The sequence below is a fragment of the Microcoleus sp. B7-D4 genome (assembly GCF_036705125.1).
In the GTDB taxonomy this organism is placed as follows: Bacteria; Cyanobacteriota; Cyanobacteriia; order Cyanobacteriales; family Microcoleaceae; genus Microcoleus.
Genome location: NZ_JAUBTT010000008.1, coordinates 1 through 56526, shown reverse-complemented (window position 1 = coordinate 56526; position 56526 = coordinate 1). Strand labels below are relative to the sequence as shown.

The following is a 56526-nucleotide window of genomic DNA, read 5'->3' as shown; positions in this document are numbered from 1 at the left end:
AAGACAAGAAACTGAGGAATTCATTGCTAACGTATCTCGAACCGTTGGTTTGAGTGCCGTTAAGTATGCCGATTTAAGTCAAAATCGCGCCAGCAACTATATTTTCAGTTACGACAAAATGCTCGCATTGCAAGGAAATACCGCTCCTTATATGCTGTATGCTTACGTGCGCGTGCAAGGAATTCGCCGCAAAGGTGAGATTGATTTTGATAATTTAGATGCTGGTGCGAAAGTAATTTTGCAATCAGATGCAGAGTTGGTATTGGCAAAGCATTTATTGCAGTTGAATGAAGTTGTGAATGCTGTGGGCGGCGATTTGTTGCCGAATCGGATTTGTCAGTATTTGTTTGAATTGAGTCAAAAGTTTAATCAATTTTTTGAGCAATGTCCGGTGTTGAAAGCTGAGGAACAGTTGCGGACTTCGCGGTTAATTTTGTGCGATTTGACTGCAAGAACTTTGAAATTAGGTTTGGAGTTGTTGGGGATTAAAGTATTGGAAAGAATGTAAGTTTTTAACTCTTGTGAAACAGGCAAGATTCCAGGCGATGTAGGGGCGGGTTCGCTAACAATAATTGCCTGAAACCAACCATCTCGAAAACCCGCCCCGGCCTGATTACTAGAAAAAACGTTCATAATCATCGTGGTTTCCAATCCAAAACCATGTCACGGTATCTCCTTGTAAAATCCCCACTGCTCGATAGCCGCGCGTGATTCTCGCAGACCAGATATTTTCTTCCTGGTTGATGCACTTGAAGTTCAAAGATCGATGAAAGGGATTTTCCAGCCAGAAACGATAAGCTTTTCTAGCTTGCTCTTTTACTCTACTGTCAAGAGAATTGTATTTTTCCCAAAAGGAAGGAAGGGTGGCAGATTTCATAACTCATTGAGTCTCATTTCCTGTGCCTTTCCTTCAGCAATTTCTTGTTTTGCGCGTTGGGCAGCAGCCACAAGTTGCGGTTGCGTTTTCTTGAAAGATTCGTCCCATTGAAGCTCATCTTTTAAGTCTGCGATATACTCTTTCAAGTATTCCGCTACTTGCTGCTGTAAAGTTTCTGGCAGAGACTGCATCATCTCGATCGCTGCATCAATACCTTCCCACAGTTCAGAAAGCGGTACAGTCTCTCCTGTCATTGCTTCGTGCCATCCTTGACGAAAACAGTCTTCGGCTGACTTCAGCGGTTCCTCATCCGCCAGAACAATAACGCGAACTCGGCGATCGGCAAATTTGGCTGATTGGGCGAGAATTTCTTCCCACGTTCCCTCTAGTTCTAGTAGTTGTGTTGTCATTTTTTTCATGGAATTGTGACTAAGTTTATTTTAGCGTGTGAAGAAGTGCGATCTAGTAGAATAACAGTAGCTTAAGGAATTATGGAGAAGAATTTAGAATTACTTTAATACCTTTTTCTAGTCTCTGAATTTCTGTCCATTGCGAATCAATCCAGGCTCTTTCAGCCTGACGTTGTGCAGGTGTTTCTTTCTGATATCTATCTTGCTTTTCTAAAAATTCATTGTAAAATATCATGGCTTGAACCAAAGCTTGACTTCCTACTTTTAATCTGTCATCAAAGATTGAATTGATGAAATTATCGATCGCGGTTGAAACCTGCTTTTCAAAATTTACAACCTGTTCCCAAAAAAGATCACCTAAACGCTGTTTGGTTAGATTATCCAGAGCCGGACTAAGTGCAGCTCTCAGTGATTCGGTATTCTCAGGCAAGTAAACTGTCGGCTGCTCAAATTTATTTGCTATCTCGCTAAAAGTTACATTCATCTGATGATTCAACACATCTTGTGTCTGCCTATCTAAAATTCCCAAATACTGGGTAATCACTTTTAAGTTAATCGTGTTAAGGTCTTGATAAATCTGAACCAGGCTGGACTTAATATTTTTATCAATTTCCATATAAACAAGATCCATAACGATGGGAATATCTTTAATAAAATCATCCTTTTCCCCCCAGCCAATTCCTTTTTTTTGTTTCTTGGCTGCATCAATAAACCACTTCTGTTTAACGCGAACATCAAATATTTTATCCCAATAATCTTGAGATTTATCGATCGCCGAATTTTGACATTGCTCGCCTAGTTCATTAATTCTGACATGACAGCCGCTCAGTTCCCCAAGCTGTTGCCATATTTCCTGTTTTGAAGCTTGGACAATCCCAAGTTTGCAACTCCAAACGTCTTCAGCATGATCGATATCGTTCCGGCATTTTTGCACAACTTTCTCAAGTCTGGTAGCTGATCCCATCAATTCATCGAACCCAGGCTGGACTGACTTAATCACGGTTGTAGCAGATTCCTTAATCTCTAAGGATTTATAATCATCCGCCGCGACGACAGCCGCAGATTGGGCGATGTTCTGAAATGCTTGCATGAATTCGTTCATTTAAGTAATTCCACTGTAGACTGACACAGTTAACCATAATCATATAATATACTATAATATGTAATATCAATCGCTATTCAGGTAAAAAATATGATTTTTGTGTTTCCTCCTCACATACAGGCTGGCATCATCTCCGGCACTTATGAAGTCGTGAAGAATAGTGCAGGAGTATTATTGGGAATTGCTAGAGATACGGAAACAGGTCGCTTTGTAGGTTCGGCAATTGGTATGGTTGCCGAGCCGTTGTTCGCTATTCCAGATAGTGCAGGAGTATTATTGGGAATAGCTAGAGACTTGGCAACAGATCGCTTTGTAGGTTCGGCAATTGGTATGGTTGCCGAGCCGTTGTTCGCTATTCCAGATTTTGTATTAGGTGTAGCGCAAATGGTTCAAACAGACCTGGGTTTTCAAGAAACTTACAGAAGACTAGATGTGATTCAGTATGGCTTAAACTCTCTCTCGGCTAATGTGGGCATTCTGTCAGCATCTACTGCCGTCATTGGTGTCGGTGTGGTGGCCATAGCTGCACTGTCAGCCGTTAACCTTCATCAGACATTGAAAATGAGGGAAGATATTAAGGAATTGAAGCTAACAGTTACACATGGTTTTATTAGTATAGAGGCACTGCTGAGAGACCAAAAAGCAGAAGTTATTGCTGAAATTAAACTGTTAGCTGAAAGCATTAATTTTGAGCACCATCGTTTAATCTTAAGTCAAGCTTATCAGAAATTTGCGATGGCACAGAGACTAATTCAAAGTGCTTTATTAATGGAAGATAAACATACCAGAAATTCTACCTTAACAAGTGCACAACACATTTTAGCTAATGCTTTAGCTGACTATAATAATCCTGAATTATTCAAAGCCACTTGTGCAGTTGGCTATCTTCGTAGAGTTGAATGTGCTTGGGCAATTGAGCAGACAATTTCATTAACTTATCAATTGCTGAACGAGCCTGCATCTGTAAGTAATTCCCTTTCCCACCTCCAAGAAAGAATACGCCAAGACATTCTCACCGTTATTGAGCGCTGCACAAAAGATGAAATTGATTTTATATTTCCAGAAATCACACGGATTTATAATCAGGATCTAGTAGTTTTGAACTCTTGGCAAAATCAGGTAGATTGGATGCTAAGTTTATCGGCTGATGAGCGTAAACAATTGGCTAGTTTAAATATGGAAACGACACCAGTTTCAAATACTAATCAAGAAATTGCTATAATGGCAGAACCAGAAGAAATTGCGCTCTACGAAAACTTGCAGCAAAAATCCCACTTCAAATCACTACGCGATCAATTGCGATTTTTGATAAAACCTAGCTTGCGTCAACAACATGAATCTTATATCAGTCAGAAAGCAACTACCTCTGGCTATAAAGCTTTAGCCCCCTCAAATTGGCAAGAAGTCAATGATTTAACTGTTGCTAACCTCTACTGGTATTTTCAAGGAAATGATGAATCAGCAAAGCAGACCGCAACAACATAGCCCTAGTTTGTCACTAATCAGCGAGTCGTGCGGCTGGAATTGGGTCTGTAGCTGAAGGTAAATCAACTTGTAGGGTGCGTCAGACTAAATTATAGATTGACAAAATAAGGGTTTGGGACTCTGACGCACCCTACTCTATATGCGAGTTGCTACATTAAATTAAAAAATGTGAATTTTAAGTTATTGGCTGAAACCTATTTCGCTTAAAGCCTTTCAGCTAATCTACAGCTTACACCACATTCATCTAAATACGATCGACTACATTCAAATCGAGCATTTACGGCTTTTTGTTAACAATCAAGCTCTCCAAGATGCCTTTAAACATTGTTACGACAATTTGGTGATCGTTGCGATATCTCACAAAATTTTCCAACTTGCGCGCAGATTTTAGTTAAGTTTAATATTATTTAAACACAACTATTGCATCGGTAACAAACTTATAGTAAATTTACAATTTATCGGGGAATGCACAGCCATTACCTATTAATGCCTCCTCGATAAAAATTAAAAACATGAACGAAACAAAAGTTTTCGGAATGCCAGCAGAAAAAGGCCGCTGGTTGTTCGTTCCGCTGGGAATCACGGTCTTGCTTTGTCTGGGTACAGTTTATTCTTGGAGTATCTTTAGAAAGCCGCTAGAAAAGCAGCTCGATATCGGTGCAACGGATAGTTTATTGCCGTTTACCGTATTGTTAGTAGTTTTTGCCGTACTGATGCCAATTACCGGCTTTTTTATCGATCGCTACGGTTCTCGCACCGTGACCGCAGTCGGCGGCGTCGTGACGGGAATCGGCTATATTTTATCGGCATTTGCACCTAATATTACTGTCCTGGTAGTCACCTATGGAATTATCGCCGGTGCCGGGGTGGGAATTGCTTACGGCGTACCGCTAGCAGTAGCAGCCAAGTGGTTTCCCGATAAAAAAGGATTGGCAGTTGGGCTAACAGTAATTGGGTTTGGTTTGTCGCCTTTAATTACCGCACCGATTGCCAAATATTTAATCGATACCTATCAAATAGCGCAAACGTTTCTGATTTTAGGCATCGCTTTTACCGTCATTATTTTGGCAATTTCGACCGTTTTGAAAATGCCGCCAACTGGATGGACGCCTGCGGGATTTGCGGCCGCCCGATCGGGAACAGCGGTAAATAGCCAGATCGCACCGATGATGAAATCTCCCGCATTTTACGGGCTGTGGGTGTGCTACACAATTGGCACGCTGGTGGGATTGGGCGCGATCGGAATTTCTTCTTCCGTGGCGCAGGAAATTATTAAATTAGACGCCGGAACGGCTGCGGCAACGGTTTCTCTGTTTGCCATATTTAACGGTATGGGGCGTCCGATGTTTGGTTGGATAACCGATCGATTTAAGCCAAAATATGCCGCAATCGCCAACTACATTCTCATCTTAATCGCATCGATTATGATGACTCAGGCGGGCGTTGGACAAGTCGCAACTTATATCATTGCGTTTTGTTTGTTCTGGCTGTCGTTAGGAGGATGGCTGGCGATCGCGCCCACGGCAACTTTAACTTTATTCGACCCCACAGACTACGCGAAAAACTACGGCATTGTGTATACAGCCTACGGAGTTGGAGCGTTTTTCGGTACAATTGCTGCGGGGAAAATTCGCGATACTTTTGGCAGCTATACCAACGCTTTTTACATTACGGCAATTCTTGCGGTTGTTGGCATCATCACCGCCGTGTTTGCGCTGAAGGGAGGGGTTAAAATTGCAGCCGAAGCCGATGTTTCTTAATCGGGACTGGCGTACCCCCGATCGAAGAAACCGGGTTTTTTAGGAAAATATGGGATTTGAGCCGTGAATATCGGTGAACAACCCAGTTTCTCGGCTTTTCCAATTTTCTAAGATATCTTTAAACATCTTTACAGCAATTTGGCGATCGTTATCTCTCACAAATATATCGTAATTGGGACTTGAGTTAATTTCAATTAACCAATATGCTCCGTTTTTATCTAGTGCTATGTCAAGCCCCGCATAATTAATCGCAATTTCTGCAAAAACAGGTTTAACAAAATCTTCAATCTCAGACATGAGATTTGGATTAATTATATGTTTGGCTTTCGCACCTTCCCAGTGCAGCGGGCTTAAATTCCCCGCAAATTTCGCCTGAGATTTGTCTTTCTCGTACAGCAAAACTAGCTTTTCTTTGCAGAATACAGCGCGATATTCGTGGACAATTTCGATATATTCTTGAGCTAGCGCCACATAGTCATAATCTTTGCTGTTGACGTTAAATATAATTTCTAGGGCTTCTTTAATTTGCTCTGTAGTTTTACATAAAAAAACATTGTTGCCACCAGCACCGCGATTTCTTTTGAGAATCACCGGGAAAGCGAATTTTTTGTTTACTTCTAAAACTATTGATTCAATATCTGGGAAACTCAAATACTTTTTATACTTCTCCTCGCAGTGAGGCGAGACAAAACCGAGAGTTCTGGGAGTATTTATATTGCCGTTTAATAGTTGATAAGTATATTCTTTGTCTTTAAAAATTTCTGCTACTGACGCGCTGTTAAATGGCGTCATGTAATTGACAAAATAATATTCTTCGCCGCCATGTTTGAGTCTAATCAAGTTTTGGGAAGGATGCAGGATTTCGTAAGGGATATTTAATTCCTCACAAGCCGCCAGCAGGATTTGAATATTGGTTAGCATAAAATGCAATTTCAATTGTGAATTTTAACTTTCATTGTTTTTCATTTAAGGCTTTTTGCAGATATTCAAAAGTTTCTCGCTGTTCTTCTTCATCTCCTTCTTTTGCCCATTTATCTAGCCATTCTATTGCAGCTAAATTATTCTGCATTTGTTCTTCCTTCGTCCTTTTCGGAAGCAGAGGCAAGGTATTGCTATTAAAAGGATTTATCCATTGACTTAATCGCATATCGACCACTTCAGCGATTATGGCTTTCAGTTCTTCAACTGTCAGGTCTGCTACTCGTTTGGTTTCCATTTTGCAACCTCATTCTTTCAAAGTTATCTGAAAAAGTTGAGATTCGAGAATCTCTCTCAAACCTCAAATTCTATCAAATTCTATCCAAACAACCGCTGTTGTCCGTTGGCCGCATCTTTCCCGGCATAAATCTCGCGAGTTCCCTTGGGAATGTAAATCCAATCGAATTCTTGCAAGCGGTTTGTTAAATTGGAAATGCTCACTCCCAATTCATCTCTCATTTTGTATAAATGCGACCACTTAGTTAAATCGCGTCCCTGTCTTTTTTCCTCCAAAATACACCGAGGCATCAACAAACAGCTTGCAAAATATTGCGCTTGCCATTCGATCGACAAAACCTTATTATCCGCACTCGCACCCCGACAAACAAACGGTTCCTCGACATCAGATGCCGTTTTTCCTTCATTCCCTAAGTTTAATTCCAACTGTTCCACAGTGCCGTCTGCTTCGTCTTGATTGACGTGTAGCACCCAGTGGCCGATTTCGTGGGCGATCGTCGATTCGATGAACCCCGGCGGTTTTTCGAGAATCTGTTCGTTGATTTCGATTAACCGCTGCTGCGGCAAAATCCTCGCCGCGATCGCACCTTCTTCATCCGGCTCAATGCACTCCCAAACTACGCCCAAATCCAGAAAATCAGCAACCGTTGTCGCATCAAAAGGCCATCTCGGAGCAAAATTTTGCGTTTTCTGCATCTGCATCAAGATGTCATTTGCCAAACGCTCGATCGTTTCTTTGGGATAGAAGCAATACGGCTTAAAAATACTCACTATGAGGGGCCTCTCTTACGCTTCAAAAGACTGTTTGAGCCAATCTGGATTTTCTTGCATTCGGCGGAAAAGAGCCTGCATTTCCTTCGGATTCTGCTTCAGCAGCGCTTCGTACTGCTGCGGCAGCCTCCCCGCCAAGAAAATCAATTCCTCTTCGTTTATGTCTAGATTCCGCGCTAATGCTCGGATTACCTCCTCTTTTGGCGCATAATCCGCTCGATCGTTCTCCAACTTCGACAAATAAGTAAAGTCCACACTTAGCATAGCTGCTAGCTCACGTTGTGAGTAAGCTTTGTCCTTGCGAGCTTGACGGATCAGTCTTCCAAATGTTTGTTCCACGGTTTTTTGCCTCCTGACAAGCATTCTAGCCTGTTTTGATGAAAAGTTCAACAAAATACTTGACGGGAAAATCAACCCGCGCTACCATGAAGTTAGTTGACGGTTTAATCAACCTACCGAACCTGACTGGTAGGGTTAAGGGTGCAAATTAGCCTAGCTCACACGCTACATATAGCGTCGTTAACTTCAGAGGAGTGAGAAGCGCTGGGCGTCAAAACGCTTGTACGCAGCAAATAAGGAGGAGCAGATCGCAAATGCTGAGAACCTGGACAGACACGCATTACAAGCTGGAAGACGATGACTGGCTATACATCGCCACCCACGAAGAACAAAGCTCAGCCTCACTGGTTTGTCCCGGCTACGCGCGGGATGGCGAAGGCTTCAGCATCCACTTCACCCCAGCGCACCTAGAAACATTAGAGCATTTGCTCGCCGCGCTGCGGATTATTAAAGCTCAACAAGAGGCGATGCTTGAGTATACCTATCCCGAACCAAAAGCGACAACACATCTCATTCGGTAATCGAAGTTCGGCCACCAGCAATGTACGAGATTTAACTGATTACCAATTACCAATTCCCGGTAAAGCAATAAAGAACTAAGGAAAAACGAACAATGACTACTAAAACACAAGAAAGACCTACATTTTCAGTATTTGGTGCCAAACCGAGCAATGCTTTGCTAGTACCAGAAATCCCGATCGCAGTACGTAACAATTGCCAAAGTGGCCAGTGGGCGATCGGCGACACCGACTACGGTTCCAAGTGTTCCATGACAATCCTCAAATTCTCCAAATTCTTCGGTTCCCTCGGTCAAACTTCCCACACATTGTGGGGTCAACTGTGGTTTGTCGCAGAAAGTGGCGAATTGCCGCAAGGAGTAGTCATGGTGACATACATCAAAAACCGCAGCTTGAACGATTTTAACCGTTTGGTAGCATCAGTTCAATCTCGCGGCGTAGAGCCTGCAACAGGAATTTTTGTTCCCGAATTTGTCAAGCATTCCGGTCAGAAACCCGACGACAGCGGAGTAGTAAAACCGATCAACTACTACAGCTTGAAATGGTCTTGGAACGAGCGGAAAGATTGGGCGGTTATCGACCAAGCCGCAGCAGTTTTGTCCGATTCTAGCAATCAATCGCGGATGATTGACTTAGAAGGAACAAGGGCTATGGTGTGTTTAGATAACCTGCCGGCGCAGCAAGTTGCCTGCTTGATGGCTGCTCACGCTAGCGGTGAAAACGATGCTATGGCTTTGAATTCCAACGGCAGTATGTCGCTACCGCCAGCCGAAGACCAATTAACTGCTGACTTGTTCTAATTTTGTTGTAAAGGCGCGATTTAATCGCGCCTTTGCCATAACTGTTACAACAGACTGAAATGAAGAAATTAACCAAGCTAAAAACCAAACCAAACCTGCAAGAAAGCCGTTTGAGAGAGAATCTTGAGCTGCTAGACCAAATTCGGACAGACGCAGTTAACGACATCGAAAGTCTCACCGAAGGCTTCCAGCACATGACTTTAGTAGCCGAATCAGTCCAGCGGAATTACCGAGCTTTGTTAGCCGAAAATCAATTGCTAAAAGGCGCACTTTTAAGTATAATTGATGAGTGCGGCTGCTGGCAAGGAAATCGGTGCGATCGCTGCTGGAAAATTCTCAGAACTCTAGCCAGCGCCAATCCCGAAGAAAAACCCGACGCAGCCAGAAAATACCAAGCTATTCTCAGCCAACTCCGCAACTTTGAATAACTGAAAACGTTTCACTAAAAAATCTCGAAAACTTAGAATCAGGAGAAGAAACAATTATGACAGTAGCAACTGCCAAGGATAGCAAAGCCCAAATTTTGCAAAACTTTCAGCAGATTTTAGCCGACAAGAAAAAGATCGAATCCAAAGTCGAAACCAAAGAACAGTCAGCCGAAAAAGCCAAAAACAAACAACTCCTCGAAGTCGCTTCCACCTACACAATTGACAGCATCGTCAAAGGCTTGGCAGACTTGCAATTAGATTTCGGCAGCATCATCAGCGGACTTTCCGAAAAACTGAAGGCGGAATCTTCCAAATTAGACGAATTAAAACGCGCGATCGAAATTGAAGCCCAACAATTGCAAGAATTGCAGCAAATCCGAGTTGTAGCAGACGCCCTCCACATTTTAACTCAAGAACACCGAGAAAAATTGACTCTGCTCGAACAAAACAGCGCCAACCAGCGCGAACTTATCGAAAAAGACACGACCCAAAAACGCAAGATTTGGGAAAAAGAACAGCAAGAGTTTGACATAGCAATTCAAGAACAAATTGCACTAACAACAAAAGAACACCAGCGGGAAACAGCAGATTATCACTACGAATTAGAACGCACCCGCAAAGTCGAAACTGACGAATACGAAGAAACAAAACGCAAACTAGAACGGGAATTGCAACAATCTACTCGCGAAAAAGAGAAAAACTGGGTAGAACGCGAACAAGTCCTGAGTGACAATCAAGCTGAGTTTGAAGAGAATCAAAAGAAAGCCGCTGGATTTGAAGAAGAACTGAAACAGGCTTATGTCAAAGCCAAAGAAGAATCTATTCAAGAAGTTTCCCGCGAAGCTAAAGTCAAGGCAGATTTAGTGGAGAAAGAATGGGAAAGCACTAAGCAAGGATATGAATTGAAAGCGCAATCTTTGCAGCAGACTATTGAGCGACAAACCGAACAAATTGCCGAAATTTCCGCGCAACTCCAAGCGACTATGAAGCAAGCGCAAGACTTGGCAATGAAAGCTTTTGCCAGCAAAGCTTAAAACCCAGTAAGGTGTGCAATACACACCTTACGAAAAAATGACAGAAATTTTCCCAACAATTAAGGAATGAAAAGTCATGAACAAAAGAGTTAGCGACAAAAGCACCAAGGCTGAAATTTTAGAAGCGTACAAGGAAGCAGCGCAAGAAAAAGCGCTGTTAGAATCGCAAATCCAACAGCTAAACGCTTCCCAAAAGCAAAAACCAGCCCCAGAAAAACCTATTGTGGAGGCACAAAAACCAATGGCTTTAACTCAAAATCCACAAAAAATGCAGTCCACAATCGACAATTTAATCTTACTGCAATTTGGCTTTGGTGGGGCTGTCAGCGAGTTGTCTGAAAAATTAACTTCAGAAGCTGCTAAAGTCGAAGAATTGCGGCGCACTGTGGGCGAGGAAATTCAACAACTGCAAGAGTTGCACAGTTTAGAAGATGTTGCAGAAGATACGCTGGACAATTTAATTCAACAGTACGAAGAAAGCGCGAAAACTTTTGCTGGCGAACTCAGTGAACAGCGCGAAACTGTTGAACAGGAATTGTTGGAACGCCGGCAAGCTTGGGAAAAAGAGCAGGAACTGCAAAAGTTGGCCGTTAAAGAACGCAATGAGAATCATCAAAAAGCTCGCGATCGGGATGAAGAGTTGTATGATTATGATTTGAATCTTCAGCGAAATCTGGACATCGAAGAATACGAACAGCGCCAGAAAAGGCTGTATCAAGAAATCGAAGAGTTTCAGCAAGAACAGGAGAAACAGTGGGCGGAACGCGAAAAATCTATTTCGGAACGGGAAAAACTTTATGCTGAGGTGAAAGCTAAGGTAGAAGCTTTCCCGAAAGAATTGGAAGCTAATATCAAGAACGGGAAAGATAACGGCCGCAATATTGGCAATTATCAAGCTAAAGTTAAGGCTGATTTGTCTGCTAAAGATATCGAAGGGCAAAAGCAAAATTATGAACTGCAAATTCAAGGGATGTTACAGACAATTCAAAATCAAGATGCGCGCCTTGCTAGCTTGTCGAAACAATTGGATTCTGCTTTGAAACAGGTTCAAGATTTGGCGGTGAAGGCGATTGAGGGCTCATCGAATTTGAGTTCTTTGCAAGCAGTGAGGGAAATTGCGATCGAACAAGCGAAGACTCAGCAGAAAAATAAGTAGATAAGTAGTCCCTTTAGATACCCGATTTCTTGCAGAAGTCGGGTATCTGGGTATTGAAGGAGCATCACTCGGCGGTTGAAACCGCTCCTTGTCAAACGAAGTCCGCCTGCGCGGACTAAGAGAAAGTGCGTATTCTGTTTTGTTAGGTGGGTTTACTTAATTAGCTGGGATTAAGGATTAAAAACTGTTTAAGACTTTTCGCTTGCATCAGATTTAGGAAACTTGCACTTTACCTCAACTTCTAAGTTGCTTTCTGCTGAACCTTCAGTAATGTAGGGGATGCCGGCTTTTCCACCCATTTTGATGGCAAATTTAAGTGTTACCTCTTCAACCTCAGCCGCACCGAAATCTTTAAAAGCCGTCACAGCATACATAGCATAATTGCGAATTAGCAGGCGAGCTTGCTGCATCCGATTAAGTGCATCGCTTCGCACGTCTCTCACCTCATCAAAAGGACTATCCTCCTGTGAGGTTGCGGCTTCGTCAATTGTGACTTCGTACACTTCACTACCTTCTTTAAAAGCGAAACGCTGTAATTCTGACATAATGTTACCTTTTGTTAAGTTTTGGTAGAGTTTGCTTAAAGATCGAGCGGGCTTCCGAAAAGTTGAGTTATTCTAGCGATAGAATTAAAACAGCAATTCAGGGTGCGTGTCAACTAAGGCAGTATTTTTTTTAAATCCAGGTTGAACTAAATGGCTCGTTACGCCCTTGTTATTGGTATTGCTCAGTATCAAAGCTCCAACCTCAAACCCCTCCCTAAAGCCGCTACTGATGCTGAAGTTGTGGCACGGGTATTAGAGGAATATGGCCAGTATACTGTTACTCGACTGCCACATCGCTGGAACGCTGAGAGCCAGCGTTTTGAAGTAGCACAGCAAAAAAGTGTTTCTGCTGATGAGGTATGTGAAGCTCTGCAAAATTTGCTCTTGGAACGAGGTACGAAAAGTGATGTACTGATTTATTTTGCCGGTCACGGTCTGACTTTTTTTGATAACTTGGGGGAGCAAAAAGGAGCATTGGCTACTTCCGACTGTCAGGTGGAAATGGTGGGAAGACAGGTGGTCAGTTATAAACACGGGATTGATTTGTCAAGCCTCAATCGGCTAATTAAGAAGTCGGATCTGAGCAGTTTGGTAATGTTGTTGGACTGCTGTCATAGTGGATATTTTCTTGAAAGTCAGCTAGTGCAACAAACTTTAACCGCTTTCAGTACACAAAAGGATTATTATTTAATTACGGCTTGCCGGAGTTTTGAGACTGTAAAAGCTTTGGCTGGGGAAGCGCACGCCATTTTTACAGGAGCTTTGCTGAAGGGTTTGGCCTCGGAAAATGCTAGTAGAAATGGGCAGGTCAGTGGCGATCGCCTATTTGATTATATCAGCAATGAACTTAAGGGCACTCAGTGGGGGCAAGAAGCGATTCGTATGGGCTGGGGCCGCTGCATTACTCTGGTAACGTATCCGCAACTAGAGACTTCGGCTACTGAAATTAATTTCGATCGCGAAAATCCCTATCTGGGACTCTATGCTTTTGAAGCTGAACAAGAGAAGTATTTTTGTGGGCGGGAGGAAGCAGTTCGGACGCTGATTACTCACCTGACAAATAGCCGTTTTCTATCTGTTATCGGCTATTCTGGTTCGGGCAAATCTTCTTTAATAAAAGCGGGATTGCTGCCCCAGTTGAGTCGGGATAGAATTCCTGGTAGCAGTCAGTGGCCCGTTGAATCTTTTACTCCCGGTAAGCACCCCCTCGGAAAACTGGTGGATATTATAGCTCGACATCGAGAGCAGAATCAGCTTTTTGTAATTTTTATAGATCAGTTTGAGGAGATATTTACTCTCTGTGAAGATGAAGCCGAGCGACAGGGTTTTATCCGCCTGATTGCAGAGGAGATGAAGGATTCTGAGCGAAAGAGCCGGATGATTATTGCACTTCGTGGAGATTTTTTAATTCGCTGCGGTAATTATCCAGAAGTTTTAAATTTGATCAATCACATTCCGACTACAACTTATATTGTCAAGTCGCTAGGGATTGAAGAGTTGCCAGAGGCGATCGAGAAACCAGCCGAACTGCACGGGGTAAAATTTGAACGGGGGTTAGTATCCCAAATTGCCCAAGATGTTGCCGGTCAACCGGGAGCATTACCGTTGTTACAATATGCTTTGAAGGAGTTGTGGCGAGTCTGCATAGAAAAACCCGAATCACCAGAGCCGTTACTGACGAAAAAAGGCTATGACGAAATAGGCGGTGTTCAAGGGGCTTTGGAAAATCGAGCTAATGTGATCTACCAAAGTCTTGGTGATGGCGATCGCACTTTTGTACGCAAGCTGTTTATGGAATTGGTGCAGTTGGGTGAGGGTACGGAGGTAACGCGCCGGCGGGCTGATTGGGATAGACTAAGGGCGATCGGGGATTCTCCAGAGCAGTTAGAGCGGGTAATTGGGCTGTTGGCAGGGGCGCAGCAGCGTTTAATTATTGTGGATGAAAACACGGTGGAAGTGGCTCACGAAGCTCTGTTGTGTCGGTGGAAGTTACTGAGTGATTGGATTGAAGAGGATCAGGAGAATATTCGGATTTCTCGGCGCTTAGAGATAGCTTGTCGGGAGTGGGAAGAAACTTATCGCAAGTCAGATGATGCGCTGTTGACGGGTGCGCGATTGGCGGAGGTTGAGGAGTGGGAGAAGAGGGTGCAGCGGAATTTGACTGAGGATGAGAGGGAGTTTTTGGGGAAAAGTGTTGGTAGGCGCGATCGGGAGATTCAAGCTCAATTAGAACAAGAGCGGCAACTGCGAGAACTTGCCGAAGCTAACGCTAAAGTCGAAGCCGCAAGAGCTGAAGAGGAAAGAGCTAAAACTATAGCTCAGATGGAAAGAGCGCTCGCGGCCGAGGACAAAGCGAATGCAGAAACGGCAAGAGTCCAAGAGGCAGAAGCTAGAGTAAGAGTTCAAAAGCACAGAACGAGGTTAGCGATCGTATCTGGTATCCTTGCCATTTTCACTATGAGCCTTGGGCTATTGGCGAATCAACGCCAATTAGAAATTCACAAACGTGAAAATCAGGTTAAACAACAGAAGATATTGACTGTTTACGCTGTTATAGAGCGGGCTAAAAAACTTTTAGATAACAGCAATCAAATTGATGCCTTGACAACCAGTATCGAAGCGCTGGCTCAAATTAAAGAGCTAGATTTAGAAGACCCATCGATATTAAGCCCAATTAAATCGATCGTCGATAGCGTACAAGAAACTAACCGATTGTTACACCCCTATAAAGTAACAGTTGTAACTTTTAATCCTCAGAGCAAAGCAATAGCATCTGCTACTTCTGACGGAACTATTTGGCTTTGGAGTAAAACAGGCCAACTTCAAACAAAAATTTCAGGATTGTCAGGTCATAAAGCTGTAGTTTGGAGTCTCAGTTTTAGCCCTGACGGTCAAAAGCTAGCCTCTGCTAGTGGCGACAAAACTATAAAAATTTGGAATACAAAAACTGGTAAGTTATTGACAAATATTATCGGTCACAAAGCAGCAGTGTACGATGTTAAATTTAGCCCGGACAGCAATAATGCTGTGTCGGTCAGCGGGGATGGAACTGTAAGGTTATGGGATGTCAAGACTGGTAAATTGGTAAAAAAATTAGACAATAAAGGAAAACTTCTTCGCTTAGATTTTAGCCAGAACGGCTCAAAAGTAGCTTTCGCAGGCAATGATAATAGTGTAAATATTTGGGATTTACAAGACAAGGATTCAAAAACTATTGGCAAGCATGAAATTATAAATGGCTCTCGCCCTAGAATTAGTTATATAACGTTTAATTCGCAAGCTAATTTACTCGCGTCTAGTGACTACAAGGGTTTTATTAAATTGTGGGACGTAGAGAAAAATAAAGTATTGATGACGATTGATACAAAATCTTTTATACATGGACTGGCATTTAGTCCTGATAGTAAAATGCTCGCCTCTGCTGATGGAGAGGCAAATATTAAGTTATGGAAGTTAGGAAATATGCCTAGAGGAGTTTTAACAAAACAACCAGAACCAGAGATTCTGACGGGACATCGCGATGAAGTCGTCTGGGTCACTTTCCTGCCTGCAAAAGGTAACATCAAAATAATGGCATCTGCAAGTGACGATCGAATGGTAAAGATTTGGCGAATAGGAGATAAAAGTAGCTCTCCTAGCACTGTAAACAGTTTACTGGTGTATAGTTGTAATTCTTTAAAAAACTATTTCAATGCACAAAAAAACCCGGGATTAAAAGAAAAAGAAATTAAAAATTTTTGTGAAGATTACTACACAAATTAAAAACATAAGCTAATCTCTAAAAAGAGCTAACATGGAGAATTTTTACAATGGAACTAACGGAAGCCTGTCTAAAAATTATTGGTTCTTCTTTCCCCCGAAGAGAATCTGAAGAATTAACCGTTGAAGAGAGAGTAAAAAAAGATTTGGAATATGTGAAGGAGGTGAAAGATAAATTTAATGAATTAGAAGCGGCAGTCATAAAGAGAACTTCTGACTGTAATGAAAATAGTTCTGATTGGCCAGAATGTCGACTTGCCACTAGAAAAAAGTTAGTAAACATCCTGAGCGTAACAGTTCCTAATGCTTTTTCTAAAAGTTCTTCCGAATCAGAAAAATTAGCAATAATAAAGGAGTATCTCGAAGCAATAAGTAAAGACCCTTCAATAATTGCTCCGCTTCTTGAATAAGTACATGATAGCCTGCAGAAAATAAAGTGGAAGAGGGAAAGAATTGTCACTTTTCTTTCATCGCTCTTCCACTCCCAGTCGCTATACTAAAATCAGCACGCCCAACCATTAAACAGCATGGTACAACAACTCACCCCTGAAACCAAACCAGAAATTATCTACCCAGACAGCGACGGAGAACCAATGGCAGACAACACCAAACAATTCCGATGGATTGTCACTATTAAAGAAAATCTAGAAATCTTGTTTGCCAGCATCCTACTCAAGCTCAAACTGAACAGGAACGGCAGCGTGCAGAGGAAGCGATCGCCCAACTTGAACAAGAACGACAGCGTTATCAAACTTTGCTACAACAAATACAGCAGCAAACCATAGACCCCGACCCTAGTAATTAACAATACGAATCCAACTAAATCAATCTCCCTTAGTCCAGTTTCCCAACTGTCTACTCTCACCCAGTCTTGCGAGAGTCTTAAACCCTATCTACAGCGTTCTAATTTTTAGTCAAAAGTTCGATCGCACTGTTCACTTATCGAAACTGTCCCCTGCTCTCCTGACCGCTTCAGTCGCACTCTCTATGCTTTAAGTTAATCAACCAAAAGATATATTTGACTTAGAGGCACTATGCAGAAACAAATCATACGCCAAAAAGATACTAATGCTTGGATACTTCAGTGCTGGGTTTCTTTTATTGTTGCCCTTTCCGCAACTACTGTAGGTATCATTTATTTACAGGTAGATCCCTGGCAAAAAGCTTTTATGGGTATGGGTTTAACTTTTTCAGTCGGCTCGTCTTTTACTTTAGCAAAAACCATTCGCGATAACAACGAGGCATCAACATTAACTGCCAGAATCGACGAAGCTAGAGTTGAGAAAATTCTCGCTGAGCACCATCCTCTCAAATAAACTTAAATTATACAGTGTATACAAAAAACAGCCCGCGCGGGCTGTTTTTGTTGTTTGAGCCACAGGTTTCAAGCTGTGGATGTGAATTGGGGATTTCAATGGCTACCTTTGAACTTACGATCACGCAACTTATTCTTTTGTCGCTGGCGAATACCGGCCTTAACTGTCGCCATATCCACCGGAAAACCAACGACAGGCATCACCTGATCCTTGCGTTCTTCTTCCAGATTCTTGAGTTCGGTGTAATCAACCCAGTGAATGCAATTCACCGGACAAGTGTCGATCGCCTCAGCAATCAACTCTTCAGAATCCCCGTCTTGTCGAACTACGCGCGATCGACCGTAATCCGGTTCAATATAAAAAGTATTGCGAGCAACGTGAGCGCAGTGCTTGCAGCCAATGCAGGTAATCTCATCAACATAGACACCTTTTTGGCGCAACACGCCGCCCAACTCCGGTTCCAAACCAGAGCGATCGGGCGCATCCCGCAAAAATCCCCCCAACTCCGGCTCTAAACCAGAGCGATCGATTGCTGTATCTATTCCGAGTCCAGAAAGCTCAGACATTTAGACCCCCACAATAGTAAATAAGTCCGCGCAGGCGGACTTTGATGAGACAAGATTGCAAAAATCTCGAAAAATTATTAAGCGCACCAGCGTTGCACCACCAAGCGGAGCGAACCGTCTTGATTTTGCTTTTGCTCAGAAATTTGGAAACCCTGCTTAGCGCTTTCATTCACCACAGTATGGTAAGCGTAGCGCTGAGTCACCTTATTCAGAAAACGGTCTACAGACCAAGCTTGCTGCCAAAACTGCAAGTCAGCCACCAATTCATACTCAGTCCCGTTCCAGCTAAAACCTACGTCGTAGCCGTTTTTTTGCTCAATGACAACCTCAGCGGTGCTGGTTAGGCCGCGATAGCCGCGCACCTCAGTTGGGCCCGACTTCCAGTCGATACCCAAGTCAGTTAAAGCAGCTTCCAAAGAATTCAAATTGCGGATCTGGGTCTTAATTTGGCTAAAGTGTGACATGGTGATTCCAAAAAAATTTAAGTGAACTCAACAAAAAAAATTACCAATCGCTAAAAGCCACTTGGGCCGTCGCTTCGGCTGACTGATGCAGCGCTTGCGCGAAATATTCAGATGTTGACTCTTGGTGAAGCACCACGCCGAGCTGAGCTTCAATTGCAGCCGTTACCTCAGCACAGGAAGCACCGACAATGCCGGTGACGGTTTCCTGTACGCGGCCATCTGGATAGATCACAAACTCTAGTGTTTCCATAATGCGGGCTGACTGAATAGGAATATTGAGAACAGACACCGACACCAGCAAGCCAGGGACGATGCCTCCTGAAGTAGCTTCTTGAGAGTTGGCTGACTGACAAAGCGCTATATCAATTTTGACGAATTGATAGGTTTTGAGTCACAACTTAACAGAACTTATTAATATGTAGAAGCAATACATCAGTTGTATGTAAAGTTTCGCGTAGATCGTGACAGCAGTCAAGTCGGTCGATTTTAGATTTTAGATTTTAGATTTTAGATTTTAGAGGGAGGAGGAAGGAAGAGGGGATGAACCGCAGAGGGCGCAGAGGGCGCAGAGGGCAGAAGGCAGAAGGTAAAAGGCAGAAGGCAAAACGCAAAAATATAAATTCCCCCACTTCCCCTCTAATTCCCTCTGGGGTCTAAAACGTCTCGCAGGCCATCCCCCAAAAGGTTGAAACCAAGAACAGTCAAGGTAATCAGCAAACCGGGAAACAAAATAGTCCAAGGAGAGGAAAGAGCGTATCCGCCCTTAAAAGCATCAGAAAGCATTGTCCCCAACTCAGGAACCGGCGGCTGTGCGCCCAAACCCAAAAAACCCAAACCTGCAGCTTCTAGTGTCGCCGTACCAGTCGAAAGAGTTGCTTGTACAACTAGAGGCGCGAGACTTCCCGGCAAAATGTGGCGAAAAATAATCCGTAAGTCGCTGGCGCCCAAGGCCTTGACAGCCAAAACAAATTCTTGTTCCCGCAGAGACAGCACCATACTGCGAGTTAAGCGGATGTAAATTGGAATTTGCACGAGGCTGACGGCGATAATTACGCTTTGCAGGCTCGGCCCGGTGACGGTAACAACGCCGATCGCCAGTAAAATCGAAGGAAAAGCTAACAAAATATCCGCCAAAGTGCCGATCGCCATTTCCAGCAACCCCCGAAAATACCCGGCCACCAGCCCCAAAAGCGTTCCCACAATTAAACCCGCACCCACAGAAACCAGGCTGACGAGTAAAGATATTCCCAATCCGTGCCACACCCGCACCAACAAATCTCGCCCCAAACTGTCGGTGCCAAACCAATGTTTAGCGCTAGGAGCCACTAAGCGCGACAAATAATCTCGATCGACCGCCGAATCGTAAGGGGAAAGTAGGGTGGCCAACAGTGCCGCGATCGTCAGCGCTACAGTCAAAATTAAGCCGATTTTCCCCGAAGTCGATCGCCAAAATCGTTGAAAAGCTGCTTGTGGAAATATTAAGTTTTTCTGCAATTTTAGATTTTCCATCGAATGCTGTCACCAAAAAAACTCAGGACTTATTGCCAAACCTTTTAGGACTGAGATAACTGTGGTGCCCATAAACTGATTAATTCATTGACAAGGGCGAGCAATTCAGATACAGACTCATTGGCTTCGGGCGCTTCAAATCCATGAATAAATCGGTTTCTTACGCTTAAAAGTAGCATTGCTCGATCGTACTCTTCGATTGAAATTTCTCCTTGGGAATACATATGTTTGATCAGAGATACAGTTGGAAATCTTTCAATGGGAATAGTAACTTCCTCAGCTCGTCTACGCAGTAGTGCTTCAATTGTTCCCCAAAGTGATAAAAACGAGCCTTCATTTTCTCCTAATGAAATTAGACGTTCACCCTGTATTTTTCTACTAAAAAATTGTTCCCAAGATAATAGATTGACTTCATTGTCTTCGTCTTTCAGTAAAGCATCTTCAGTAATTAACAAGAAACGCCAGCCTGTATTTTTAGAGACTATTTCAGCAATTTCTTTCAACCTGTCTATGGATGTTTGTCTGGCAGAACGTTTGAATTCGATTATGTAACCTTCGGCTTCGTTCTTTTTTACAATCAAATTTGGACGATATGTCCCTAAATCGAAAGGGATCTGTTCGGGTTCAGGGTCAACCAATACTGTATAGCCTTCTTGTCGGTATTTTTCGGCAATTTTAGATACTGATTTGTCGTGTATTAATTTAGCGGTCATAGATAACTCTCTAATGCTTTTGCTGAATTTATTCTAACGTAAACGCACTCGCATCAGATTCGGGTTCATTGCTTCCTTGATTAGTCGGCGGTTGAAACCGCTACTATACAAACAAAGTCCGCCTGCGCGGACTAAGAAATAAGGGAGATATTTAAGACAGATTAAAGGCTAGATTCACTCATGGCTTAGGCAACAGATTATAGACATCACCTGAAAATTCTGCATTTTTGGGGACAACTTCAAAATTGATAGTATATCCCGATGCACCTTTAATATCTAGTGACTCACGTATGGCCTGACCTCGACCAAAAACCAAATCTTTTCGGATAATACCATCCACGTAAATTTTGACAGATACACGAGTTAAATTAGAGTTGTCAGGTAAACCATAAGCTAGTTTTATTTCACCTGAGTTGTTGATGATTTTACAGGCAAAAGATTTGGGTCTCGATGCCGAAAGTTGAAAATAACTACTCGGTTGTTCAGTGCGCTTAGCAACACTAATTAGGTTATCATAGTCATAGTCATTGTTACCATTCCTAGACACATCTTCGCATTTAACTTCGGTAGTTGTAGCAGTAGGTGTTGGAGGCACGGAAGAAGGAGATGAAGATGAAGATGGAGATGGAAGTGAAGATGGAGATTGTGAAGTTGGAGATGAAGCCTCAATTATTGGTTGACCAGATTTGGTGAATCGAATAATTCTGGTTATGCTTTGATCGTTTTCGAGGTTGATAGTAAAATTTTGAGTTGGATAACCTACCTTACTCAAATTAACACGAACATCTCCTTTGGTGGGAATCCTGAGTTTGACATAACCATTATTATCGGTATACTGAGTTTCTGGTGGACCTTTAGCGGTGAATATAATTTTTACATCAGCTAAATATTCTCCCGCTTCACTTTGTGTATACAGTTCAATATTTTGTCGTTGTTCCGAACATAGAGCGGCAGTTTTATCTATACTACATCTAAATTCTGGAACGGTAGCAGCCGTAGCAACAAATGCAAAAAAAGCAATAGGAGTACCTAAAATAAAGCCCCATTTAGTGTAATTAATTGTCCGAGTAGTTGGGCTCATAAATGTTTTTTATCTTGAGTGAAGTGACAACCTACATAAATATCCACGCCACTAAACATTGGGAAACCGGAAAATTTATAAATATCTTGATTAAAGTGATTTTTTAGGATTTGCACTGATTTCCCGATCGCCCCCGACAATATCCCCAGCAACCATCAGCCGTGGGCTCAATCTAAAATCTAAAATCTAAAATCTAAAATCGGAAGACCCTTTAAGATATAGAGAACAAGATCAATTTAAAAGCACAATGACATCAACCCTACTCAAAACCTCAGCTCGATCGCCCCTCAACGCCCCAACAATCCGCCATTTCCCCAACGGCCTCACCGTTATAGCCGAACACTTGCCGGTCGATGCTGTTAACCTCAGCGTGTGGCTCAATTTAGGCTCAGCCGTCGAACCAGACGACATTAACGGCATGGCTCACTTTTTAGAACACATGATTTTTAAGGGAACTCCCAGCATTCCCAGTGGCGAATTTGAGCGCGCGATCGAGCAACGCGGCGCTGTCACCAATGCTGCCACCAGCCAAGATTACACTAACTATTACATCACCACAGCTCCTAAAGATTTTGCCGAACTAGCTCCCCTGCAAGTCGATGTGTTGCTCAACGCCAGCATTCCCGACGACGCCTTCGATCGCGAAAGGCTGGTAGTGTTAGAAGAAATTAGACGATCGGAAGACAATCCCCGCCGCCGCACCTATCAGCGATCGATGGAATTAGCGTTTGAAGTCCTGCCCTACAAGCGACCGGTACTCGGCCCGACTGCGGTAATCGAACAGTTGACAGCGCAACAAATGCGGGATTTCCACAGCAGCAGATATCACCCAGGGGCCATGACAGCCGTAGCTGTAGGCAATTTGCCAGTAGATCAACTAATAGAAATTGTCGCAGACAGTTTTGCAGCAAAAAGTACAGCACAAAACAACAAAATAAATGTGCCTGCTGTCAGCAACTTTCACCCTGAGCCCCAAATCCTGAACTACGGTCAAGAATCGCCCTTTACAGAAACAGTCCGCCGCGAATTTGTAGACTCTGCCCTTCAGCAAGCCCGACTGATCGTGATGTGGCGAGTGCCAGGTTTCATGGAAATGTCCGAAACTTATGCCCTGGACGTTTTGGCGACAATTTTGGGACACGGCCGCACAACTCGCTTGGTGCAGGATTTGCGCGAAGAAAAAGGGCTAGTGTCGTCAATTTCGGTCAGCAACATGACTCAGCGACTCGGCGGCGTATTCTCAATTTCTGCTCAACTACCGACAGAAAACTTGGCTGCAGTGGAAGCAGCCATCGTCCAACACATCCGCACTCTCCAAACCGAACTGGTGACAGATGCCGAAATTTCCCGCATCCGCACTCAAGTAGCAAATCGGTTTATCTTTGGTAACGAAACTCCGAGCGATCGAGCAAGTTTGTACGGTTACTATCAGTCGATGGTAGGAGATATCGCTCCCGCCCTCAACTATTCCGCCTGCATCCAAGCTCAGACTGCCGAGGATCTCCGAGAAGCCGCTGTCAAATATCTGTCTCCCGACGCAATGGGTGTTGTGGTAATTCGCCCCGACTAAGCATAAATCGGACTTCGCCTCAACAGGGCAATTCTGCTATCCTTCTGCTTTTGAGGCATCCAACGGCATTCGGAATTCGGTAGAAACAATGTCAACGCGCACCAGGGATTTTTAGTCAATAGTGCGTGAAATTCGATCGGCTCTCGCCTTGAAGGTTTTGTATCCAATAATTAGTATGAAGCCTTTAAGGTACGGGCGATCGGTAAAATTACCGTAATTTTATGAGACGATAAACTGGGAATTATTGACGAGCCAGCAATTTAGTCTAGGAAAACCGGGTTTATTGGCGATCGTAATTCTAAAATCTAAAATCTAAAATCTAAAATCGATTGAGCGGAAAAATTACCGTAATTTTATGAGACGATAAACAGGGTATTATTGACAATCGAGCAATTTGGTATGGGGCCACCGGATTTATCTGCGGTCGTAATTCTAAAATCTAAAATCTAAAATCTAAAATCGATTGACAGGGGCACGCACGCAAGCATGAAATTACAAAACTTTCTCAACTCAAACATTAGGTACGATGCCAAAGCAATCGCTGCAGACGACGAACTCAGTGGCCAAATTCAAAGCCGCCTCATTGACCTAGGTTTACTGAAGCCTCCTGTAGACGGAATTTTTGGCCCTCTCTCTACCGCCACCCTCCACCGATTTCAAACTCTGATGAAGTGCGGCGAAGCGGGTTTTTTGGGAGCAGTCACAGCCAAAAAGCTGATCGAAACCAAACCAGAGGACATTCCCACACAGCCCCTGATCCTGAAAACGCTCAGAGACACCATTTTTAAATCAAAACCGGTCGCGTCTTCTCAACTTCAGGACTCAGAAAAACAAGTAATACCAGCCGGAAAAGAGTTGGAGATCCTGGCTTTTGCTCCGGCTCGCGGTCACATCCGAGTTGCTCTCCGCAACGAGTCTTTCAAAGGTTCAGGGGTTTGGTATGTTTTCGGAGGACACGCTCAAATTACTCAAGACAGCATTCTGCTTTTTCCGAAACCGAATCCCCCAACTGTCAGGCTGGGCATTCCTTATCTATCGCAAATGGATAACTTCAACAATCCTACAGGTTCTTGCAATGTAACTTCATTAGCGATGTGTATGGACTTTTTGAGGGTGCCACGGCGCAAACAAACCGGGCAATATGAAGACGAACTTTACGAATATGCGATCGCCAAAGGTTACAGTCGCTGGGACCCCTACGATTTAGCAAAGATTGTTAGAGATTACGGCGCTCAAGATTTCTTTACCGAGAATGCAACTATTGATGACGTTCAAGATTGGCTAGCCAGCGGAAATCCCGCTGTCATCCACGGATACTTCACGTCTTTCGGTCACATTATAGTTGCATCAGGCTACGACAGCGAGGGATTCTTCGTCCACGATCCCTATGGCGAGTGGTTCCGAACAGGCTACGATACAAGTGTCAGCGGTGCTTACTTGCACTATACTTACCGCTTAATCCGCAGCCTCTGTATACCTGACGGGCATTTTTGGGTTCATTTTATCTCTAAGTAGTAATTTGTTAGTAGTTAGTGGTTATTGGTTATTGGTTATTGGTAATAACTAACCAATAGTTAACAGTTGACTCTCAGCAAGGTCGGACACGGCCTTGCCCATTGGTATCAACTTCAGCCGAAATATCGATCGGGCCCCAAATACCGCCAGGGGTTTAAACCCCTGGCTCATAGCGAAAGTCCTCTAAAAGAGGACTGAATAATTCATTAGACTTCTCCCGAAATTAGATTTTAGCTTAGGCTTGACTTGGGTTTCAAGTTCTTTTTTGGAGATGTCTATTAGTCCTCTTTTAGAGGACTTCAGCTTTGAGGCAGGGGTTTAAACCCCTGCCGGACTGCGGGTATTACTATTAATTTTCATGCTCAAATCCAACCAAGTCGATCGCGTAATCGGAGCACTGGTAGAAATATAGTCCACTCCGGTTTCGGCTACGCTTCTAATTGTTTCTAAAGTAACATTGCCGGAAGCTTCAATTTTGACCCGATCGCTCTTTTGGCGAATTATTGCCACAGCCTGCCGCATCAAATCACAGGACATATTATCTAACATGATAATATCGGCTTTGTGCTGCAAAGCTGTTTCTACTTCGGCGAGAGTTTCGGTTTCGACTTCGATAGTCAGCGGATAGGGGATAGAATTGCGGATTAGGGCGATCGCCTCTGCAATTCCCCCAGCCGCCGCAATGTGATTGTCTTTAATCATCACCGCGTCATCTAATCCCATCCGGTGATTGCAAGCACCGCCGACTTGAGTTGCGTATTTTTCCAACAATCTCAATCCGGGCGTTGTCTTGCGCGTATCCACTAATTGCACTGGCAAATCGGCAATTTTGTCAACATATTTCTGAGTCAAAGTAGCGATGCCGCTCAAACGCATTGCCAAGTTTAATGCTACTCTTTCTCCGGTTAGCAGCGCATCGAAATTGCCGGAAATCTCGGCAATTACTTCTCCTTTTTCGCACAGTTTCCCTTCTGGTACTTGGGGGATGAAACTGAGGCTGCTGTCTAAAAGTTTAAATGTGCGATCGGCAATTGGCAATCCGGCAATGACTCCCGCTTCTTTGACTATCCATTTAGCAGTACCCTGGATGCTGTTTGCGGGAAATAAGGCCGATGTTGTGCGATCGCCCCTACCGATATCTTCTAGTAGCCAGTTGTGCAATAGGGAGTCTAAAACTATCCAAGGCGGTAATATTGCTGTCATGTTTTTGTTGGTTGTTATATCAAGATCATATCTACTAGGAAGAATAGTCGATCGGGTAATTTTAGGCAAGTTGCAAAATGATGATTGTGTTAGTGCGGGGGCGATTCTACTAGATTAGGACTTACGCATGGGGGTCCAGAAACCGGGTTTTTTAGCGAATCTGCGGGCGGGAACGCTCTTTTCGTAAAAAAACCCGGTTTCTTTGGTTCGAGTGCGTCCAGAAATCTAAATAATGGGGTATTCTGTGGCTGACTTTGGGTGTGGGTGCTTTAATGGAGTAGATGGGTATCGATCGCGAGCAGAAACCATGATACAGCCAGTCATTTTAGAAAAATTAGCAGAACTCCCTGAGTCACTTCAGACAGAAGTGCTTCATTACATTGAGTTTTTGATAGAAAAGCAGGCTAAAAACTCCACTCAAAAAAAGCCGACAAAGAAGCGTTTAGTTGCCGGAACAATGAAAGGAATGTTTGTTCTACCGCTACCTGATGACTTTGATGAGCCACTTAGGGAAACTTAACTTACAAAACTCATTATCGGAGTTAGAGGAAGTATTGCAACAACATAGTTAATGAATGAATGGCATTCAATGTATAGTGAGGTTAGGTGTTGGTGCTATAATGATAGGGATGACTTTACTAAGGAACACAGAAATCAAAGTGGCGATTGAAAAATACAAAGACCAGACTATTGCAGCCGGATTTTGGGTTGCTTTAACGCTTCGTGAGGGCACAGCGCCTCTCCGTAGTTATGTAGGCGAAGTGCAAGCCGTTGATGGTAATGGTATTCGATTGACATTGATAGATTGGATTAGCCTTACCATGTCAGGTTCTGACTTGTTCGTTCCGTGGTCAAACATCGAAGCAGCCTTAATTGCAACGCCGGAACACAATCCAGAGATGTTTGTTGAGCAAGCGAAGGCGTGGCAAAACTCTGTTTCAAGCAAGACAAGCGGGAAATAGAAGTAACCAACCACAGCAAAAATAAGCTCACCTGAACTCCTACAAATTCGCTCGTCGTTGCTCCTCGCTGCACTTCAGGCAGCGAAGAACAAAAAAATCTGGGAATTGCATTTGCTACAGGAACATTCGCCGGTACTGCAACTGTTTTAGCTGCTTGGACTGCTGCAAGTGCTTTGGGAGTAACGGGTACATTATCGGGTGCTGCTGCTATCACTACCACCATCTCGGCTCTTGGTGGACTCAGTTTAATCACCGCCGGTCCAGCTTTTGTTGCATCGGGTACAGCATTTGTGATTTGGTTATTTCTCAAAAGTGGAAAGACACGGGATTCATCGGTGCTGCACCAGTTAGAAACTCGAACCTACACCTATACTGAAAATACCGTTCCGGGTGATTTTGGAGAATTTATTCAAAAGAATGTACGCGATAAATACAAATCGGATAATAGTTTTTCCGCTCCTAATATTCCCTTAGATAAACTATCAAATGCGCTGTCTGCATGGCTATCTGTTTACCCAGATGAAAAGGTAATCGCTTTGATAGACACCAGTGGTTTCTTGACAAATGCGGGGGTCGTTGGGAGCATCTCATATTTGTAAAAAAACTTCTTCTAGCTCCCTCCTTCTTCCTCTTTCCTACTGCCTTCTGCCTCCTGCCTCCTGCCTCAAAACTCCAATTTCTAGCTTGGCTGAAAAAGTGAGATGCTCCCGGGTCGTTTTTACTGACGGACGGCTTCTCTGGACAAACAAATCGAGCGATTACAAAGATTTAGCAAGATTTTTAAAGACGGAAATAAAATTATGCTCACTGCTCTGTGACGATAAGCAGAAGAAGGAGTTGTCTGAGTTGAAAAAGGTAGTTGAGATTTTATCTGACGAGAAGTACGCTACGAATTTATCTAATTTACAAGATTTAGTAGCTATCACCTCTAATGATGAGAAGTTAGGCGAACTTGTTTCTAATGATAAGTAGAAAAACCAATCTTCTCAATTAAAATATGCAGTAGATATTTTATCTAACGAGAAATACAGTAAGAACTTGTCTAAGTTGAAAGATGTTGTAAATATCTTATCTAATGGACAAGATTTAGTAAAAAATTCCCCGGCGCAATTAGTGTCCCAGCTATCTGACGAGCAATATAGGAAGGACTTGTCTAATTTGAAAGAGGTAGTAGGTATGTTCTATAATGAATCTGACAAGGAGAATTTGAGTCAATTGCTTCGAGAAATTGGTCTGAGATATAGCACAGTTTAGGCCGTAACTTTTGCCCGCGATTCGGACTATGAAGAAGGCGGAAGGCGATCGCCCACTATTGACTGCTAAAATTAAGGGCGATCGCTGGTTATGATTGTATTAAAATATGGTTCGATTCCCCCGCCATTCTAGCTTATTTGAAAACAGTCATTAAAACATCACATAACCATCATGCAAACCAAAACGATCGCAATTCGCGTTAATGCTGAGGTTGCCAGAATCTTTGAGGCTGCTTCTGAGGAAGAGCGTCGTAAATTGGAGGCATTACTTAGCCTGAAACTTAGTGATGCAATTCGATGCAAAAGACCCCTAGAGGAGGTAATGAGTGAGATTAGTCGGAATGCTCAAGCGCGAGGATTGACCCCAGAAATTTTGGATTCAATTCTTTGATCGGTAGCTCCTACTCAACAAGTAGCAGCTCGCACTTAAAGAAACAAACTCATATCAACTTGGAAAAAATCAGCTAATTTTCTGGCTTCATCTATTTCGATCGCCCTTCTGCTAACAAAAACTTTATCAACCTCTGTTTCCGTTCCCAAAACAGGAATCAAATCAGATTTCTCCAAATTTCTCGCATCCATTAAATGTTGCAACATTGAAGCAGCATTTCCTGCCGGAATCGGATAATTTTCAGATTCAAATTTTTCAATCAGCGTTATCAAAAGCTCCAGAAATAGCTCTTCCTCCAGCGATCGCATAGGGCGGTGTTCCAGTTCGCAAGCGAGAGCGATCGCGGCCTCGTTTTCTGCTTCATTTGCGATCGGTTTTGGTTGATACCGAACAAGTAAATCTGTATAAGATTTTGCATCAAAAGTACGGATCATTTTTCCACTCATCCTTACTTAGATTGACACAGGTAGCGATTGCTTTCCCTATTTAAGCTACAGTAAAAGCTATATTTTCTAGCACTACATTAGGTACATTTCCACTACCTAAAACCTGTGTAGCCTCTAAAACTTCTATCCCTACCAATAACTCATTTTCCCCAATATTTAAAGTAATTTCGTCAGTTAACTGTAAAGTGCGACACTGATGCTTACCTTCTACAAGTCTAATGTAGAGAGCATCAATTTCGGAATCATAACTAATCTTCCTAAACTTTTACCTCAAAAATAGAATGTATACTACAATAGAGTTAGTGAATCAGGTTTCGTAGTCAGGAACCCAACTCTAAAGAGATTGGGCTTGCAAGAGAAATCAAGTAAGCCATTCTGACCAGCCTAAGACCTTCGAGGTCTACGTTATTTAGGTCACGACACCCTGTGGATGCGACGCTAGTCCCCTGCCCTGTCGCTAGTAGTTAAACAGTTTCAAGGTCACTGAGACAGTGCTGCTAGCCTAACAAGCCCTGATAACATTGGCGAAGCGAACATTACCCCGCAAGGGAGGCTCCACAAGAGCAACATTATGCGTACAGGGTTACAAGGTTTGAGACGATAACTGTCTCGTCGAAAGTGCATTACAAAAGTACACCGAACTAAGTAACTCCAAGGCGGTAATGACAAGAAAGATTCAAGGCGATTGAAACCGCTCGTGTCGTTTCCCTCTCAGGTCTAAAGACTCTGAGTTTCCCACTTACCGAGTTTTTTTATGAAGTACCCACTGCATACAGTTTCCAAGCCAGTCTCAGGTAGCGAAGTTCAAAAACTTGCTCATGCGCTTAAGACTGGCGGTTATGTTGCAAATGAAGCTGCTTTAGCTTTAGCTAAACGGATTGCCGCTCGTCGCCATCGTCGGACAACTGCCAATGCCGCCAAGTAGTAAGTTTGCGGGAGTTGATTTTTCCGATCTGCCTGTCGAGCATTTAACCTCCGAGCTTACCATTTCTGGTCAGGGGTTTCGTTGTCTGCGGGGTGAGTTTGTCACCTACTGGCGACAAGGACGCATTCAGCGAGATATAGATGCTCGTATCAGTCAATGCTGGATTTTACGCTGTGAAGACAGTTTGGCAGGTTACATCACCCTACTCACAGATAAACTGGAATTAGCCGAACAAATCCTGCTTGACGAAGGCGTTCAGTACCAGTCGTTTCCAGCTATCAAGATTGGTTTACTAGCGGTAGATAGACGTGCGAAAGGAGCCGGTCGCCGTCTAGTTGAATGGGCAGTAGAGTACGTTGCAGCGGAGATTTCACCTACAGTTGGCGTGCGCTTTATGACCGTTGACGCACTTTACGACCCGGATACTACTCCTCCCTATGACGCATCTGGCTTTTACGAGAAGTTTGGTTTTCAATTTGTCGATCCTAATGAGTCTTTACCATCATCAGTGCCTTATCGTACAATGTATCTCGATCTCAAGCCATTGATCGATCTATTGAGTATCCAAGATAACGACTAATAACTCACCCAAAAACTAAAGCCCTTTTCCGTTGTTGCGGGAAAAGAGCTTTAATTTATTATTAACCTGGCACTGAGCTATTTTACCGGGCAGTGACCCGCCGAGTATCTTCGCCATAGCAACGTTTAACAACCGAGTTCGGGATGGATCGGAGTGGTTCCATTACATCATAAGCACCAGGAAAGCTTTGAAAACTTTTAATCCTGTGTCTGCGTTTAGCTTAATGTTAAGCTTGATGCGCTGCATCTCTTTCGCTCGACTTAATTACTGTATCAAGTTTTCCCCGGTCTGTCAACCCCAAAGTCAAAAGTTTTTTTCGATCGCCCGAAACAGCCTCCAATAGCCGAGTTTGACGTATTATTTGCCAGTGTTGCCGATCGACCTTTAACTCACAAATCCAAAAAAGCCGCCTCGGTTCCCTGTTCTGTGGGAATCTTCCCGTCCTTCACAAACCACGCCACGACCTGCTTAACTGTTAATTGTTCGATCGCCCTTTCAGATTCTGTCGCAATTTGCCTCTCATCCCGCAAAGACGCCACCACCCTATTCGTAAAAAAGTTTTCACAACTCGCATCAAGTTCGATCGACCCTAAATCTGCTGCTGGCCCAGAATATTGAGATTTCTACAAAGGGCCCAAGACTTGCTGTGGTGTAGATGCCTAATCACTCCCCAAAAAACTAAAGCCCTTTTCCGTTGTTGCGGGAAAAGAGCTTTAATTTATTATTAACCTGGCACTGAGCTATTTTACCGGGCAGTGACCCGCCGAGTATCTTCGCCATAGCAACGTTTAACAACCGAGTTCGGGATGGATCGGAGTGGTTCCATTACATCATAAGCACCAGGAAAGCTTTGAAAACTTTTAATCCTGTGTCTGCGTTTAGCTTAATGTTAAGCTTGATGCGCTGCATCTTTTTCGCTCGACTTAATTACCTTATCAACTTTTCCTTTGTCTGTCAACCCTTTTGTCAAAAGTTTTTTTCGATCGCCCGAAACCGCTGGAATTATCGGGGTTTGAGGCCGGGTTTGGGCGTGCGACCGATCGACCTTTAACTCACAAATCAAAAAACGCCGCCTCGGTTCCCTGTTCTGTGGGAATCTTCCCGTCCTTCACAAACCACGCCACGACCTGCTTAACTGTTAATTGTTCGATCGCCCCTCCCGATTCTGTCGCCATTTGCCTCAACGGCCGCAAAGACGCAATTACCCTATTCGTAAAAAAGTTTTCAAAACTAGCATCAAGTTCTATCGACCACAAATCTGCTGCTGACCCAGAATATTGAGATTTCTACAAAGCGCCCAAGACTTGCTGTGGTGTAGATGCCTAAGAACTCACCAAAAAACTAAAGCCCTTTTCCGTTGTTGCGGGAAAAGAGCTTTAATTTATTATTAACCTGGCACTGAGCTATTTTACCGGGCAGTGACCCGCCGAGTATCTTCGCCATAGCAACGTTTAACAACCGAGTTCGGGATGGATCGGAGTGGTTCCATTACATCATAAGCACCAGGAAAGCTTTGAAAACTTTTAATCCTGTGTCTGCGTTAAGCTTGAGCTAAGTTTGATGCGCTGCATCTCTTTCGCTCGACTTAATTACCTTATCAAGTTTTCCCCTGTCTGTCAACCCCTTTGGCAAAACTTTTTTTCCATCGCCCGAAACCCCCCCCAATAGTCGAGTTTGACGTATTATTTGCCAGTGGGGCCGATCGACCTTTAACTCACAAGTCCAAAAACGCCGCCTCGGTTCCCTGTTCTCTGCGAATCTTCCCGTCCTTCACAAACCACGCCACGACCTGCTTAACTGTTAATTGTTCGATCGGGCTTTCAGATTCTGTCGCAATTTGCCTCAACGGCCGCAAAGACGCAATTACCAAATTCGTAAAAAAGTTTTCAAAACTAGCATCAAGTTCGATCGATCCTTTAATACTCTCATCATTCTTAATCCAATCCATCACCTGCCCATTAGTCACCTCAGCCACCGGCTTCCCAGTCTCCCCAGCAATTTGCTTGAGCACCCTCAAAGCATAAATTGCCACCCGCGCCGAAAACTTTTCCTTCGACGACAGCAGCGCCATATCAACTTCGGCACACTCTTCCGGCTTTAAAAAATCTGCTAGCGGTTCCATATATTAAAAATTAGTAATTGCTAATCGGTAATGGGTAATCCGTGACATCCGTGACATCCGTGACATCCCTTACACTCATCCGTTGTCGAACTTCCATGCGTGACATCCGTTACATCCGTTACAAAATCCGTTGCCGAACTTCTTCCTTCCTCCTTGCAATCAAATAACCGCAGCGGTGTTCCCCATTAATAATCCAGTGAGTCCGCTCCACAGTACAGTCCGGCAACACCCCCGCAAACATTTCCAACTCATTACCGCAGACACTCGGAAAAGTTTCAGCAACATTAGAAATCGCGCAGTTGTGTTCCATCAACACAAATCGATCGCCCTTCCCAGCGCGATCGCAGATCCCAACCTCTACCGATTCTACAGGATAACACTCAGCCATATAGCCTTCAGCCCTGCGGAGTTCCATTAACTTAGTCACCCGCTCTTCCAGCGAACCCGCACCCACCAGCCGCCGATACTCCGTCGCCTTGCGCTGCCACTGTTTTTGCAAGATAGTAATCACTTGCTCGCGGCCGACGGTTTCCGCCAACGTATCCAGAAAAGAGACAGCAAAATCACCGTAACGATTCGGGAATCGATCGCGCCCCTGACTGGTAAGCTCATAAATGTGCTGCGGCCGCCCCATCCCAGCCTGAACCGACTGATACTGAATCAGCCCCTCCGCTTCCAAATCCTTCAAGTGACGGCGAATCGCCTGCGGACTGATATCCAAAGACTCCGCCAACTCAATAGCCGTCCCCTGCCCCCCCTTGAGCAAATATTGCAGGATGTCTTGTTTCGTGGAAGTCTGCTGAGTAGTCTCCATCATCTTCACAAAAAATTATTAATTTGACTTTGACAATATCACTATTGTTAATGTAGCTTAAAATATAGTAAAGCAACAAATCTGTTGTTTAACTTCCCAGAGCAGTCCAGCAGAACTCGCTCAAGCCCTGACAGGCATTGCCCCGTCTGCCATCCAGAGAGCATTATCTAGAACACTGAACACGCAAAATAATGAGTTCTACCACAGTCAAAACCTTAGTCAACCAGCCGTATAAATACGGTTTCGTCACCGACATCGAGTCAGACACCATCCCCCGCGGCTTGAGCGAAGATGTAGTCCGCCTGATTTCCGCCAAGAAAAACGAACCGGAATTCATGCTGCAATTCCGCCTCAAAGCATACCGGAAGTGGTTGACAATGACCGAGCCCACCTGGCCCCACGTCAACTATCCCGCGATCGACTACCAACAAATTATCTACTATTCCGCCCCCAAACAAAAGCCCAAAAAGCTCAACAGTTTGGACGAAGTAGACCCGACACTGCTAGAAACCTTCGAGAAACTCGGCATTCCCCTCTCCGAACAGAAGCGGCTGGGAAATGTCGCCGTCGATGCCGTTTTCGACAGCGTTTCAATTGCCACAACATTTAGAGAAAAGTTAGCCAAAGATGGTGTTATTTTCTGTTCCATTTCAGAAGCCGTCAAAGATTATCCCGAATTAATAGAAAAATATCTCGGCAGCGTCGTACCAGTCGGCGATAACTTTTTCGCAGCCCTCAACTCCGCCGTATTCAGCGACGGTTCCTTTGTTTACATTCCCAAAGGGGTCAAATGCCCAATGGAATTGTCAACCTATTTCCGCATCAACAACGGAGATTCCGGCCAGTTCGAGCGCACACTAATTGTGGCTGAAGAAAACAGTTCTGTGTCTTACCTAGAAGGCTGCACCGCGCCGATGTTTGACACCAATCAACTGCACGCCGCCGTCGTGGAATTGGTAACAATGGACAATGCCGATATCAAATACTCCACAGTGCAAAACTGGTACGCTGGCGACGCCAACGGCAAAGGCGGCATTTACAACTTTGTGACGAAACGGGGTTTGTGTCAAGGAGTCAATTCTAAGATTTCTTGGACACAAGTAGAAACCGGTTCAGCGATTACTTGGAAATATCCCAGTTGCGTGTTAGTCGGCGACAACTCGGTGGGCGAATTCTACTCGGTAGCGTTGACAAATAACAAGCAGCAAGCTGACACCGGCACAAAAATGATCCACATTGGTAAAAATACTCGCAGCACGATTATCTCTAAGGGAATTTCGGCGGGTAATTCATCCAACAGCTATCGCGGTTTGGTGAAAATGGGGCCTAACTCTAAAGGCTCTCGTAATTACTCTCAGTGCGATTCCATGCTGATTGGCGACAACGCTCAAGCGAATACTTTCCCTTATATTCAAGTGCAGAACCACACTGCTAAAGTCGAACACGAAGCTTCTACTTCTAAGATTGGGGAAGAGCAATTGTTCTTCTTCGCACAGCGGGGAATTTCCGCAGAAAATGCTATTTCGATGATGATTAGCGGTTTCTGTAAAGATGTTTTCAATCAGTTACCAATGGAATTTGCGGCGGAAGCTGATAAGCTGTTGAGTCTGAAGCTGGAAGGAAGTGTCGGATAATTTTCGCGGGCAATAAACCCTTCCAGGCCAAGTCCATCGGTGACAACTTAAGCTCCCCGTCCGCCAGGAAATGAATTCCTTGGCTAATAGCTAAACTCCTCTAAACAGGACTAATGAGTTTAAAAATTTTCTTCTCAGTCCTCTTCAGAGGACTTTAGCTTTGAGACAGGGAATTCATTCCCTGGCGGACTATCGGTTTAACGTTAAATTGTCACCAATGGGTACAGCCTAGGAACGAGAAGAAAAAACTGTAAAGTGCATTGAGGCAAAGGACAAAAATAGATGATTGTTGAAAATAGTCAAGTGGTGCTATCCGTCCGCGATTTAACTGCGAATGTGGAAGATACCCAAATCCTTAAGGGTTTGAATCTGGAAATTAAATCGGGTGAAATTCACGCGATTATGGGCCCGAACGGTTCTGGAAAAAGCACTTTATCCAAGATATTGGCGGGTCATCCTGCTTATACAGTAACAGGCGGAGAAGTGACATTTCTTGGTCAAAATTTGCTGGAATTAGCGCCGGAAGAACGCTCTTTGGCTGGCGTGTTCCTAGCTTTCCAATATCCTTTAGAAATTCCCGGCGTTAGCAATCTGGATTTCTTGCGCGTGGCTTACAATGCTCACCGCAAACATCGCGGCTTGGAAGAATTGGATGCTTTTGATTTCCAAGATTTAATCGAGGACAAGCTGGATATTGTCAAGATGAATGATTCTTTTTTAGGCCGCAGCGTAAATGAGGGTTTTTCCGGCGGCGAGAAAAAGCGGAATGAAATTTTGCAAATGGCTTTGTTGGAACCGAAATTAGCTATTTTGGACGAGACTGATTCGGGTTTGGATATCGATGCTCTCAAGATTGTCGCTGGCGGTGTGAATCAGTTGTCAAATGCTGAAAATTCGATGTTGGTGATTACTCACTATCAGCGGTTGCTGAATTACATTATTCCTGATTTTATTCACGTCATGGAAGCCGGTAGAATTATCTTGACTGGCCCGAAAGAGTTGGCGCTGGAATTGGAAGAGCGCGGTTATGACTGGGTTGTGGAAGAGGAAGCAGCAGGAGTAGGCGCGCGATGATGAATACGCAAGTTGCTAGTAGGGAAATGTTTTTGACTGATTTGGTGAATCAGTGCAGCAAGTTGGAGGCTGCTAATAGCAAAAGTGCGGCTTACGGGTTGCAGGATTTGCGGGCTGTGGCGACGGAATACGTGCTTTCTTCGAGTTTTCCGACGGTGAGGGATGAGGAATGGCGCTTTACTGATTTGTCGCCGGTGTTGCAAATTCCTTTTCATATACCCCAGAGCAATCAGTCAAAAGTTAAGCTGGCTGATATCATTATGCCAGTGAAAAACCGGGATGATTTACCATTAAGATTGGTATTTGTCAACGGTTTTTATGCGCCGGATTTGTCAACGGTGGAGTCGTTGGTTTTGCCGAATTTGCCGATCGACTTTTACGCAGGTAATCTATCGAATGTACCTGAAAAATATCAAGGGCGCATCAGCGATGTTTTGAGCAAGCACAGACAGCAAACCGAGGTGTTTACCGCGCTGAATACTGCGGGTTTGGCGGATTCTGCGGTGGTGTTCGTGCCGGCCAATATGTCGATCGACCTTCCGATTCACTTGCTGTTCCTGACAGCGCCCGGTGCATCTCCCACGATGTCCCAGCCGCACTGCTTGGTCATAGCTGAGCCTGGAAGCAATGTGACGCTGATTGAGGATTACGCAACTATCGGTAATGTACCAGCCTTTACTAATGCTGTAACGGATGTTATTGTCGGCGAAAACGCTACTGTGAACCACGTTCGGCTGCAGCGGGAAGGTGGGGAGGTTGTTCATATCGGCAAAAGTGCGATCGAACAATCTCGTAATAGCCGTTACACTTGTCATGCTATCAGCTTGGGAGGCAAAATATCGCGGCACAATTTAGAAGTTTTTCAGCGCGGCGAAGCCACTGAAACAACTTTAAACGGCTTAACCGTAGCCTTTGGCGAACAGTTATCAGACACTCACAGTGTAATCGATTTCAATCACCCCCACGGTACAAGCCGCCAACTGCACAAGTGCATTATCGGCAACAAAGCTCGTGCTGTATTTAACGGCAAAGTTTTCGTTCGCAAAGCCGCCCAATTGACAGATGCCGGACAATTGAGCCGGAATTTGTTGTTGTCGCCAAGAGCTCGCGTAGACACAAAACCGCAGTTGGAAATTGTCGCCGACAACGTTAAATGTTCCCACGGTGCAACTGTCAGTCAATTAGAAGATGATGAGCTTTTTTACTTGCAAAGTCGCGGTTTGGATTTAGAAAGAAGCCGCTATTTGCTAATCGATGCTTTTGCGGCGGAAATGCTCAATCAATTACCGATTCTTGGGGTGGCGAAAATGCTTTCAACCTGCATGGCTATCCAAGGATAAAGGAATTAGCAACAGACGGGAGGGTGTTTTATTACCTTTGCAATCAAAGCCGGAGATCCCCCTAAATCCCCCTTAAGAAGGGGGACTTTGAGAATACTCTTGTCCCTCCCTGGATAAGAGGGACTTTGAGAATACTCTTGTCCCCCCCTTAATAAGGGGGGTTAGGGGGTATCTCCGGGTTTCAGAATACGCCTTATAAGCGAGTTCCACAACAATACTAACTTCAAAAAATATGACACTTATTCAAGAAAAAACACTTGCATCAAAAGTTCGCGGCGACTTCCCTATTTTGAATGAAAAAGTTAACGGTAAACCGCTAGTTTATTTAGACAATGCAGCTACTTCTCAAAAACCCCTAGCTGTGCTCAACGCTTGGCGTGATTACTACGGACAATACAATGCAAACGTCCACCGTGGTGCCCACACTCTCAGCGCCAAAGCGACTGATGCTTACGAAGGTGCGAGAGACAAAGTTGCTGCGTTTGTAAATGCGGCGTCGCGGCAAGAAATTGTTTACACTCGCAACGCCACCGAAGCGATTAATTTGGTTGCTTATTCTTGGGGTTTGAGCAATTTGCAAGCCGGAGATGAAATAATCCTGTCGGTGATGGAACACCACAGCAATCTCGTTCCCTGGCAAATGATGGCTCAAAGAACCGGTGCGGTGCTGAAGTTTGTCGAGTTAACGGAAACTAACGAGTTTGACTTGGAACAGTTTAAAACCCTGATTTCCCCTAAAACTAAATTGGTGTCAACCGTTCACGTTTCTAATACTTTGGGCTGCATCAGTCCTGTCAAAGAAATCTGCAAAATTGCCCACAGTTTCGGCGCAAGAGTTTTAATTGATGCTTGCCAAAGCGTGCCGCACATGATAGTAGATGTGCAAGCAATAGATTGCGATTGGCTGGTTGCTTCCGGTCACAAAATGTGCGCTCCGACTGGCATCGGTTTTCTGTACGGTAAGCTGGACTTGCTGAGAGAAATGCCTCCGTTTTTCGGCGGCGGCGAGATGATTGCTGACGTGTTTCTCGATTATTCCACCTATGCCGATTTGCCGCACAAATTTGAGGCCGGCACCCCTGCAATCGGCGAGGCGATCGCCCTTGGTGCAGCAATCGATTATCTTAGTAACATTGGCATGGATAAGATTCACGCTTGCGAAGCAGAATTGAATGCTTATATGTTCCAACAATTGCGGCAAATTCCCGAAATCAAAATTTACGGGCCGCAACCAGACAGCAACGGCGAAGGTAGGGCTGCATTAGCGGCATTTACAGCCGGAGAAATTCACCCTCAAGACTTGTCTACCATGTTAGATCAGGAGGGAGTCGCGATTCGTTCCGGGCATCACTGCACGCAAGCTTTGCACCGCTATTTGAACGTTTCATCTACTGCCAGAGCGAGTTTGTATTTTTACAATACTCGCGAAGAGATTGATGTGTTTGTGAAAGCGTTGAAAGAGACGATCGACTTTTTTGGTGGGATTATGGGATAATTTGGTGGGTGATGGTGCGCGGGTAGAAATTGAGAAGCGATCGCCCTTTTTTTGACCGCAGATGCAGGCAGATGAACACGGATGAACGCGGATGAAGAAGAGAGCGATCTCACCCCAAATATAATCAGGCGATAATGTTTGTGTTAAACCTATCAGCAGAAAATTGGGTGGGCAACCAGGATGAAGGTGACTTAATAGAAAGTCCTACTTGGAGTCAAATAGAACAAGCCATCCGCGAGTTAAATGGGAAAACTAAAACTTTAGTTACCTTGGGTGCAGATGACGAGTGTTATATGAGCATTGGTGGCGGCGAATCCGGCAAATATATTGTTAACGTAACTTTTGATAACGTTAGCTTCCACAATTTAGTAGATCCATCAAAACCAGATGCAATAGAAAAGCTAGTTATCGGCGGACAAGAAGGTAATTATTCCGCCCGGATGTGTGTAAATTTAGAGACGGCACTGTTGGCAGCTCAAACATTTACAGTATCAGGACAACTTCAAATATCACTGTCTTGGGAAGAAGAGAAAGAATTAGCGGTGTCATCAAATAAGATTTAACACAACCTAAGTGAAGTGCGATCGCTCTTTCTTCATCCGCGTTCATCAGCGTCTATCCGCCTGCATCTGCGGTTCAAAAAAAGAACCCCCTTTTTGATAGTATCTGGGCCTGTGGTAAAATAAAACTAGAGTTTTCTCAGCTCAAGGAGATTTTGAGATGATTGCTACTACTTCAAGTTTAGCCGAACAAAGAACACTGCTAGAAAACATTAGCTGGCAGACCTTTGAAACGTTGCTCAAAGAAATAGGCGATAAGCGAGGTTATCGCATAGCTTACGATGAAGGGAGACTGGAAATTATGGCGCCACTATTTGAACATGAGAACTACAAAAGCAATTTCGGTAATTTCATCCTGGCTTTAGCAGAAGAACTCGACATTGAAATTAAAAGTGCTGGCTCAACTACTCTCAAACTCAAAAATGCCAAAAAAGGCATAGAACCAGATAACTGTTATTATATCCAAAATGAAGCAGCAGTTAGAGGCAGGCAAGAACTAGATTTAGAAACTGCCCCACCGCCCGACTTAGCAATTGAAATAGATATTACCAGCAGTTCAGTTGATAAGTTTGCCATTTACTCCGCACTTCGCGTCCCGGAACTCTGGCTATATAACGGGCGCGTTTTGAAATTTTATCAGTTGGTAGAAACTGAATATATTGAGCGCGACTTTAGTATTGCTTTTCCCTTTGTATCGGTAGCAGAAATGGCTGGGTTTTTCAGTCGCACTCAAACGATAGGAGAAATTGCTTTGCTGAAATCCTTTAGAACTTGGGTGAAAGGGAAAATATAATATTCTCTAGCAAGGTGCGCCGTGCACACCCTACATAATTAGGTGCTGCGCCCAAGACTATTAAAACTCCCTAATTTCAGGATGGATAAACTGATAACCCGCCGCCTTAATCTTTTGATTCGACACCCTAGCATTATAAGGCCGCACGCTAGGACTTCCATCCCAAGAAACTTTAGGCAAATTATTAGCTTCAAAAATGCGATCGAGCAATTCACCACTGGATAGCGACACATCCCCGACTAAATTGTAAATTCCCTGCAATCGATTTTCCAAAGCAAAAGTTAACCCCCCAACAATATCATCTCGATGCACCCAATTAGTAGCATCTTCCCCCCTACCGGGACGAGTGCTCCCAGCCCAGCCTCCAAAGATTTTAACTAATTCTCGCCCAGGCCCATAAATTCCTCCCAAACGGAGAATGCAGACGTGAAGATTGGGACTAGATGCTGCTAATAAAATCCGTTCTGTTTCTGCGAGAATTTCACCGTTTGGATTAGCCGGCGCGACTGGTGATTCTTCATTTACAAATTCACCTTGGCGATCACCATACACAGAATAAGTACCCGTATAAATAACCTGCTTTACTGTCGGTATCTGCTGTAAAACCGATACTAAAGTTGTCGCAGTATCTATATAACTTTCCCGATAAGTATGAGGATTTCGGGCACCGACGCACAGCATAACAGCATCTTGTTCTTGCAGTACAGCCGTCATTGCCTCTTTGTCATTTCCTTTGAGCACGGCTACCCGCTGCGCGACACCCTCCAACTCAACTACTCGCGTCGCCGTGGTAGTTGTCGCCGTCACGGTACAATCTGATTTGCCGCGTAAATGTTTGGCTGTCGCAGTACCCACATAGCCACAGCCGACGATCGCAACTTTCATAAAAAATTCTCCATTGTGTCATGTTCTCTCAAATTATTGCCGGTTTCTGAAATCATGGCGCGCTGAGTTTTGTGGTAAAATGCAAAGCGTCGTTATCAATCGGAGTAGCATCGTGTCCGAGAGAGATATTTTTGCCACATCCTCAGAAAGCGAACTTTTAGCTTTTTATGGTTCTTTGTTTGCGATCGCAGCCGCCGATGGTTCCATTGATATTGACGAACTAGATTTGTTGTTTAAAACCATAAATTTAGACAAATTTTCTGACTCTGCAAAGACTCAAATCCAATCCTACACAGCCAGTCCCCCATCACTGGGCGACTGTTTGCAAACACTCAGCCAGTCAGAAGAACCGCTGCGTTTGGGAGTCATGTATTTTTTAATTAACATTGCTGGGGCAAATAAGACGCTGCATCCCGCAGAAAGCGAGGCTATCCAATCCGCAAAAAAACTGCTGGCGGTTTCCGACGTGCAAATCCCAGCCATGCAGGAATTTATCGCAGACATGAAACAAATACAGGAGGCTGCCCCTAATAAAAATCAGGTTTCAGCCTCCTTCAATTCTGCTGTTTCCCAGCTTAAAACTAAGGGTATTCCTCTCGATTTTATCGACCGAAGAGGAACCACAACAAACCTCAGCAACCCCAAAGTTAACTATTCAGATGAAACTTTTTGGACTAAACTTAAAAACTTTGCTTTAACCGCAGGAAGAGAAGTAGTTGAAAAAGCTTTGATTCTCTACTATACGGCTCAGAACCCCAACGTGCCGGCTTGGGCAAAAGGAGTTGTAGTTGGAGCTTTGACCTATTTTATCTCTCCTGTTGATGCCATTCCCGATGTATTAGTTGGTATCGGATTTACGGACGATTTGGGAGTATTGCTGGCGGCAATAGCTACTGTTTCAGTATACATTAATGCTGATACTAAAGAACAAGCCAAACAAAAAATGAAAGATTGGTTTGGCTAATAATATTAGAAGTCATTAGTCATTAGTCATTAGTCATTAGTCAGTAGTCAGTAGTCAGTAGTCAGTAGTCAGTAGTCATTAGTCAGTAGTCATTAGGAATAATTACCAATTACCAATTACCAATTACCGATTACCAATTACCACTTACCAATTACCGAGTTCAGTCTTTAATCGGCTTGCCATCTCGATTGACAATACGGCTTTCACCATCCTTAGCCGTGACATTTTCATAAACCCCTTCATCCCGCTTCACGTACTTGCTGAACCCCTGATTTTTATAATCGGTGTCCGATGTCGGCTTCATCAACCTCGGAGCGCTCAGCAGTCGGCGTACCGGAGCATCTGCGGGAGTCTCCCCGGGTTCGCGCTTAGCCAACTCGCACAGTTGGCCCCAAGTCGAAACTTCCAGGTTCATGCTGTGCCAAACTTCTAACTGCTGGTTGTTTTCGGGACACAAATAATCGTATACAGGCATACTAAGAATCTCGTTTGCAACTACTAAAATTACTAATTGCACGGTTATTGAGAATATTATAGCTCAACATTACTAATAATTCAACCCCAAAAATCAAACTTTACTATTTTTAACGATTGTTGAAACCTTAAATCAGCTATATTATTAACCCAGTGTGCTTGCTCCCGGATGCGATCGAGACAAAGCCCAAAAGTACGCTACCCTGAAATCCTCTGACTCGATCGAACGATCGCACGATCGACGGCTAGCAAATGCCCGCAAGACTTCCCTCAATGCCGTCACAGGATCGATCGTCATTTTCAGACTGTACGCCAATCACAGATTCTAAGTTTCAATTTTATTTATTTACTCACCAGCGAGGATTTACCGATGAGCGATTTCAAAGTTACCCCAGAAGTAGAGCTGAACACAGCTCAAATGTTAGAGCGATACCAACTGCAAGATGAGACAAATCTGCGGCGTTGGGCAAAACTGCACGGCATTAACAGCACTCGCGGTTTCTTCTATCCCAGTGAAGTAGATTTGATGGATCACGCTCACCACCATCTCTACAATTTGGGAATGAGCATTGCCGATTACCAAAGCCTTTTAGACCGGCGCCGCACCCATTCCCAGACACCGGGCGACCAAAATAAAACAGTAGCAAGTCAAGTTGCTGACGAAGCATACGATGCCATAGAAACGCTGACAGATCAGTATGCTGAAGCTATAGATTTAATGGGAGAACGTATAGCAGACCATTTCATAGATGAACTCGATTTATCTGTGATGCGACACCTTTCTCAAAAAGTGAAAGACCGCCGCACTCTCAACGGTCAAGCTAAAAAGCCTAACCGTTTTCTCCAAGTAATTAAAGCCGTGTTGCAACCGAGCAGCGAAAATACGCTTCTGGTTCCCAAAAAAGAGGATGACTCTAGTTTAGAATTAGAACAGCATCATCGGCTCGGCTAGCAGCCGATTTTTGTGAAAGACTAAGAGACTTTTTGTAAAATTTACTGCTCAAATTTACTGAAAAGCACACCCGAACCCTCCCCTTTTCAAGGGGAGGGAGCAAGAGTCAGTCGATTTTAGATTTTAGATTTTAGATTTTAGAATTGAAGCATTGAAGCATTGACCCCACAGATAAATTGGGGGGGCAAGTTTCATCGGATACAGGTTTTTTATTTCTGGGTTCTGAGTCTGCGAAGGAATGAATCACGTGGCGGGTATCCTGGATGCTTTCGGTCACATTTTTTATATTATGAAGGGGAACTGAAGAGAATAAATTAACGTTTCCCAGAAATCTAAATAACTTTTAAACTGATGTTGGGTTTTGCGAATCAGCCAAACCTAATATAACTGGGGACAGATGGCGCGATCGCCCAAATTAGAGATAATATCTGCAGAATTGAACCTGTCAACCTCGCCCAAGGTAAAAAAATGATTAAATCCTGGATGGTAATTGGAGGCGTCGCCTTTGTAGTAGCTTTAGCTGCTAGCTTAATCCCGCCCAGGGACATCCAATGGTTCAACCGCTTGCAGCGTCCGAGATGGCTAGTATTTGAAAGAGCAATTCCCCTAATTTGGACAGTAATTTTTATTTGTGCAGCTTGGTCAGCAGTGATTGTCTGGGAAAAACAACCAGGAACTCAGGAGACTTGGCTGAGAATGGGTTTGTACCTGCTTTTAGAAATAGTAACTATGTCTTACACGTCGGTTATGTGCAAAGTTAGGAGCCTAAAAGTCGGCACAATAATCGGCGGAACGGGCGCTATTTTAAGCGTAATCCTAGCTTTAACTGTGTTGCCAGTTTCCGAGCCAGCCGCCCTGTTATTACTACCTTACATACTTTGGAGTCCGATCGGCACTTACACCACTTGGGTAATGATGCACCTCAATCCGGCGGATGTTTAGCCTCTCATGGAATTAGTCATTTTAATGGGATTGCAAGCATCGGGAAAAAGCACATTTTTTCGCGACTATTTAGCGGCCACGCACGTTTTGGTCAGCAAAGATTTAATGCCAAACAATAAAAATAAATCACGCCGACAAATTCAATTAATTGAAGATGCACTGCAAGCAGGTCATTCAGTCGCTGTTGATAATACCAATCCCGAAGTTCTCGATCGCAAGCCGCTGATTGATATGGGTCGCACTTATAATGCCAAAATCATCGGTTACTACTTTGAATCAATAGTCAGCGACTGTTTAGCTCGAAATCAAAAGCGATCGGGCAAATCTCAAGTTCCAGACATAGCAATTTATGCTACTATAAAAAAAATGGTATTGCCCAGTTACGGCGAAGGGTTTGAACGGCTGTTTTGGACCCGCATAGCAGAAAACTTAACCTTTGAAGTAAAAACCTGGCCTGCAGAGGAAGTTATTCATGGACAATCAGACATTTGAAAAAAAAATGCGCGAGCTTGAATATTTTCACAGCCTGCGTTTATTGCCGGGAACTCACACAGTAATTCGCGCCGACGGTCGCAGTTTTTCAAAATTTACTTCCTCCAGTTTTGATAAGCCTTTCGACTTAAAATTCCACGAATTAATGGTGGAAACTGCCAAAGCGCTCCTGTCAGAACTAGACGGCATTTACGCTTATACCGAAAGTGACGAAATCTCAGTTTTGTTTCCTCCAGATTGGGATTTATTTGACCGCAGCTTAGAAAAAATTGTCTCTATTTCTGCCAGTATTGCCAGTGCAACTTTCACTCGCGCCGCCCAAACAGCAGTCAGTTTTGACAGCCGCATTTGTTCTGCAGCCAACAAATCGCAAGTAGTAGATTATTTTCTATGGCGCCAAGCAGATGCAGCGCGCTGCGCTTTGAATGGCTGGAGTTATTGGATGCTGCGAAAAAATGGCGAAACGGGTGAAAATGCAGCAGTTATATTAGAGAAACAATCGGTGGCTTTCAAAAACGAATTGCTGTTTCAAAACGGAATTAACTTTAACGAACTGCCGGCTTGGCAGCGCCGGGGAACGGGAGTGTATTGGGAAAAATACGATAAACCAGGTTATAACCCGATCGAAAACAAAGAAGTTGTGGCAGTGCGGCGGCGACTCAAAGTTGATGAAGATTTGCCCATGAAAGAGGAATACAAAGAATTTATTTACCAATTTTTAAATGTTGGCGATTAACGATTAAGGATCTCTTGTCAAATCCGCTGGCAATTGATGAATTCTTAGTTTGTTTTAACTCACATCTTGCAGCATTCTCAAGAACAGGCAAGATGCCTGTTCCACAAGAAAATTCACTCTTTGTGGAACAGGCATCTTGCCTGTTCATAAAAGGCTTATTGACAATGGTGCAAGATGTGAGTTTTAACCGAATGCAAGCTGTGAGACGGGGGTTTAAACCCCCGCCCAATGTCGGGCAAACCAGTTAACCTAGCGATTGCCAGAGCTGGTAGGAGGCTCAGTTTCCGGCGGTTCAGGAGGGGGAGATTCAGACTCAGGAGGGTTCAGCGACTCCTCCCAAACTTTGATTTGCGATCGAGCTTGCTCAAAAGCCCGAGTACCCGAAGGAATTTTCTTCAAAGTCGCGATCGCCCCAGCCAGATCCGACGACGACTCTTCCACACCCAGCGCCAAAATCCGCTGACTCCACTCATCAATCGCCTCACTCGCCTGCCACCGGAGCGAACTCGACTCCGGCACCTGACTTGCCAGCGCAATTGCCGTTTGCAAAGCGTCAGCAGTCCCGGATCTGGCCGTCTGACGGGCGCTCTGCAAACCTTGCTCGCCCTGAAATTGAGCCTCCCAAGTCCGAATGTTCGATCGAGCTTCCTCATAAAGCACCCGTCCCGATCGAATCCGGCGGGCCATCTCAATTGCCCCCGCCAAATTGCCGCCCGCCGCTAGCTGCTGAGCTCTATCCAAAAACGGCTGGTCAACAAGCCGCTGTCTCCTCTCGATCCAAGCTTGAATTTTGGTTTGAGCTTCCACGTAAAGCGCCCTACCTCTAGCGATCCGAGAAGCTTGAGCAACGGCCGCTTCCAGAGCATTCGGATCGCCCGTACTCGCCAAATCGTTCGCTCTTTGCAAATACGGACTGTCTTCCAGCAGCTCGATTTGACGGCTCAAAGTGGTAATTTGACGGCGAGCTTCCGAAGCGCGGGGATTTGATTCCGGGACTGTTTGCAATTGCGCGATTGCAGCCCTCAAATCATTGACCCCACCCGGCGCCGCCAGCCTGCTTGCCATATCCAAAACTTTCACATCAGCCATTTCTTGTTGCCAGCGGCCGACTAAATCTTGAGCTTGCTTGTATAAAGGGCGGCCGGACTTCAACTTTTGAGCAATCTCGATCGCCTTGGAGAAACCCTCAACAGAGCCAGTCAAAGCCTGAGAAGTAGCATTCGCCAACTCATTAAAATCTTGTACTTGTTCCCTTAAATTTGCCGACTCAGGAATCTTGTTTGCGATCGCGATCGCCTCCTGCCAATCCCCTGCCTGCAAGCGTTTTTGCGCGATCTCCATAATTTTCTTGCTAAATTCCGCGATCGCCTTATTGGCAGCTTGATACAAATAACTGTTTTGATCAATTCCCTCAGCCAGCTTAATCCCCGTCACCAGATTGTCGAGACCTCCCTCGGAGGCTTTATTCCGGGCTTTTACCAACTTATTGCCCTCAGCCCGAGTCGTCTGAATTAGCTTAGTCAATTCCTCGTACTTAGCCGATTCCCAGAAAGTATTTCCCAAATCCAAAAGCAGAGTAGCTTGGCGGAAAGCCAGCGGCCACTCTTCCTGACGCAAGTGGTCTTCAGCCGTGCGGTAAATTTTCTCTGCATCGCTCCATATCGACTGCCACTTTTCAATCTGCTTTTCCACCTTCGGGTAAGCGGGAACGTTTTGAGGAACCTTACGAGCGAGCGCAATCGCCTCCTCCAGCTTTCCTTCTTGGAAACTAGCATTTCCCAGCCTGAGAATATCCTCCGACCACCGATCGATTTGAGTGTTAATTCTCGGCCGCAGCGGATGGTCTTGTGGCAAAGCATTCACTAATTCGATCGCCCTGAGCAAATCATCCGCCGTCCGCTTGCTTGCTGCTTCTTGAGCGCAAAAAAAGCGATCGTTAGCAGAAGCCGTCGGCCAAAAAATCTTTGAGCAATTGGACTGCGAGGTCAGGTTGAGCAAAGAGGCAATTGCCACAAACCCCATACCCACCGATAGCATCAAACTCAGCGCCAGCCAAAACTGCCACTTATTCGACCAGTTCCGCCACAACGGATTGTGTTCCCCCGGCGGCTGCGAGTTTTCCCCAGACAAATTCGGCGGTAGTTCCAGATGCCCTCCCGGCAGTTTTCCCGAAGTAACCAACTCTCGGAGCTCTTTAAGTCGTTGGGCCCGGTTTTTCCTTGCTGGTAAGCGCACCAGCGACGAAGTATCCTTTGTTGACTCCAAGGATTCTGATGCAGACCAACGGCCTGATGTTTTGCGATCTTGACTCATATCCTCACCACAAACAACAACCAGCCTGTCTTAATTATTTCAAAACAGCGATCGCTGCTATTGACTGCTCTATAGAATGTATTCATAAAAAAACTCGGTAAGTGGGAAACGAGCGCGACTTCAGTCCTGAGAGGAAAACGACTCGGCGATTTCAATCGCCTTGAGTCTTTCCCCTTTCGGGTTGGAGGGGTATGGTTGCCCCTCCGATGAGGTATGGTTGCCTCAGTCTCCCTTGCGGGGTAATGTTCGCCTCGACCTGGTTATAAAGGCTTGTTAGACCTGCGACACTGTTTCAGTGACTTTAAAACTGTTTAATCGCAGGTGACAGAGCCCAAAACTGGCGGATCATTCGCCGGTGTCGTGACCTAAATAACGTCTCCTCTTGCGAGGGGTCTGGTCAGCATAGCTTGCTCGATTTCTCTTACAAGCTCAGTAGCTTTAGCCCGCTCGTTACTGACCACTTTTAAATACTCGTGCAGGCGAAAGACTAAAAGAGCCGATCGCCAAACCGCAAAAATCAAAATTTTGTGATTAGGTAATTGATAATGCGTAATTGGCAATTGGTCAAGGCCGTCATCCCTAACTCGCACTCAATAGAGCCAATTACACATTATCCTCTCAAGAACCGGAGTTTGATCGCAAATCGCCGATGAGTTCCGCAAGTTGGTCGCTATTAGCTTTGTAAACCTCGTTGCAGAAATGGCACGTAGCCTCAGCCCCCCCATCTTTTTCAATCATGTCTTGGAGTTCCGCTTCGCCCAACATTTTCAGAGCTCCCAAAACTCGATCGAACGAACAGCCACAGTCAAAGCGCACCATCTGAGTTTCCGGGAAAATTTCCAGCCCCATATCTCCCAGTAACTCTTCGAGAATCTGGTGCAGCGTTTTGCCCGATCGCAGCAGTGGCGTAAAGCCCGACAATTGAGCAACTCTAGATTCTAAAGTTTGCACCAATTTTTCGTCCGTTGCAGCCTTCGGCAGAACCTGCAACAGCACACCCCCAGACGCTTCTACCCCGCCCGCCCCCACAAACACCCCCAAAACCAGAGCCGAAGGCGTTTGCTCCGAGGTTGCCAAATAGTGAGTCAGATCGTCGCCAATTTCGCCGGAAACCAATTCTACCGTACTGGAATAAGGGAAGCCGTATCCAACGTCCCGCACCACGTACAAATAACCGTCACCTATTGCCCCGCCGACATCGAGTTTGCCTTTAGCATTGGGTGGCAATTCCACTTCGGGATTGTCCACATAACCTCGAACCGTTCCATCCAGTCCCGCATCAATCAGAAGCCCGCCCAGCGGCCCATCTCCTTTGATGCGAATGTTGACTCTCGATTCGGGCCGCTTCATGCTGGAGGCGAGTAACAGTCCCGCCGACATCGTGCGGCCGAGGGCGGCTGTAGCCACGTAGGAGAGCTTATGCCGCTGTCTTGCTTCTTCGGTGAGGCGGGTGGAAATGACGGCTACAGCGCGAATTCCGCCCTCTGCGGCTGTAGCGCGAATTAATTGATCGGCCATGAAAAACCTTACTTTGTCTTTTAATACCTTCTTGAACTATTTTAGAAGTTCTTGAAGGTTGTGGCAGCAGATAGCAGCAGTTGAGTCGGCGGGCCTGGGAGTGCGATCGAACTTGTTTTAACTATCAAAGCAATAATATTACATTTCGCAATTTATGTTTATAAAATTTAAAAAAATTTTTGAACAAATAAAACTCCCAGCCGTGTATGCTTTGCTACATAGAAAGACAAAAAGAGTAGATTTACAGAATTTCGCGCATTGATTTGTAGCGTCAGTTTTTATCCAAACGGATCTGCATTTATCTGCGCCTGTATGCGGTATTTTTTTACTTTTCAGTTAAATTTTCGATGGCGATTTTGGTTAACTGCTAAAAGGTTGTGAGGAGATATGAATAATTTTCAAGACGTTTTGTTGCCTCTGCAAAAGCCATTTGAAATTAATTCATAATTAACGGAAACCAGTTTATTCACGTCAGGAAAGTTACTAAATTCAAGCAATATTGCCGACACTTCCAACAGCATTGCCGTCCCAGTTTCACAATCATCCACTATCAATTTTTTAACATCACCAAAAGTTGAAGATGGCAATAGTTTTGAACAATTTTTAACACAACCGCAACTCTTGGGGGCAGCCCCAAATGCCTCGTCCTCAGCCTCCGCAAGCAGCGACATCTTAACCGGCGAAAAAGTAGAAACACAAGCTAGCCGCACCGTTTGGAGCCAACTCCACGGCGCATCCACCCCCGAACGGCAGGCAAAAAATAGCACCTTGCCAGCCGGAGTTTTCCAAGTCGGTGCTAGCGGACAAGTCAGTGCAGACTACCTGTTCGATGGAGGATACTACCAAGGGGAGCTGGCCATTTTCAGCCTCACGGGAATGGAAAACTTAATTCCCGGTTCGGAAGCCTTCCTGCTAGAGGCATCCCGCAGAGCTCTTACCAATTCCACCCTAGGTCACGTTGTCATCCGCGACTCTACCGAAGGCGCAAAATTCAGCGGCTCAATGCCAGGAGACTATAATTGGGGTTCCGGGCCCTACACCGGCCTCAAAACCTTCACCATGACACCGGGGGACACCTTCGCGGTTATGGTGATTCCCAACGGCACAATACAAATATCTTATGCCAATCAATGGCTGTGGGAACTCTTCCCCGAACACCGTCCTTTATTCTCCGTCCCCTCAACTAATCCCAGCTTCAGCAGCTACCAGCTAGCACTCAGCGACGTTACAGGTACGGGCAATACCTTTGCCATTGAAGACGTGCCCGTGGCCCAAGCAGACGGCGACTACAACGACATCATCTTCAGCTTTATCGGCGCCACCGGCAGCGCCACCCCACTCGATACCGCCATCAACCCAGCCAGAGAATGGCGCACCACCCCTCTGGGACAGCAAATTATCAGCTACGCTAACAGCTTAGTTCCCAACGATACAGCAGCGCCCGCAATTTCCGCCACCTTAACCAACGACACTGGAACATCAAATAGCGATCGCATTACCTCCAATCCCACCATCGGCGGTACGGTCACCGACAGCAGCAGCATAGCCAGCTTCCGTGCCGGTTTCGACGACACTCCCATTGCCGAATTCGCCGACATCACCCCCCTCCTCAACAGCAGCGGCAGCTTCACTCTGGGCCGCACCCAACTCGAAACCATCCGCCGCAACCCCCTCAGAGATGGCATCCACACCCTCCGCCTCATAGCCACCGACTCCCGTGGCAACACATCAAACACTTTGGGCCTCAACTTCACCCTCGACACCGCCGCACCCCAAACCACCCTGCTGACGCCAATTTCCGGAGGCAACCACAGCAGTACAGCCCGACTCATCGGTACGGCAACCGACACCGGGACAAATCTGTCCAACCTGCAATACTCCGTCGATGGCGGCAGCCTTAATACCCTGAACCCAGACACCAGCGGTAAGTTCGACGACTCGCCTCCGAACTCGCCCCTAGCTACCGGCAGCCACACTGCGGTTCTAGAAGCAACAGACACCAGCGGCAACAAAACATCTCAAAACATCAACTTCCAAGTCACTAACAGCTTTACCGTCGCCCCCCCACAAACAACAGGTTGGGCAGCAGCATCAACAGACACTGTACTCCTGGCCGAACGCAACAGCAAACTCGTCCAAGCCGTAGTACCCGTGCAATTAGGGCAAACCACAGGCAGCCGCACCCTGCGGTTCCAACTGGCAGCCGACTTCGACAAAACAGATACAGTTTCAGCAATTGAAGACTTGTTCCAAATTTACCTCGTTTCCCCAAACGACCCCAACCAAACCCTACTAGACGGAGGTACACTCGGAACCCCGCTATTTTCCCTAGCCGGCAGCAAAGCCGAATTCGTACCCGGACGAGTGCGGTACAGCGGTGACACCGTAGAAATCGATTTGAGCAGTTTGAACAACAGCAGCAGCGGTAATCTGCTGTTCAGACTAACCGACAGCGACACCGATACCGGCAGTACCGTAGAAGTCAAGAACCTCACCAACACCGTCGATGAAGAAGGTACCGCCAGCCCAGTCTTTCTGCCAGCGCAGAACAAAACCGCCAGCGGTGGCAGCCTCGATACCGACAACCTGACAGCGGCCCCTGATTTAAAAGTAAATTTCAGTCAGGTACAGTTTGACCCCGCCACCGGCAACTACAAAGCATCAGTACAGGTACAAAATACAGGCAGCCCCGTCAGCCGCAGCGTAGCAGTAGTTTTCCCCGATTTGCCAGCCGGAGTAACCCTGCAAAATCCCGACGGTACCGACAGCAGCGGCAAACCCTACATCAATTTGCGCGGTGCTATTCCTGCTGGGGGATTGGATACTGGGGCTATTTCAGATGCTGTAGAATTAGTCATCAGCAATCCCAACTTTCAGAAATTTTCCCTCACGGCTACCGCCATTGCCGGTGCCGCCAATCAAGCGCCAAACTTGGCTGCAATCGAGTCCATCGACGTTAAAATCGGAGAAACTTTCAAGCTGCCCCTCACCGCAACCGACTCCGACGGCGACCCCATTAGCTTTGCCATCAAATCGTCCACTCCTCTACCCACGGGGAAAATCACCGGCAACGGCACCCTAGAAATTTCTCCCACTCCCGAAGAAATCGGAACCTACAACTTTACGGTAGTCGCTAGCGACGGAGTTTTAGAAACTTCTCGACCTGTTACAGTTAACGTTACCCCTTCGACTGCCGGCCTCACTCGCATTTCAGGAGTAATTCAAAACACCAACCAGCAACCCTTAGAAGGTGTGTTGGTGGGACTCGGCGCCTTGCGGGCAATAACAGCAGCCGACGGTTCCTTTGAAATTCTGCGGCTGGAATTTCCCAATTTGGCGGAGCTCGGACTTCCCGAATTAGTGCCGCCAGACACCCTGCTAATTTACGGCGACGGCATTACAGGCGAAGACAACTACCCCTACATTGCCGAAAAACTGCCGTTGTTATTGGAACACGAAGTTTACTCCAACGTCAACAACGTCATCTCTCGTCCGATTTACCTGCCGCCGATCGACACCGCCAACGGCAAAAACATCAACCCAGCCGCCGACACCACTGTCACCACCGCAGCGATTCCCAAAGCATCCGTATTTGTCAAAGCCGGTTCCCTCCAAGATGCTGAAGGCAACCCCTACACCGAAAACCTCAGCATCACCGAAGTTCCCACAGAATTAACCCCCGCCGCCCTGCCGCCCAACCTGCATACCGACTTGGTAGTCACCATTCAGCCGGGGGATATGGTGTTTACCACTCCAGCCCCCCTCTCTTTGCCCAACCGCGCCGGATACTCCGCGGGTACGACAATGGACTTGTGGTCGATTAACCCCACCACAGGCTTCTTCGACAATGTAGGCACCGGTAAAGTCACTGCTGACGGGAGTGCAATAGAAACTGTTTCAGGCGGCATCCGCAACAGCAGTTGGCACTTCTTCGCCCCCCCAGCACCTTCGCCCAGAAATCCGGGTCAAGACCCCCGCAATCCCAAAGACAAGTGCAACGAATGCAAAGCAAAAGGCGGCTTAACCTCTTCCGTAGAAATGCACTCCGGGGCAGTCATCGAAACACACGACCTCGTACCTTACCAGTCAATGGGAGAAACCCGCAGCTTAACTCTAACCTACGATTCTCTCAGAGCAGACCCCAGACCCATCGTCCATTTCGGCTACAATAACGCCCCCGCCGATGCCGCGCAAAAATTAGTTGCTAAATTAACCGTAGATGCAGGCAAATTCAAATATCAAATACCCGGATATTCCGGCAACCAATACAGTTTAACCGGAGGCGAACACTTCTGGTCAATGCCCTCTAATGGAGGTCCCATCGACGCAGCGTTGCAAGTCGATATGAGTGCCTTGCCTTCGGGTCAGTACGACTATACTATTAACAGCGGCATCCGCCGATTTACGGGTACTATTTTTGCGGGTTCTTCAACTGACACGAAGGATAAGTTAGTTTCAGTCAACACAATTAACAGTCCTTTCGGCAGCGGTTGGGGAATAGCTGGATGGCAGGAATTAGTAGAAAATTCCGACTCTTCATTATTGTTAATTGACGGTGACGGCAGCGAATTGGTATTTGACAAATCCACAGCAGCAGGCGGAGGCTACGTATCTCCTTCAGGGGATTTCTCTAAATTAGAGAAACTGGCAGACGGCACGTTTACCCGCACCTTAACTGACAAAACTGTTTACAGTTTCAATACCGCCAAGCGTCTGGTTTCGGTTAAAGAAGCCAACGGCGACGAAACCAAATATACTTACAATTCATCCGGTGAGTTGTCCCAAATCATCGACGTAGCTGGGTTGATTACCAAGTTGACCTATGCAAACGGTAAAGTAAGTCAAATAGAAGACCCGGCTGGACGGTTGACGAAGTTAGAATACGACGGTGCCGGCAACTTGCAAAAGATTGTTGACCCCGATACCAAAGCGCGGACGTTTAGCTACGACAGCGAACGTCACATCACAAAAGAAGTAGACAAACGAGGATTTTCCGAACAAACATTATACGACTTTGCAGGTAGAGCAACGGGAGGAATTCGTAAAGACGGTTCGCAGTTGCAGGTGGCACCAGTACAGGTACAAGGACTTTATCGGAAGGAGGATACAACTAATCCTTTGAATGCGCCTGTAGCTCAACCTTTAAGTACAGTAATAGAGGCAAGTTATGCTGATGGTAGCGGTGGGGTAGTTACTCAGATTCTCGACCAAACAGGTCAAGTTGTTTCGGCAAAAGATGGAGGGGGAAATAAACCTACCTTTGAGCGAAATCAGAATTTCTTAGTGACGAAAAAGACTGACGCGCGGGGCAATACTACCTCTTACGAGTACGATGCTAAAGGAAATGTGAAAAGCATTTCTGATTCGCTTTCCGGTACGCCTCAAACACCCCCAAATAACAACGACGGTCAGTTGTTTGGGCCGAGAAATTATATAAACGCGAATGCTAGGGTTATTGCAGTAGGAGATGTCAACGATAACAGCACTGTTGATATTGTTACTGCTGGTTATGGCAACAGTGTATCAGTGTTGTTGGGTAACGGCGATGGCACTTTTGGCGTCAGAGATTACACTGTAAGCGACAGCCCAAACTCCATAGCTTTAGGGGATTTGAATGGCGATCTCAATTTAGATATCATTACTGTCAGTTCTTTTGGTGGTACTACTCCTAATGCAGGCCGGGTGTCAGTATTGTTGGGCGATGGTTCGGGCAATTTTACCCCTCAAGCTAATAATTATCCCGTAGCTTCTGGTGCTTTATCCGTAGCTGTGGGAGACGTAAATAAAGATGGTGAAAATGATGTCGTTACTGCTAATAATTCTAGCACCAATAGCTTGTCCGTGCTGTTGGGGAATGGCAATGGTACTTTGGCCACCAGCACGAATATCGCACTGAATTCGTCGCCAGAATTTGTAACTTTGAACGATCTAAATAAAGATGGAAATTTAGATATCATTGCCGCCAGCCCTTCTAGCGACACTAATCCTGCTAGCGGTAGGGTGTCAGTATTGTTGGGAAATGGCAGCGGTACTTTTGCCGCCCAAAGTAATTACTCCGTGAATGTTGGGGCGGTATCTGTAGCTGTGGGAGATTTGAATGGGGATGGCAATAATGACATCATTACTGCAAACAAACGTGACTCGAACGTTTCTGCATCTTTAAACAATGACGTATCTGTATTATTGAGCAATGGCGATGGTAGTTTTGGTGTGGCAACTAATTACTCAATTGAGTCAATAACGGGAGATTTTCATAATCCTTTGTCCGTAGCGGTAGGGGATGTGGATGGAGATGGAGATTTGGATGCAGTTATTTCCGGTCAGGGTTATGGTTTAGAAAGTGTATTTTTAAACAATGGTAACGGTACTTTGGCAATTCCAAGTGATGATAATTATTATTTCTATGCCTCCGATCAGGCTGTGGCATTAGCAGATATCGATCAAGATAGCGATTTGGATTTAATCTTCGCTGGTAGTGGAGTTAATGTTCGTTTAAACAATACTGTGCAAGCTGGTGAGGGAGGTGGTACTGGCAAGCGGAGTTATACTTACGACCCAGTTTTCAATCAAGTAACCAGCGAAACTGATGAATTGGGCCGCCAAACTCTTTACGAAATTGACCCGCTTACTGGTAACAGAAGAAAAGTTACAAACGTAGTAGGTGCTGTTGGCGACAGCGATGATGTTGTTACTAGCTATACCTACACAAATAAAAATCTAATTGA

The 56526-nt window shown here is 45.1% G+C and carries 59 protein-coding genes, 3 rRNA genes and 1 pseudogene (1 of these 63 only partly in view); 35 read left to right on the top strand and 28 right to left on the bottom strand.

What is annotated here, in order from left to right:
• Positions 1-508, top strand: partial view of an arginine--tRNA ligase gene (gene argS / locus QUB12_RS04990; protein ID WP_333305746.1) — the end only. The gene continues 1271 nt to the left of window position 1, outside the view; 508 of the gene's 1779 nt are visible here — the last part of the coding sequence; the start codon falls outside the window, past its left edge; the stop codon is at positions 506-508.
• A gap of 108 nt (positions 509-616) precedes the next feature.
• Here the strand turns inward: argS and QUB12_RS04985 are convergent, their stop codons facing one another.
• From QUB12_RS04985 to QUB12_RS04975, 3 genes are all read right to left on the bottom strand, one after another.
• Positions 617-877 (bottom strand): ParE family toxin-like protein, encoded by a 261-nt coding sequence (locus QUB12_RS04985; protein ID WP_333305744.1) that lies wholly within the window; start codon positions 875-877, stop codon positions 617-619.
• Positions 874-1287, bottom strand: coding sequence for a hypothetical protein (locus QUB12_RS04980; protein WP_333305742.1), 414 nt, complete (start codon positions 1285-1287; stop codon positions 874-876). The genes QUB12_RS04985 and QUB12_RS04980 overlap by 4 nt, the downstream gene beginning before the upstream one ends.
• Positions 1288-1366: 79 nt before the next feature.
• The gene (locus QUB12_RS04975) at positions 1367-2389 is read right to left on the bottom strand and encodes a hypothetical protein (RefSeq protein WP_333305740.1); all 1023 of its coding nucleotides are present in this window, start codon (positions 2387-2389) and stop codon (positions 1367-1369) included.
• A gap of 90 nt (positions 2390-2479) precedes the next feature.
• Between QUB12_RS04975 and QUB12_RS04970 the strand changes: the two genes are divergently transcribed.
• Complete coding sequence (locus QUB12_RS04970; RefSeq protein ID WP_333139979.1) at positions 2480-3874, top strand: hypothetical protein; 1395 nt, start codon at positions 2480-2482, stop codon at positions 3872-3874.
• Positions 3875-4386: 512 nt separating this feature from the next.
• A complete protein-coding gene (locus QUB12_RS04965) occupies positions 4387-5634 on the top strand; it encodes an L-lactate MFS transporter (protein WP_333139977.1) in 1248 nt (415 codons plus the stop codon).
• A gap of 39 nt (positions 5635-5673) precedes the next feature.
• On the opposite strand, the gene QUB12_RS04960 is transcribed toward QUB12_RS04965, so the two are convergent.
• The 4 genes from QUB12_RS04960 to QUB12_RS04945 form a co-directional block, all read right to left on the bottom strand.
• Positions 5674-6555, bottom strand: a complete 882-nt coding sequence (locus QUB12_RS04960) for a YheC/YheD family protein (protein ID WP_333139975.1) — start codon at positions 6553-6555, stop codon at positions 5674-5676.
• A 31-nt stretch (positions 6556-6586) separates the two neighbouring features.
• Positions 6587-6850, bottom strand: a complete 264-nt coding sequence (locus tag QUB12_RS04955; protein WP_333139973.1) for a hypothetical protein — start codon at positions 6848-6850, stop codon at positions 6587-6589.
• An 80-nt stretch (positions 6851-6930) separates the two neighbouring features.
• Positions 6931-7620, bottom strand: a complete 690-nt coding sequence (locus QUB12_RS04950) for an ImmA/IrrE family metallo-endopeptidase (protein ID WP_333139673.1) — start codon at positions 7618-7620, stop codon at positions 6931-6933.
• Positions 7621-7635: 15 nt separating this feature from the next.
• Positions 7636-7959 carry a helix-turn-helix domain-containing protein gene (locus QUB12_RS04945; protein ID WP_006634885.1) on the bottom strand — a complete coding sequence of 108 codons (324 nt, stop codon included), beginning with the start codon at positions 7957-7959 and terminating at the stop codon, positions 7636-7638.
• A gap of 254 nt (positions 7960-8213) precedes the next feature.
• On the opposite strand from QUB12_RS04945, the gene QUB12_RS04940 reads away from it, so the two are divergent.
• The 5 genes from QUB12_RS04940 to QUB12_RS04920 all read left to right on the top strand — a co-directional run bounded on the left by QUB12_RS04940 (position 8214) and on the right by QUB12_RS04920 (position 11895).
• Positions 8214-8480 (top strand): hypothetical protein, encoded by a 267-nt coding sequence (locus QUB12_RS04940; RefSeq protein ID WP_006634886.1) that lies wholly within the window; start codon positions 8214-8216, stop codon positions 8478-8480.
• Positions 8481-8572: 92 nt separating this feature from the next.
• Positions 8573-9277, top strand: a complete 705-nt coding sequence (locus QUB12_RS04935; protein WP_333305738.1) for a hypothetical protein — start codon at positions 8573-8575, stop codon at positions 9275-9277.
• A gap of 59 nt (positions 9278-9336) precedes the next feature.
• Positions 9337-9705: a hypothetical protein gene (locus tag QUB12_RS04930; protein ID WP_333139969.1), complete on the top strand. Its 369-nt coding sequence runs from the start codon at positions 9337-9339 to the stop codon at positions 9703-9705.
• 56 nt (positions 9706-9761) lie between these two features.
• Entirely contained in the window at positions 9762-10739 is a 978-nt protein-coding gene (locus QUB12_RS04925) for a hypothetical protein (protein ID WP_333139967.1), read from the top strand.
• A 76-nt stretch (positions 10740-10815) separates the two neighbouring features.
• The gene (locus tag QUB12_RS04920; protein ID WP_333139965.1) at positions 10816-11895 is read left to right on the top strand and encodes a hypothetical protein; all 1080 of its coding nucleotides are present in this window, start codon (positions 10816-10818) and stop codon (positions 11893-11895) included.
• Positions 11896-12083: 188 nt separating this feature from the next.
• Here the strand turns inward: QUB12_RS04920 and QUB12_RS04915 are convergent, their stop codons facing one another.
• Positions 12084-12440: a CU044_2847 family protein gene (locus QUB12_RS04915; RefSeq protein WP_333305736.1), complete on the bottom strand. Its 357-nt coding sequence runs from the start codon at positions 12438-12440 to the stop codon at positions 12084-12086.
• A gap of 150 nt (positions 12441-12590) precedes the next feature.
• Here QUB12_RS04915 and QUB12_RS04910 point away from each other — a divergent pair, with 150 nt between their 5' ends.
• The 4 genes and pseudogenes from QUB12_RS04910 (at position 12591) to QUB12_RS04895 (ending at position 17515) form a co-directional block, all read left to right on the top strand.
• On the top strand, positions 12591-16202 hold the full coding sequence (locus QUB12_RS04910; RefSeq protein ID WP_333305734.1) for an nSTAND1 domain-containing NTPase: 3612 nt from the start codon (positions 12591-12593) through the stop codon (positions 16200-16202).
• 47 nt (positions 16203-16249) lie between these two features.
• Entirely contained in the window at positions 16250-16609 is a 360-nt protein-coding gene (locus QUB12_RS04905) for a hypothetical protein (RefSeq protein WP_333305732.1), read from the top strand.
• 117 nt (positions 16610-16726) lie between these two features.
• Positions 16727-16864, top strand: a pseudogene (locus QUB12_RS04900) (Uma2 family endonuclease); the annotation flags it as partial.
• A 369-nt stretch (positions 16865-17233) separates the two neighbouring features.
• Positions 17234-17515 (top strand): YiaA/YiaB family inner membrane protein, encoded by a 282-nt coding sequence (locus tag QUB12_RS04895; RefSeq protein WP_333289473.1) that lies wholly within the window; start codon positions 17234-17236, stop codon positions 17513-17515.
• A 95-nt stretch (positions 17516-17610) separates the two neighbouring features.
• On the opposite strand, the gene QUB12_RS04890 is transcribed toward QUB12_RS04895, so the two are convergent.
• The 6 genes from QUB12_RS04890 to QUB12_RS04865 form a co-directional block, all read right to left on the bottom strand.
• Positions 17611-18081, bottom strand: coding sequence for a ferredoxin (locus QUB12_RS04890; protein ID WP_333232806.1), 471 nt, complete (start codon positions 18079-18081; stop codon positions 17611-17613).
• Between the two features lie 77 nt (positions 18082-18158).
• Complete coding sequence (locus QUB12_RS04885) at positions 18159-18545, bottom strand: DUF1257 domain-containing protein (protein WP_242716193.1); 387 nt, start codon at positions 18543-18545, stop codon at positions 18159-18161.
• 40 nt (positions 18546-18585) lie between these two features.
• The gene (locus QUB12_RS04880) at positions 18586-18795 is read right to left on the bottom strand and encodes a DUF2997 domain-containing protein (RefSeq protein ID WP_333140087.1); all 210 of its coding nucleotides are present in this window, start codon (positions 18793-18795) and stop codon (positions 18586-18588) included.
• A gap of 386 nt (positions 18796-19181) precedes the next feature.
• Positions 19182-20054: an ABC transporter permease gene (locus tag QUB12_RS04875; protein WP_333305729.1), complete on the bottom strand. Its 873-nt coding sequence runs from the start codon at positions 20052-20054 to the stop codon at positions 19182-19184.
• Between the two features lie 44 nt (positions 20055-20098).
• Positions 20099-20767 (bottom strand): hypothetical protein, encoded by a 669-nt coding sequence (locus QUB12_RS04870; protein ID WP_333139950.1) that lies wholly within the window; start codon positions 20765-20767, stop codon positions 20099-20101.
• Between the two features lie 178 nt (positions 20768-20945).
• Positions 20946-21848: a hypothetical protein gene (locus QUB12_RS04865; RefSeq protein ID WP_333305727.1), complete on the bottom strand. Its 903-nt coding sequence runs from the start codon at positions 21846-21848 to the stop codon at positions 20946-20948.
• Between the two features lie 247 nt (positions 21849-22095).
• Here QUB12_RS04865 and QUB12_RS04860 point away from each other — a divergent pair, with 247 nt between their 5' ends.
• Positions 22096-23418 (top strand): pitrilysin family protein, encoded by a 1323-nt coding sequence (locus QUB12_RS04860; protein WP_333139946.1) that lies wholly within the window; start codon positions 22096-22098, stop codon positions 23416-23418.
• A gap of 486 nt (positions 23419-23904) precedes the next feature.
• A complete protein-coding gene (locus tag QUB12_RS04855) occupies positions 23905-24933 on the top strand; it encodes a C39 family peptidase (RefSeq protein ID WP_333305725.1) in 1029 nt (342 codons plus the stop codon).
• Between the two features lie 318 nt (positions 24934-25251).
• On the opposite strand, the gene nadC is transcribed toward QUB12_RS04855, so the two are convergent.
• Positions 25252-26136: a carboxylating nicotinate-nucleotide diphosphorylase gene (gene nadC / locus QUB12_RS04850; RefSeq protein ID WP_333139942.1), complete on the bottom strand. Its 885-nt coding sequence runs from the start codon at positions 26134-26136 to the stop codon at positions 25252-25254.
• A gap of 232 nt (positions 26137-26368) precedes the next feature.
• Between nadC and vapB the strand changes: the two genes are divergently transcribed.
• The 5 genes from vapB to QUB12_RS04825 all read left to right on the top strand — a co-directional run bounded on the left by vapB (position 26369) and on the right by QUB12_RS04825 (position 28742).
• Entirely contained in the window at positions 26369-26656 is a 288-nt protein-coding gene (vapB, locus tag QUB12_RS04845) for a type II toxin-antitoxin system VapB family antitoxin (RefSeq protein ID WP_333305723.1), read from the top strand.
• 55 nt (positions 26657-26711) lie between these two features.
• On the top strand, positions 26712-27098 hold the full coding sequence (locus tag QUB12_RS04840) for a hypothetical protein (protein WP_333139938.1): 387 nt from the start codon (positions 26712-26714) through the stop codon (positions 27096-27098).
• A 173-nt stretch (positions 27099-27271) separates the two neighbouring features.
• Positions 27272-27697 carry a hypothetical protein gene (locus QUB12_RS04835; protein WP_333139936.1) on the top strand — a complete coding sequence of 142 codons (426 nt, stop codon included), beginning with the start codon at positions 27272-27274 and terminating at the stop codon, positions 27695-27697.
• Positions 27698-27782: 85 nt separating this feature from the next.
• Positions 27783-28070, top strand: coding sequence for a hypothetical protein (locus tag QUB12_RS04830; RefSeq protein WP_333139934.1), 288 nt, complete (start codon positions 27783-27785; stop codon positions 28068-28070).
• A 453-nt stretch (positions 28071-28523) separates the two neighbouring features.
• The gene (locus QUB12_RS04825) at positions 28524-28742 is read left to right on the top strand and encodes a hypothetical protein (RefSeq protein ID WP_333139933.1); all 219 of its coding nucleotides are present in this window, start codon (positions 28524-28526) and stop codon (positions 28740-28742) included.
• Between the two features lie 35 nt (positions 28743-28777).
• Here the strand turns inward: QUB12_RS04825 and QUB12_RS04820 are convergent, their stop codons facing one another.
• Both QUB12_RS04820 and QUB12_RS04815 read right to left on the bottom strand, forming a co-directional pair.
• Complete coding sequence (locus tag QUB12_RS04820) at positions 28778-29188, bottom strand: transcriptional regulator (protein WP_333139931.1); 411 nt, start codon at positions 29186-29188, stop codon at positions 28778-28780.
• 40 nt (positions 29189-29228) lie between these two features.
• The gene (locus QUB12_RS04815; RefSeq protein ID WP_333140085.1) at positions 29229-29441 is read right to left on the bottom strand and encodes a DUF2283 domain-containing protein; all 213 of its coding nucleotides are present in this window, start codon (positions 29439-29441) and stop codon (positions 29229-29231) included.
• Positions 29442-29942: 501 nt separating this feature from the next.
• Here QUB12_RS04815 and QUB12_RS04810 point away from each other — a divergent pair.
• Both QUB12_RS04810 and QUB12_RS04805 read left to right on the top strand, forming a co-directional pair.
• Positions 29943-30113, top strand: a complete 171-nt coding sequence (locus QUB12_RS04810; RefSeq protein ID WP_333139929.1) for a hypothetical protein — start codon at positions 29943-29945, stop codon at positions 30111-30113.
• The gene (locus QUB12_RS04805; RefSeq protein WP_333139927.1) at positions 30100-30693 is read left to right on the top strand and encodes a hypothetical protein; all 594 of its coding nucleotides are present in this window, start codon (positions 30100-30102) and stop codon (positions 30691-30693) included. The genes QUB12_RS04810 and QUB12_RS04805 overlap by 14 nt, the downstream gene beginning before the upstream one ends.
• A 64-nt stretch (positions 30694-30757) precedes the next feature.
• Here QUB12_RS04805 and rrf (QUB12_RS04800) read toward each other — a convergent pair.
• The 7 genes from rrf (QUB12_RS04800) to sufR all read right to left on the bottom strand — a co-directional run bounded on the left by rrf (QUB12_RS04800) (position 30758) and on the right by sufR (position 33632).
• Positions 30758-30874 (bottom strand): 5S ribosomal RNA (gene rrf, locus QUB12_RS04800).
• 208 nt (positions 30875-31082) lie between these two features.
• Positions 31083-31232 (bottom strand): hypothetical protein, encoded by a 150-nt coding sequence (locus QUB12_RS04795; protein WP_333139926.1) that lies wholly within the window; start codon positions 31230-31232, stop codon positions 31083-31085.
• Positions 31233-31420: 188 nt separating this feature from the next.
• A 5S ribosomal RNA gene (rrf, locus tag QUB12_RS04790) occupies positions 31421-31537 on the bottom strand.
• A 208-nt stretch (positions 31538-31745) separates the two neighbouring features.
• Positions 31746-31868, bottom strand: coding sequence for a hypothetical protein (locus QUB12_RS04785; RefSeq protein ID WP_333305721.1), 123 nt, complete (start codon positions 31866-31868; stop codon positions 31746-31748).
• Between the two features lie 215 nt (positions 31869-32083).
• Positions 32084-32200: ribosomal RNA gene (rrf, locus tag QUB12_RS04780) — 5S ribosomal RNA — on the bottom strand.
• Between the two features lie 207 nt (positions 32201-32407).
• Complete coding sequence (locus QUB12_RS04775; RefSeq protein ID WP_333051988.1) at positions 32408-32815, bottom strand: hypothetical protein; 408 nt, start codon at positions 32813-32815, stop codon at positions 32408-32410.
• Between the two features lie 118 nt (positions 32816-32933).
• A complete protein-coding gene (sufR, locus tag QUB12_RS04770; RefSeq protein ID WP_333139922.1) occupies positions 32934-33632 on the bottom strand; it encodes an iron-sulfur cluster biosynthesis transcriptional regulator SufR in 699 nt (232 codons plus the stop codon).
• A gap of 188 nt (positions 33633-33820) precedes the next feature.
• Here sufR and sufB point away from each other — a divergent pair, with 188 nt between their 5' ends.
• From sufB to QUB12_RS04740, 6 genes are all read left to right on the top strand, one after another.
• Entirely contained in the window at positions 33821-35263 is a 1443-nt protein-coding gene (gene sufB / locus QUB12_RS04765) for a Fe-S cluster assembly protein SufB (RefSeq protein WP_333139920.1), read from the top strand.
• Between the two features lie 282 nt (positions 35264-35545).
• Complete coding sequence (gene sufC, locus QUB12_RS04760; RefSeq protein ID WP_333139918.1) at positions 35546-36337, top strand: Fe-S cluster assembly ATPase SufC; 792 nt, start codon at positions 35546-35548, stop codon at positions 36335-36337.
• Positions 36334-37677: a Fe-S cluster assembly protein SufD gene (gene sufD, locus QUB12_RS04755; RefSeq protein ID WP_333305719.1), complete on the top strand. Its 1344-nt coding sequence runs from the start codon at positions 36334-36336 to the stop codon at positions 37675-37677. Before sufC ends, sufD begins: the two co-directional genes overlap by 4 nt.
• A 232-nt stretch (positions 37678-37909) precedes the next feature.
• Positions 37910-39172, top strand: coding sequence for a SufS family cysteine desulfurase (locus QUB12_RS04750; RefSeq protein WP_333305717.1), 1263 nt, complete (start codon positions 37910-37912; stop codon positions 39170-39172).
• A gap of 134 nt (positions 39173-39306) precedes the next feature.
• Positions 39307-39735 (top strand): Imm1 family immunity protein, encoded by a 429-nt coding sequence (locus QUB12_RS04745; protein WP_333031910.1) that lies wholly within the window; start codon positions 39307-39309, stop codon positions 39733-39735.
• Between the two features lie 157 nt (positions 39736-39892).
• The gene (locus QUB12_RS04740) at positions 39893-40525 is read left to right on the top strand and encodes a Uma2 family endonuclease (RefSeq protein ID WP_333139912.1); all 633 of its coding nucleotides are present in this window, start codon (positions 39893-39895) and stop codon (positions 40523-40525) included.
• A gap of 60 nt (positions 40526-40585) precedes the next feature.
• Here the strand turns inward: QUB12_RS04740 and QUB12_RS04735 are convergent, their stop codons facing one another.
• Positions 40586-41410 (bottom strand): NAD-dependent epimerase/dehydratase family protein, encoded by an 825-nt coding sequence (locus tag QUB12_RS04735; protein WP_333139910.1) that lies wholly within the window; start codon positions 41408-41410, stop codon positions 40586-40588.
• Positions 41411-41489: 79 nt separating this feature from the next.
• Between QUB12_RS04735 and QUB12_RS04730 the strand changes: the two genes are divergently transcribed.
• Positions 41490-42374 carry a DUF1232 domain-containing protein gene (locus tag QUB12_RS04730; protein ID WP_333300233.1) on the top strand — a complete coding sequence of 295 codons (885 nt, stop codon included), beginning with the start codon at positions 41490-41492 and terminating at the stop codon, positions 42372-42374.
• 160 nt (positions 42375-42534) lie between these two features.
• On the opposite strand, the gene QUB12_RS04725 is transcribed toward QUB12_RS04730, so the two are convergent.
• Entirely contained in the window at positions 42535-42849 is a 315-nt protein-coding gene (locus QUB12_RS04725) for a zinc ribbon domain-containing protein (RefSeq protein WP_333052014.1), read from the bottom strand.
• A 154-nt stretch (positions 42850-43003) separates the two neighbouring features.
• Between QUB12_RS04725 and QUB12_RS04720 the strand changes: the two genes are divergently transcribed.
• From QUB12_RS04720 to QUB12_RS04695, 6 genes are all read left to right on the top strand, one after another.
• Positions 43004-43177, top strand: a complete 174-nt coding sequence (locus QUB12_RS04720; RefSeq protein ID WP_333139905.1) for a hypothetical protein — start codon at positions 43004-43006, stop codon at positions 43175-43177.
• 41 nt (positions 43178-43218) lie between these two features.
• Positions 43219-43800, top strand: coding sequence for a hypothetical protein (locus QUB12_RS04715; protein WP_333139903.1), 582 nt, complete (start codon positions 43219-43221; stop codon positions 43798-43800).
• A gap of 468 nt (positions 43801-44268) precedes the next feature.
• Positions 44269-44742, top strand: a complete 474-nt coding sequence (locus tag QUB12_RS04710) for a TspO/MBR family protein (protein WP_333103284.1) — start codon at positions 44269-44271, stop codon at positions 44740-44742.
• Between the two features lie 6 nt (positions 44743-44748).
• The gene (locus QUB12_RS04705; RefSeq protein ID WP_333139901.1) at positions 44749-45234 is read left to right on the top strand and encodes an AAA family ATPase; all 486 of its coding nucleotides are present in this window, start codon (positions 44749-44751) and stop codon (positions 45232-45234) included.
• Positions 45215-45970 carry a tRNA(His) guanylyltransferase Thg1 family protein gene (locus QUB12_RS04700; protein ID WP_333139899.1) on the top strand — a complete coding sequence of 252 codons (756 nt, stop codon included), beginning with the start codon at positions 45215-45217 and terminating at the stop codon, positions 45968-45970. The genes QUB12_RS04705 and QUB12_RS04700 overlap by 20 nt, the downstream gene beginning before the upstream one ends.
• 92 nt (positions 45971-46062) lie before the next feature.
• The gene (locus tag QUB12_RS04695) at positions 46063-46218 is read left to right on the top strand and encodes a hypothetical protein (protein ID WP_333103280.1); all 156 of its coding nucleotides are present in this window, start codon (positions 46063-46065) and stop codon (positions 46216-46218) included.
• 1 nt (position 46219) lies between these two features.
• Here QUB12_RS04695 and QUB12_RS04690 read toward each other — a convergent pair whose 3' ends face one another.
• Together QUB12_RS04690 and hslO are read right to left on the bottom strand one after the other, a co-directional pair.
• On the bottom strand, positions 46220-48283 hold the full coding sequence (locus QUB12_RS04690; protein WP_333139897.1) for a hypothetical protein: 2064 nt from the start codon (positions 48281-48283) through the stop codon (positions 46220-46222).
• Between the two features lie 618 nt (positions 48284-48901).
• Positions 48902-49801 (bottom strand): Hsp33 family molecular chaperone HslO, encoded by a 900-nt coding sequence (gene hslO, locus QUB12_RS04685; protein WP_333139895.1) that lies wholly within the window; start codon positions 49799-49801, stop codon positions 48902-48904.
• A gap of 621 nt (positions 49802-50422) precedes the next feature.
• On the opposite strand from hslO, the gene QUB12_RS04680 reads away from it, so the two are divergent.
• A partial coding sequence (locus tag QUB12_RS04680; protein WP_333305715.1) for an FG-GAP-like repeat-containing protein occupies positions 50423-56526 on the top strand: 6104 nt, incomplete at its 3' end.

Excerpts from the sequence above, each read along its gene's own strand:
- QUB12_RS04715 (WP_333139903.1), top strand. The coding sequence starts at position 43,219 with ATGAGCGATTTCAAAGTTACCCCAGAAGTAGAGCTGAACACAGCTCAA.
- QUB12_RS04955 (WP_333139973.1), bottom strand. The coding sequence starts at position 6,850 with ATGGAAACCAAACGAGTAGCAGACCTGACAGTTGAAGAACTGAAAGCC.
- QUB12_RS04805 (WP_333139927.1), top strand. The coding sequence starts at position 30,100 with ATGCCGCCAAGTAGTAAGTTTGCGGGAGTTGATTTTTCCGATCTGCCT.
- QUB12_RS04825 (WP_333139933.1), top strand. The coding sequence starts at position 28,524 with ATGCAAACCAAAACGATCGCAATTCGCGTTAATGCTGAGGTTGCCAGA.
- QUB12_RS04730 (WP_333300233.1), top strand. The coding sequence starts at position 41,490 with ATGCAAAGCGTCGTTATCAATCGGAGTAGCATCGTGTCCGAGAGAGAT.
- sufC (WP_333139918.1), top strand. The coding sequence starts at position 35,546 with ATGATTGTTGAAAATAGTCAAGTGGTGCTATCCGTCCGCGATTTAACT.
- QUB12_RS04875 (WP_333305729.1), bottom strand. The coding sequence starts at position 20,054 with ATGGAAAATCTAAAATTGCAGAAAAACTTAATATTTCCACAAGCAGCT.
- QUB12_RS04695 (WP_333103280.1), top strand. The coding sequence starts at position 46,063 with ATGCCTGTTCCACAAGAAAATTCACTCTTTGTGGAACAGGCATCTTGC.
- QUB12_RS04690 (WP_333139897.1), bottom strand. The coding sequence starts at position 48,283 with ATGAGTCAAGATCGCAAAACATCAGGCCGTTGGTCTGCATCAGAATCC.
- QUB12_RS04905 (WP_333305732.1), top strand. The coding sequence starts at position 16,250 with ATGGAACTAACGGAAGCCTGTCTAAAAATTATTGGTTCTTCTTTCCCC.
- QUB12_RS04920 (WP_333139965.1), top strand. The coding sequence starts at position 10,816 with ATGAACAAAAGAGTTAGCGACAAAAGCACCAAGGCTGAAATTTTAGAA.
- QUB12_RS04935 (WP_333305738.1), top strand. The coding sequence starts at position 8,573 with ATGACTACTAAAACACAAGAAAGACCTACATTTTCAGTATTTGGTGCC.
- QUB12_RS04965 (WP_333139977.1), top strand. The coding sequence starts at position 4,387 with ATGAACGAAACAAAAGTTTTCGGAATGCCAGCAGAAAAAGGCCGCTGG.
- QUB12_RS04735 (WP_333139910.1), bottom strand. The coding sequence starts at position 41,410 with ATGAAAGTTGCGATCGTCGGCTGTGGCTATGTGGGTACTGCGACAGCC.
- QUB12_RS04860 (WP_333139946.1), top strand. The coding sequence starts at position 22,096 with ATGACATCAACCCTACTCAAAACCTCAGCTCGATCGCCCCTCAACGCC.
- QUB12_RS04700 (WP_333139899.1), top strand. The coding sequence starts at position 45,215 with ATGGACAATCAGACATTTGAAAAAAAAATGCGCGAGCTTGAATATTTT.
- QUB12_RS04925 (WP_333139967.1), top strand. The coding sequence starts at position 9,762 with ATGACAGTAGCAACTGCCAAGGATAGCAAAGCCCAAATTTTGCAAAAC.
- QUB12_RS04930 (WP_333139969.1), top strand. The coding sequence starts at position 9,337 with ATGAAGAAATTAACCAAGCTAAAAACCAAACCAAACCTGCAAGAAAGC.
- sufR (WP_333139922.1), bottom strand. The coding sequence starts at position 33,632 with ATGATGGAGACTACTCAGCAGACTTCCACGAAACAAGACATCCTGCAA.
- QUB12_RS04975 (WP_333305740.1), bottom strand. The coding sequence starts at position 2,389 with ATGAACGAATTCATGCAAGCATTTCAGAACATCGCCCAATCTGCGGCT.
- QUB12_RS04855 (WP_333305725.1), top strand. The coding sequence starts at position 23,905 with ATGAAATTACAAAACTTTCTCAACTCAAACATTAGGTACGATGCCAAA.
- QUB12_RS04840 (WP_333139938.1), top strand. The coding sequence starts at position 26,712 with ATGAATGGCATTCAATGTATAGTGAGGTTAGGTGTTGGTGCTATAATG.
- QUB12_RS04725 (WP_333052014.1), bottom strand. The coding sequence starts at position 42,849 with ATGCCTGTATACGATTATTTGTGTCCCGAAAACAACCAGCAGTTAGAA.
- vapB (WP_333305723.1), top strand. The coding sequence starts at position 26,369 with ATGGGGTATTCTGTGGCTGACTTTGGGTGTGGGTGCTTTAATGGAGTA.
- QUB12_RS04785 (WP_333305721.1), bottom strand. The coding sequence starts at position 31,868 with ATGGCGACAGAATCGGGAGGGGCGATCGAACAATTAACAGTTAAGCAG.
- QUB12_RS04810 (WP_333139929.1), top strand. The coding sequence starts at position 29,943 with ATGAAGTACCCACTGCATACAGTTTCCAAGCCAGTCTCAGGTAGCGAA.
- QUB12_RS04915 (WP_333305736.1), bottom strand. The coding sequence starts at position 12,440 with ATGTCAGAATTACAGCGTTTCGCTTTTAAAGAAGGTAGTGAAGTGTAC.
- QUB12_RS04820 (WP_333139931.1), bottom strand. The coding sequence starts at position 29,188 with ATGAGTGGAAAAATGATCCGTACTTTTGATGCAAAATCTTATACAGAT.
- QUB12_RS04985 (WP_333305744.1), bottom strand. The coding sequence starts at position 877 with ATGAAATCTGCCACCCTTCCTTCCTTTTGGGAAAAATACAATTCTCTT.
- QUB12_RS04710 (WP_333103284.1), top strand. The coding sequence starts at position 44,269 with ATGATTAAATCCTGGATGGTAATTGGAGGCGTCGCCTTTGTAGTAGCT.
- QUB12_RS04870 (WP_333139950.1), bottom strand. The coding sequence starts at position 20,767 with ATGACCGCTAAATTAATACACGACAAATCAGTATCTAAAATTGCCGAA.
- QUB12_RS04705 (WP_333139901.1), top strand. The coding sequence starts at position 44,749 with ATGGAATTAGTCATTTTAATGGGATTGCAAGCATCGGGAAAAAGCACA.
- QUB12_RS04775 (WP_333051988.1), bottom strand. The coding sequence starts at position 32,815 with ATGGAACCGCTAGCAGATTTTTTAAAGCCGGAAGAGTGTGCCGAAGTT.
- QUB12_RS04890 (WP_333232806.1), bottom strand. The coding sequence starts at position 18,081 with ATGTCTGAGCTTTCTGGACTCGGAATAGATACAGCAATCGATCGCTCT.
- QUB12_RS04960 (WP_333139975.1), bottom strand. The coding sequence starts at position 6,555 with ATGCTAACCAATATTCAAATCCTGCTGGCGGCTTGTGAGGAATTAAAT.
- QUB12_RS04940 (WP_006634886.1), top strand. The coding sequence starts at position 8,214 with ATGCTGAGAACCTGGACAGACACGCATTACAAGCTGGAAGACGATGAC.
- sufD (WP_333305719.1), top strand. The coding sequence starts at position 36,334 with ATGATGAATACGCAAGTTGCTAGTAGGGAAATGTTTTTGACTGATTTG.
- sufB (WP_333139920.1), top strand. The coding sequence starts at position 33,821 with ATGAGTTCTACCACAGTCAAAACCTTAGTCAACCAGCCGTATAAATAC.
- QUB12_RS04970 (WP_333139979.1), top strand. The coding sequence starts at position 2,480 with ATGATTTTTGTGTTTCCTCCTCACATACAGGCTGGCATCATCTCCGGC.
- QUB12_RS04910 (WP_333305734.1), top strand. The coding sequence starts at position 12,591 with ATGGCTCGTTACGCCCTTGTTATTGGTATTGCTCAGTATCAAAGCTCC.
- QUB12_RS04880 (WP_333140087.1), bottom strand. The coding sequence starts at position 18,795 with ATGGAAACACTAGAGTTTGTGATCTATCCAGATGGCCGCGTACAGGAA.
- nadC (WP_333139942.1), bottom strand. The coding sequence starts at position 26,136 with ATGACAGCAATATTACCGCCTTGGATAGTTTTAGACTCCCTATTGCAC.
- QUB12_RS04865 (WP_333305727.1), bottom strand. The coding sequence starts at position 21,848 with ATGAGCCCAACTACTCGGACAATTAATTACACTAAATGGGGCTTTATT.
- QUB12_RS04745 (WP_333031910.1), top strand. The coding sequence starts at position 39,307 with ATGTTTGTGTTAAACCTATCAGCAGAAAATTGGGTGGGCAACCAGGAT.
- QUB12_RS04980 (WP_333305742.1), bottom strand. The coding sequence starts at position 1,287 with ATGACAACACAACTACTAGAACTAGAGGGAACGTGGGAAGAAATTCTC.
- QUB12_RS04740 (WP_333139912.1), top strand. The coding sequence starts at position 39,893 with ATGATTGCTACTACTTCAAGTTTAGCCGAACAAAGAACACTGCTAGAA.
- QUB12_RS04885 (WP_242716193.1), bottom strand. The coding sequence starts at position 18,545 with ATGTCACACTTTAGCCAAATTAAGACCCAGATCCGCAATTTGAATTCT.
- QUB12_RS04750 (WP_333305717.1), top strand. The coding sequence starts at position 37,910 with ATGACACTTATTCAAGAAAAAACACTTGCATCAAAAGTTCGCGGCGAC.
- hslO (WP_333139895.1), bottom strand. The coding sequence starts at position 49,801 with ATGGCCGATCAATTAATTCGCGCTACAGCCGCAGAGGGCGGAATTCGC.
- QUB12_RS04895 (WP_333289473.1), top strand. The coding sequence starts at position 17,234 with ATGCAGAAACAAATCATACGCCAAAAAGATACTAATGCTTGGATACTT.